At 66.5% G+C, this 45,381-nt stretch carries 47 protein-coding genes (1 of these 47 running past the window's edge); 20 read left to right on the top strand and 27 right to left on the bottom strand.

Going from position 1 to position 45,381, the window contains the following annotated elements:
* The 4 genes from AC4ELS_RS12850 to AC4ELS_RS12835 form a co-directional block, all read right to left on the bottom strand.
* Window positions 1-193, bottom strand: a 193-nt coding sequence (locus AC4ELS_RS12850) for a DUF5078 domain-containing protein (protein ID WP_499047650.1), incomplete at its 3' end; no start/stop codon positions are given.
* A 17-nt stretch (window positions 194-210) separates the two neighbouring features.
* Window positions 211-540, bottom strand: coding sequence for a DUF732 domain-containing protein (locus AC4ELS_RS12845; protein ID WP_064957065.1), 330 nt, complete (start codon window positions 538-540; stop codon window positions 211-213).
* Complete coding sequence (locus AC4ELS_RS12840; protein WP_448443747.1) at window positions 540-3,458, bottom strand: MMPL family RND transporter; 2,919 nt, start codon at window positions 3,456-3,458, stop codon at window positions 540-542. The genes AC4ELS_RS12845 and AC4ELS_RS12840 overlap by 1 nt, the downstream gene beginning before the upstream one ends.
* Window positions 3,455-3,880 carry an MmpS family transport accessory protein gene (locus tag AC4ELS_RS12835; protein ID WP_064886758.1) on the bottom strand — a complete coding sequence of 142 codons (426 nt, stop codon included), beginning with the start codon at window positions 3,878-3,880 and terminating at the stop codon, window positions 3,455-3,457. Before AC4ELS_RS12835 ends, AC4ELS_RS12840 begins: the two co-directional genes overlap by 4 nt.
* A 192-nt stretch (window positions 3,881-4,072) precedes the next feature.
* Here AC4ELS_RS12835 and AC4ELS_RS12830 point away from each other — a divergent pair, with 192 nt between their 5' ends.
* Window positions 4,073-4,735 (top strand): TetR family transcriptional regulator, encoded by a 663-nt coding sequence (locus AC4ELS_RS12830; RefSeq protein WP_448443743.1) that lies wholly within the window; start codon window positions 4,073-4,075, stop codon window positions 4,733-4,735.
* Between the two features lie 52 nt (window positions 4,736-4,787).
* Window positions 4,788-5,648, top strand: a complete 861-nt coding sequence (locus AC4ELS_RS12825; RefSeq protein WP_064886760.1) for a GNAT family N-acetyltransferase — start codon at window positions 4,788-4,790, stop codon at window positions 5,646-5,648.
* Here AC4ELS_RS12825 and AC4ELS_RS12820 read toward each other — a convergent pair.
* The 3 genes from AC4ELS_RS12820 to AC4ELS_RS12810 form a co-directional block, all read right to left on the bottom strand.
* Window positions 5,642-6,256, bottom strand: coding sequence for a pyridoxamine 5'-phosphate oxidase family protein (locus AC4ELS_RS12820; RefSeq protein ID WP_064886761.1), 615 nt, complete (start codon window positions 6,254-6,256; stop codon window positions 5,642-5,644). The genes AC4ELS_RS12825 and AC4ELS_RS12820 overlap by 7 nt on opposite strands.
* Window positions 6,257-6,386: 130 nt before the next feature.
* Window positions 6,387-7,478 carry an o-succinylbenzoate--CoA ligase gene (gene menE / locus AC4ELS_RS12815; RefSeq protein WP_499047648.1) on the bottom strand — a complete coding sequence of 364 codons (1,092 nt, stop codon included), beginning with the start codon at window positions 7,476-7,478 and terminating at the stop codon, window positions 6,387-6,389.
* A gap of 41 nt (window positions 7,479-7,519) precedes the next feature.
* Window positions 7,520-7,882 carry a DUF3349 domain-containing protein gene (locus tag AC4ELS_RS12810; protein ID WP_499047646.1) on the bottom strand — a complete coding sequence of 121 codons (363 nt, stop codon included), beginning with the start codon at window positions 7,880-7,882 and terminating at the stop codon, window positions 7,520-7,522.
* Between the two features lie 265 nt (window positions 7,883-8,147).
* On the opposite strand from AC4ELS_RS12810, the gene AC4ELS_RS12805 reads away from it, so the two are divergent.
* Genes AC4ELS_RS12805 through AC4ELS_RS12795 form a run of 3 tightly spaced genes read left to right on the top strand, consistent with a single transcriptional unit; the run spans window position 8,148 to window position 10,028 of the window.
* The gene (locus AC4ELS_RS12805; protein ID WP_064886763.1) at window positions 8,148-9,401 is read left to right on the top strand and encodes an inorganic phosphate transporter; all 1,254 of its coding nucleotides are present in this window, start codon (window positions 8,148-8,150) and stop codon (window positions 9,399-9,401) included.
* 25 nt (window positions 9,402-9,426) lie between these two features.
* The gene (locus tag AC4ELS_RS12800) at window positions 9,427-9,711 is read left to right on the top strand and encodes a hypothetical protein (RefSeq protein ID WP_064886764.1); all 285 of its coding nucleotides are present in this window, start codon (window positions 9,427-9,429) and stop codon (window positions 9,709-9,711) included.
* An 8-nt stretch (window positions 9,712-9,719) separates the two neighbouring features.
* Complete coding sequence (locus tag AC4ELS_RS12795; RefSeq protein WP_064886765.1) at window positions 9,720-10,028, top strand: DUF3349 domain-containing protein; 309 nt, start codon at window positions 9,720-9,722, stop codon at window positions 10,026-10,028.
* 96 nt (window positions 10,029-10,124) lie between these two features.
* Here the strand turns inward: AC4ELS_RS12795 and AC4ELS_RS12790 are convergent, their stop codons facing one another.
* Together AC4ELS_RS12790 and AC4ELS_RS12785 are read right to left on the bottom strand one after the other, a co-directional pair.
* Window positions 10,125-10,508 carry a VOC family protein gene (locus tag AC4ELS_RS12790; RefSeq protein ID WP_448443735.1) on the bottom strand — a complete coding sequence of 128 codons (384 nt, stop codon included), beginning with the start codon at window positions 10,506-10,508 and terminating at the stop codon, window positions 10,125-10,127.
* A gap of 44 nt (window positions 10,509-10,552) precedes the next feature.
* Window positions 10,553-11,422, bottom strand: a complete 870-nt coding sequence (locus AC4ELS_RS12785) for an SDR family oxidoreductase (protein ID WP_499047643.1) — start codon at window positions 11,420-11,422, stop codon at window positions 10,553-10,555.
* Between the two features lie 65 nt (window positions 11,423-11,487).
* Between AC4ELS_RS12785 and AC4ELS_RS12780 the strand changes: the two genes are divergently transcribed.
* The gene (locus AC4ELS_RS12780) at window positions 11,488-11,982 is read left to right on the top strand and encodes a pyridoxamine 5'-phosphate oxidase family protein (protein ID WP_499047641.1); all 495 of its coding nucleotides are present in this window, start codon (window positions 11,488-11,490) and stop codon (window positions 11,980-11,982) included.
* Here the strand turns inward: AC4ELS_RS12780 and AC4ELS_RS12775 are convergent.
* Window positions 11,979-12,896 (bottom strand): 1,4-dihydroxy-2-naphthoyl-CoA synthase, encoded by a 918-nt coding sequence (locus tag AC4ELS_RS12775; protein WP_448443730.1) that lies wholly within the window; start codon window positions 12,894-12,896, stop codon window positions 11,979-11,981. The genes AC4ELS_RS12780 and AC4ELS_RS12775 overlap by 4 nt on opposite strands.
* A gap of 120 nt (window positions 12,897-13,016) precedes the next feature.
* Here AC4ELS_RS12775 and AC4ELS_RS12770 point away from each other — a divergent pair, with 120 nt between their 5' ends.
* Entirely contained in the window at window positions 13,017-13,295 is a 279-nt protein-coding gene (locus tag AC4ELS_RS12770) for a hypothetical protein (protein WP_055110400.1), read from the top strand.
* A gap of 10 nt (window positions 13,296-13,305) precedes the next feature.
* On the opposite strand, the gene AC4ELS_RS12765 is transcribed toward AC4ELS_RS12770, so the two are convergent.
* The 5 genes from AC4ELS_RS12765 to AC4ELS_RS12745 form a co-directional block, all read right to left on the bottom strand.
* Complete coding sequence (locus AC4ELS_RS12765) at window positions 13,306-13,755, bottom strand: nitroreductase family deazaflavin-dependent oxidoreductase (protein WP_448443728.1); 450 nt, start codon at window positions 13,753-13,755, stop codon at window positions 13,306-13,308.
* A gap of 9 nt (window positions 13,756-13,764) precedes the next feature.
* Entirely contained in the window at window positions 13,765-14,454 is a 690-nt protein-coding gene (locus tag AC4ELS_RS12760) for an HAD family hydrolase (protein WP_448443726.1), read from the bottom strand.
* 22 nt (window positions 14,455-14,476) lie between these two features.
* Entirely contained in the window at window positions 14,477-15,703 is a 1,227-nt protein-coding gene (locus AC4ELS_RS12755) for an RNA polymerase sigma factor (protein ID WP_236734903.1), read from the bottom strand.
* A gap of 321 nt (window positions 15,704-16,024) precedes the next feature.
* The gene (fadD8, locus tag AC4ELS_RS12750; protein WP_499047639.1) at window positions 16,025-17,635 is read right to left on the bottom strand and encodes a fatty-acid--CoA ligase FadD8; all 1,611 of its coding nucleotides are present in this window, start codon (window positions 17,633-17,635) and stop codon (window positions 16,025-16,027) included.
* A gap of 207 nt (window positions 17,636-17,842) precedes the next feature.
* Window positions 17,843-18,301 carry a YciI family protein gene (locus tag AC4ELS_RS12745; protein WP_055110391.1) on the bottom strand — a complete coding sequence of 153 codons (459 nt, stop codon included), beginning with the start codon at window positions 18,299-18,301 and terminating at the stop codon, window positions 17,843-17,845.
* A 216-nt stretch (window positions 18,302-18,517) separates the two neighbouring features.
* Here AC4ELS_RS12745 and AC4ELS_RS12740 point away from each other — a divergent pair, with 216 nt between their 5' ends.
* From AC4ELS_RS12740 to AC4ELS_RS12690, 11 genes are all read left to right on the top strand, one after another.
* The gene (locus tag AC4ELS_RS12740) at window positions 18,518-20,137 is read left to right on the top strand and encodes an amidohydrolase (RefSeq protein WP_499047637.1); all 1,620 of its coding nucleotides are present in this window, start codon (window positions 18,518-18,520) and stop codon (window positions 20,135-20,137) included.
* Window positions 20,138-20,166: 29 nt separating this feature from the next.
* The gene (locus AC4ELS_RS12735; RefSeq protein WP_499047635.1) at window positions 20,167-21,732 is read left to right on the top strand and encodes a long-chain-fatty-acid--CoA ligase; all 1,566 of its coding nucleotides are present in this window, start codon (window positions 20,167-20,169) and stop codon (window positions 21,730-21,732) included.
* 76 nt (window positions 21,733-21,808) lie between these two features.
* Window positions 21,809-22,771, top strand: coding sequence for an esterase family protein (locus AC4ELS_RS12730; protein WP_064886829.1), 963 nt, complete (start codon window positions 21,809-21,811; stop codon window positions 22,769-22,771).
* 26 nt (window positions 22,772-22,797) lie between these two features.
* Complete coding sequence (locus tag AC4ELS_RS12725; RefSeq protein WP_448444173.1) at window positions 22,798-23,766, top strand: o-succinylbenzoate synthase; 969 nt, start codon at window positions 22,798-22,800, stop codon at window positions 23,764-23,766.
* A 45-nt stretch (window positions 23,767-23,811) separates the two neighbouring features.
* Complete coding sequence (locus tag AC4ELS_RS12720) at window positions 23,812-24,957, top strand: LLM class flavin-dependent oxidoreductase (protein ID WP_064886782.1); 1,146 nt, start codon at window positions 23,812-23,814, stop codon at window positions 24,955-24,957.
* A 5-nt stretch (window positions 24,958-24,962) separates the two neighbouring features.
* On the top strand, window positions 24,963-26,108 hold the full coding sequence (locus AC4ELS_RS12715; RefSeq protein WP_498885848.1) for an LLM class flavin-dependent oxidoreductase: 1,146 nt from the start codon (window positions 24,963-24,965) through the stop codon (window positions 26,106-26,108).
* Window positions 26,109-26,187: 79 nt separating this feature from the next.
* The gene (locus AC4ELS_RS12710; protein ID WP_499047633.1) at window positions 26,188-27,156 is read left to right on the top strand and encodes a GlxA family transcriptional regulator; all 969 of its coding nucleotides are present in this window, start codon (window positions 26,188-26,190) and stop codon (window positions 27,154-27,156) included.
* 11 nt (window positions 27,157-27,167) lie between these two features.
* A complete protein-coding gene (locus AC4ELS_RS12705; protein ID WP_499047631.1) occupies window positions 27,168-27,893 on the top strand; it encodes a DJ-1/PfpI family protein in 726 nt (241 codons plus the stop codon).
* A gap of 37 nt (window positions 27,894-27,930) precedes the next feature.
* Window positions 27,931-28,731 (top strand): alpha/beta fold hydrolase, encoded by an 801-nt coding sequence (locus AC4ELS_RS12700; RefSeq protein WP_055110380.1) that lies wholly within the window; start codon window positions 27,931-27,933, stop codon window positions 28,729-28,731.
* A 16-nt stretch (window positions 28,732-28,747) separates the two neighbouring features.
* The gene (menD, locus tag AC4ELS_RS12695; RefSeq protein ID WP_498885846.1) at window positions 28,748-30,406 is read left to right on the top strand and encodes a 2-succinyl-5-enolpyruvyl-6-hydroxy-3-cyclohexene-1-carboxylic-acid synthase; all 1,659 of its coding nucleotides are present in this window, start codon (window positions 28,748-28,750) and stop codon (window positions 30,404-30,406) included.
* 32 nt (window positions 30,407-30,438) lie between these two features.
* Complete coding sequence (locus tag AC4ELS_RS12690) at window positions 30,439-30,933, top strand: DUF3592 domain-containing protein (RefSeq protein ID WP_064886832.1); 495 nt, start codon at window positions 30,439-30,441, stop codon at window positions 30,931-30,933.
* Here AC4ELS_RS12690 and AC4ELS_RS12685 read toward each other — a convergent pair.
* A complete protein-coding gene (locus AC4ELS_RS12685) occupies window positions 30,917-31,609 on the bottom strand; it encodes a DsbA family protein (RefSeq protein ID WP_064957041.1) in 693 nt (230 codons plus the stop codon). The two genes, AC4ELS_RS12690 and AC4ELS_RS12685, sit on opposite strands and share 17 nt — an antisense overlap.
* 89 nt (window positions 31,610-31,698) lie before the next feature.
* Here AC4ELS_RS12685 and AC4ELS_RS12680 point away from each other — a divergent pair, with 89 nt between their 5' ends.
* Window positions 31,699-32,826, top strand: coding sequence for a glycosyltransferase family 4 protein (locus AC4ELS_RS12680; protein ID WP_499047629.1), 1,128 nt, complete (start codon window positions 31,699-31,701; stop codon window positions 32,824-32,826).
* Window positions 32,827-32,849: 23 nt separating this feature from the next.
* On the opposite strand, the gene AC4ELS_RS12675 is transcribed toward AC4ELS_RS12680, so the two are convergent.
* The 3 genes from AC4ELS_RS12675 to AC4ELS_RS12665 form a co-directional block, all read right to left on the bottom strand.
* Window positions 32,850-33,686, bottom strand: a complete 837-nt coding sequence (locus tag AC4ELS_RS12675) for an alpha/beta fold hydrolase (protein ID WP_499047627.1) — start codon at window positions 33,684-33,686, stop codon at window positions 32,850-32,852.
* A gap of 47 nt (window positions 33,687-33,733) precedes the next feature.
* On the bottom strand, window positions 33,734-35,689 hold the full coding sequence (locus AC4ELS_RS12670; protein WP_499047625.1) for an aconitate hydratase: 1,956 nt from the start codon (window positions 35,687-35,689) through the stop codon (window positions 33,734-33,736).
* A 138-nt stretch (window positions 35,690-35,827) separates the two neighbouring features.
* Window positions 35,828-36,652, bottom strand: coding sequence for an SDR family oxidoreductase (locus AC4ELS_RS12665; protein ID WP_499047623.1), 825 nt, complete (start codon window positions 36,650-36,652; stop codon window positions 35,828-35,830).
* Window positions 36,653-36,813: 161 nt separating this feature from the next.
* Between AC4ELS_RS12665 and AC4ELS_RS12660 the strand changes: the two genes are divergently transcribed.
* Complete coding sequence (locus AC4ELS_RS12660) at window positions 36,814-37,506, top strand: demethylmenaquinone methyltransferase (RefSeq protein WP_055110371.1); 693 nt, start codon at window positions 36,814-36,816, stop codon at window positions 37,504-37,506.
* An 86-nt stretch (window positions 37,507-37,592) separates the two neighbouring features.
* Here AC4ELS_RS12660 and AC4ELS_RS12655 read toward each other — a convergent pair whose 3' ends face one another.
* The 8 genes in view from AC4ELS_RS12655 to AC4ELS_RS12620 are tightly spaced (at most 40 nt apart) and all read right to left on the bottom strand, a layout consistent with a single transcriptional unit that may run on beyond the window.
* A complete protein-coding gene (locus tag AC4ELS_RS12655; protein ID WP_499047621.1) occupies window positions 37,593-38,291 on the bottom strand; it encodes an oxygenase MpaB family protein in 699 nt (232 codons plus the stop codon).
* A gap of 5 nt (window positions 38,292-38,296) precedes the next feature.
* Complete coding sequence (locus AC4ELS_RS12650; RefSeq protein WP_055110359.1) at window positions 38,297-39,202, bottom strand: oxygenase MpaB family protein; 906 nt, start codon at window positions 39,200-39,202, stop codon at window positions 38,297-38,299.
* Between the two features lie 40 nt (window positions 39,203-39,242).
* Entirely contained in the window at window positions 39,243-39,896 is a 654-nt protein-coding gene (locus AC4ELS_RS12645) for an Rv1363c family protein (protein ID WP_499047619.1), read from the bottom strand.
* The gene (locus AC4ELS_RS12640) at window positions 39,893-41,116 is read right to left on the bottom strand and encodes an MlaD family protein (RefSeq protein WP_448443695.1); all 1,224 of its coding nucleotides are present in this window, start codon (window positions 41,114-41,116) and stop codon (window positions 39,893-39,895) included. Before AC4ELS_RS12640 ends, AC4ELS_RS12645 begins: the two co-directional genes overlap by 4 nt.
* Window positions 41,113-42,183, bottom strand: a complete 1,071-nt coding sequence (locus AC4ELS_RS12635) for an MlaD family protein (RefSeq protein WP_131811704.1) — start codon at window positions 42,181-42,183, stop codon at window positions 41,113-41,115. The genes AC4ELS_RS12640 and AC4ELS_RS12635 overlap by 4 nt, the downstream gene beginning before the upstream one ends.
* Window positions 42,184-42,189: 6 nt before the next feature.
* The gene (locus AC4ELS_RS12630) at window positions 42,190-43,293 is read right to left on the bottom strand and encodes an MCE family protein (protein WP_064957180.1); all 1,104 of its coding nucleotides are present in this window, start codon (window positions 43,291-43,293) and stop codon (window positions 42,190-42,192) included.
* Window positions 43,290-44,345 (bottom strand): MCE family protein, encoded by a 1,056-nt coding sequence (locus AC4ELS_RS12625; RefSeq protein WP_448443691.1) that lies wholly within the window; start codon window positions 44,343-44,345, stop codon window positions 43,290-43,292. Before AC4ELS_RS12625 ends, AC4ELS_RS12630 begins: the two co-directional genes overlap by 4 nt.
* On the bottom strand, window positions 44,346-45,381 hold the 3' portion of the coding sequence (locus AC4ELS_RS12620; RefSeq protein WP_499047616.1) for an MCE family protein. The gene runs 17 nt beyond the window's last position; 1,036 of the gene's 1,053 nt are visible here — the last part of the coding sequence; the start codon falls outside the window, past its right edge — the gene reads right to left on this strand; it ends in the stop codon at window positions 44,346-44,348.

The following is a 45,381-nucleotide window of genomic DNA, read 5'->3' as shown; positions in this document are numbered from 1 at the left end:
AGACCGGTTCGACGTCGCGGGCGGCGGCCATGATCTGTTCGGCGGTGCAGGGGGTGCGCAGGATCCGGTTGGGGATCGGGTAGTCGTCGGTGGCGTCGGCGCTTGCGATGCCGGCGCCGGCCAGGCTGCCTGCGACGGCGCAGGTGGCCACGCCGGTGCGGATCAGGTTCTTGACGCTCGTGCGGTTGGACATGGTGCTCCCACGGTTGGTTAGTGCGCGGCCTGTTCGTAGACGAATCGCTGATCGGGGCAGTAGTAGTTGATGGCGGTGCCGAGGAACTGCCACGCCTGCGCGTCGGTGCTGTCCTTGGCCAGTTGCTTCTTCACGAAGCCGACCGAGTCCTGGGCGGTGTGGTCGACGCCGTTGTGCAGCCGCTTGCACATGATCTTGGCGATCCAGGCGTTGTAGTCCCGCTGCCCGTAGATACCGAAGGTGTGCAGCTCATTGGCGAAATCGGTGTCCGGATCGGCCGAGGCCGGTGCCGCGACGGCGAGACCGGTTGCGGCGCAGATCGACAGGGCAATGATCAGGCGTTTCATCAGGCCAGGGCCTCCTCGGGGTCTCGTTGGACGGGCTTCGGCCACGGTTGTGGCAGCGGACGCTGACGGACCCGCTGAGGCCACCAGAACCAGCGCCCGAGCAACGTGGCGATGGACGGTGTCATCAGCGACCGAACCACAAGCGTGTCGAATAGCAAGCCTAAGCCGATCGTCGTTCCGACCTGACCGATAACGATCAAACTGCTTACCGCCATCGATCCCATGGTGAAGGCGAAGACCAGGCCCGCGGAGGTCACCACGGCGCCGGTACCGACCATGGCCCGGATGATTCCGGTCTTCAGCCCGGCGTGGATTTCCTCCTTTATTCGTGAGACGAGCAGGAGGTTGTAGTCCGCGCCGACGGCCAGCAGGACGATGACCGACATCGGCATCACCATCCAGTGCAGGGGGATACCCACGATGTGTTGCCAGAGCAGTACCGACAGGCCGAAGGCCGAGGCAAGGCTCAACACCACCGTGCCCACGATCACCGCAGAAGCCACCACGGCGCGGGTGAGCACCAACATGATGATGAAGATCAGGATCAGTGCCGCTGCGGCAACGATGATCAGGTCGTAGTCGGCACCCTTCTGCATGTCGTAGTACGTCGCCGAGCTGCCGCCGAGGTAGATCTTGGCCCCCTCGAACGGTGTGCCCTTGATGGCGTCGGTTGCCGCGACCTTCATCGGTTCGATGCGTGCGGTGCCTTCCGGAGTCAGCGGATCACCCTGGTGAATGATGGTGAACCGCACCGCATGTCCGTCGGGCGACATGAACAGCTTGAGGCCCCGCTGGAAGTCGGCGGTATCGAACGCCTCCGGCGGCAGGTAGAACGAATCGTCGTTCTTGGCCGTGTCGAACGCTTCGCTCATGGCGGTGGCGGTGTTCTGCATCGCCATCGTCTGATCCTGTTGGGCCTTCTGCACCTGATACTGGTTCAGCAGCATCTGCTTCTGATGCTTCATCGACTGGATCTGCCGTGGCATCGTGGCGACCATCTTGGGCATCAGGTCGGCCATGCGCTGCATCTCGGGAACCAGGTCCTGGAAGTCGTCGGACATCGTGTTGATGCCGTCGAGGGCGTCGAAGATGGACCGGATGGACCAGCACATCGGGATGTCGAAGCAGTGCGGTTCCCAGTACAGGTAGTTGCGCAGCGGCCGGAACTGGTCGTCGAAGTCAGCCAGGTGATCCCGGACGTCGTTCATGTCGCCCGACGTCGTCTTCATCTTGTCGGCCATGCGCTGTGACACCGCAGCGAGATCCGTCTGGATGCTCATCATCTCGGTCATTGCGTCGATGCTGGTCTGCAGATCCTCAGCTTGATCGAGGATGTTCTGCAGGTTGGTCTGCGCGTAGTCGTTGTTCATCAGCTGGGTCGTACCGCTCTGGCCCAGCGTGTACGGGATCGTCGAGTGCTTGATCGGATCGCCGTCGGGACGGGTGATGGTCTGTACCTGGGCGATGCCGTGCACGTTCTTGAGGGCCTTGGCGATCTTGTCGATGACCAGGAAATCGGCCGGGTTCCGCAGATCCCGGTCGGACTCGATCATCATCAGGTCCGGGTTCATCTTCGCCTGCGAGAAGTGCCGGAACGCGGCGTCGTATCCGACGTTCGTCCCCACGTCCTTGGGCAGGAAGATGCGGTCGTTGTAGGTGGTGTGGTAGCCGGGCAGGGCGAGCAGACCGACCAATGCCGCGACGATGGCGCACACCAGGATTGCACCCGGCCAACGGACGGTGGCGGTGCCGACCCGGTGCCACCCGCGGGACTTCGAATGCCGCTTGGGCTCGAGGATCTTGCCGAATCGGCTGGCCACCGAGATGACGGCCGGTCCCAGGGTCAGTGCCATGGCGACTACCATCGTCATTCCGATCGCCAGTGGAATGCCCATGGTCTGGAAGTACGGCAGGCGGGTGAAGTGCAGGCAGAACGTGGCACCGGCGATGGTCAGACCCGACGCGAGCACGACATGGGCCGTGCCGTGGAACATGTCGTAGTAGGCCGCTTCCTTGTCCTCGCCGGATCTTCGTGCTTCCTGATATCGGCCGATCAGGAAGATCGCGTAGTCGGTGGCCGCGGCGATGGCCAAGGTCACCAGCATGTTGGTCGCGAACGTCGTGAGGCCGAAGAAGTTGTGATAGCCCAGAAGTGCGACAAGTCCACGGGCGCCGGACAATTCGAGCACAACCATCAACAGCACGATCAGTGTGGTGATGATCGATCGGTACACGCCGAGCAGCATGACGGCGATGACGCCGAAGGTGACGAGCTCGATCAGCTCCATGCTCTCGTCGCCGACGATGTTCTGGTCGGTGCTGGAGGCTGCCGATCCGGTGACGTACGCCTTCACGCCATCCGGCGCGGGGCTTTCGGTGGCGATGCGCCGCACCGCCTCAACCGACTCGTTGGCGAGCGTCTCGCCCTGGTCGCCGGCGATGTAGACCTGCACGTAGGCGGCCTTGCCGTCGCGGCTCTGGGCGCCTTTGGCCGTCAGGGTGTCGCCCCAGAAGTCCTGCACATGCTGCACGTGGGTGGTGTCTGCGCGCAGGTCCCGAACCATCTGGTCGTAGAACATGTGCGCTTCGAGGCCCAGTGGCTTGTCACCTTCGAGGACGACCATCACCGAGCTGCTGGTGTCGTACTCCTGGAACTTCTTGCCGACTTCTTTGATGGCGATCATCGACGGTGCGTCGTTGGGGCTCATCGACACCGCGCGCATCTTGCCGACGACCTCGAGTTGCGGCACGACGGTGTTGAGCAGTGCGACGATCACGATCCAGATCAGGATGATCGGCAGGGCGAAGGCCCGGATGAATCGCGGGAGCATCGGATGCGGAGGTGCCGCATGGCGTCCCGTTGGGATGGCGTCGGTCGGGGTGTCGTCGGTCTGGGTTTCTTCCGTGTGGCTGCTCATGCTGCCTTCACAAAGCAGAAGGTTTGTGCGTTCAATCCAGTAGCCGTTCTCTCTTCTTTGACCTCGTCATCGACGGTGACTCGGCAACTGATGCTGCTTCCGTCGCCTTGCGCCATGATGTTGGGTTGCACCGACGGCAATGTGGTTTGCAGGGTCAAAGACCATGGCAGCGGCACGGTTCCGGTGCGCTGGGGTTTGCCTTCGAGGTCCATGTAGTTGATGACGGCGGTGCCGCCCGTTCCGAAGATCTCGTACTTCACGAACTTGGGGTTGAAGTCTTCGGCGTTGTCCGAGGTGGTGTCGGTGATAATCACCGGATGTGCGCCGAAGACCTTGCGGACGTTCATCACGATCAGCACGCCGGCCCCCATCGCGATGACGATCAGTACGGGGAGCCAGATTCGGCGGATGGCCTTCAGCATCGCGGCGGCCCCGAGAGGAGGCCCGCGGCGGGCGTTTCGATGACAGGTGTCACTGGTGGGCCTCCCGACGTTTTCGATGCGATCGCGACAACCCTGCTGTTAGGCGTCCTACGCACTTCGAGGCGTAAAGTTATCCGAATAAGTGGATAGGATCAATCCACTTATGACGCCGCTCACTTTGGACAGAGAGATATGACCGAGGAAACAAGACCCGTGCTGCGCAAGGACGCAGAGCGCAATCGTCAGCGGGTGCTCGACGCTGCGAGGGAGCTGTTTGCCGAGAAAGGTCTTGAGGCGACGCTCAACGATGTGGCGCGCTACGCCAATGTCGGGGTGGGCACGGTGTACCGACGGTTCGCGACGAAGGAAGAGCTCATCGCGGCCATCTTCGTCGACGGTATGGAGCAGCTCACTGCGCTGGCAGAATCTGCGCTGCAACAAGAAGATTCGTGGCAGGGATTCGCCTGGTACGTCGAGAAGATGTGCGAGATCACGGCGACTGACCGGGGATTGCGGGAAATCGCGTTCAGCAAGTCCTATGGGTGCGACCGGGTCAAGGCCTGCCAGGAGCAGCTCGTCCCGGTGTTGACCAAACTGGTGGAGCGGGCCCAGCGTGACGGTTATCTACGTCCGGAGCTGTCGTCCACGGACATGCCGATCTTCGGGCTTCTGGCCGGCACGGTCAGCGAATTCGCCGGCAATGTCGATGCCGAACTGTGGCGTCGCTATGTGGCCATCCTGCTGGCCGGCATGCGCTACCACGCCGGCCAATCGTGCATTCCGGTGAAGGCGCTCGACAGCGATGAGCTCGACACCGCGATGCAGTATTGGGAGCCGGCCGGGCCGCCGCGCTGACCGACACGATGTCGGGACGTTTCGGAAATGCCTGTGCGGGCACAATATCGACGTGGCTATCTACGATGATTCGGACGCTGGTACAGGACAACTGTTTTGCGGGGTCGAGCTGGCCCGCCGGATCGAGAAAGCCGAGTCGGACCTGATCGTCGCGGCGACCCGGTCCGCGGGCGACCGTGGTGCCGACGGGTTGGTGCTGCCGGTCGCCGGCGGATTCGCCTGTTTCGCCGAGGCTGAGTCGCCGATGAACAAGCTGGTCGGCCTCGGCTTCGACGGCGTGCCCGACGAGGCCGTGCTGGGCGAGATCGAACGGGCCTTCGCGGCCAGGGGCAGCGAAACCCGGGTCGAACTGTCCAATCTCGCCGATCCCGAGATCACCGCGCTGTTGTCCGGCCGCGGCTATCGCCTCGCCGAGTTCGAGAACGTCCTCGGCCGCCCGATCGCCGTCGAGGCCCCGTTGGCGACGGAGGTGGATGTGCGCCGGGCCGACGATCTCACCGCGTGGGTGAACGTCGTGGTGGAGGGCTTCGCTCATCCGGACGGGGAAGGCCCGGTCAGCCATGAGCAGTTCCCTGCCGACATCATCGAGAGGGCCGAACGGGACATGGAAAAGGCCGGGGCCACAGCGTATATCGCGCTGTATGGCGGAGCGGTCGCCGGCGGCGGGATGATGCGGCTGAGCGGCGGGATCGCTCAGCTGGCCGGAGCCGCGACCGCGCCGGCCTACCGGCGCCGCGGGGTGCAGGCCGCGCTGCTGGCGGCGCGGCTGGCCGAGGCCGCCGACGCCGGATGCGAGATCGCCGTGGTGACGACGGCTCCCGGCTCGAAGTCACAGCAGAACGTGCAGCGTCGAGGATTCCAGCTGCTGTACACGCGGGCGATCCTGGTGAAACCGGTTGCGGCGGTTCAGTAGAGCATCTTGCGCAGGTTGTCCTCGCGGTAATACGCGTCGAGTTCCTGTTGGGTCTGGTCGGGTTTGAAGGCCTTGGCCATCTGCGCCACCGAGGGCACCGCCGTCGGATTCCAGCTCTCGGGTTTCCAGGCGTCGGAGCGCAGGAACGCCTTCGGGCAGTGGAAGAACACCTCTTCGATGTCGATTTCCAGAGCCAGGATCGGCCGCTTGCCGTCCACCACCATGGCATCGAAATAATCGGCGTCCGAAAGGATCCGGGCGGAGCCGTTGATTCGCAGGGTGTCGCCGCGGCCGGGGATGACGAACACCGTGCCCACGTGCGGCCGCTGCAGGACATTGAGGAAGCCGTCGACGCGCCGGTTGCCTGGCCGTTCCGGGATCGCGATCGTGGTGTCGTCGATGATCTGGACGAAACCCGGCGGGTCGCCCTTCGGGGACACGTCGACGCGACCGTGCGCATCGGTGGTCGCCACGAAACCCAGGGGTGACTGCTTGAGCCAGCCCTGCTGCGCTTCGGACAGGCGGTCGGTCACCTTCTTTGCGACGGCTGGGGTGGGTTGCCCGACGATGGCGCGCAGCTCGTCCGCGGAGGTCACTTCTCGGCGCATGTCTCCATCATGCCCAAGCCGACAAGTGAAATTCCGGCTCCGTGGTTGCGGCGATGCTCCCGCGACAACAACGCAGTGGTCGTTCTCCGTGCCGGGGAACAGCCATGGCGTTGTTTTGGGCGTCCTGCGCTCAGCTGTAGCGGGCCGCCAGCGCCCGGCGGTCCAGCTTGCCGATGCCGCGGCGGGGCAACTCGTCGACGATGTGCACCTCGCGCGGTGCCGCGGTGGCATCCAGCGTCTGGGACACCTGGGCCCGTAACTCGGCCACGTCGGGGGCTGTCGCACCAGGAGCCAGCACCAGCGCGGCCACCACCCGCTGACCGAGCCGCTCGTCGGGCACCCCGAACACCGCGCAGTCGGCGATCGCCGGGTGGCCGGCCAGTGCCGATTCGACCAGTTGCGGCAGTACCGTCAGCCCTCCGGTGCTGACCGCGTCGTCGACCCGGCCCAAGACCCTGATCACACCCGAATCATCCACGGAACCAAGATCATCGGTGCGGAACCAGCCGGGCTCGGCGAACGGATCGGGTGTGACCGGGTTGCGATACCCCTTGGCTACGGTGGCGCCGCCGAGCAGGATGCGGGAGTTGTCAATCCGCACCTTCACACCGTCGAGCGCCACACCGTCGTACACACAGCCGCCTGCGGTCTCGCTCATCCCGTAGGTGCGGACCACGTTCACCCCCGCCGCTCGGGCCCGTTCGGCCACACCGGCCGGCATCGGTCCGCCGCCGATCAGCACGGCATCGAGTCCGGCCAGCGCTTCCGCGGCGGCCGGGTCCTGAAGGGACTTGTCCAGCTGTACCGCCACCAGCGAGGCGTAGCGGCGCCCACTGCCCAAAGCGGCTACCGCCGAAGGCAACTCGGCCGGCTCGAAGGAGGCCTGGATGGCGACGGGCGTGGTACCGGCCAGCACGCTGCGCACCAGCACCTGCAGGCCGGCGATGTGATAGGCGGGCAGGGCCAGCAGCCAGCGGCCCGCACCACCCAACCGGGCGTGGGTGGACTCGGCGCTGGATCGCAACGCCGCCGCGGTCAGCAATGCGCCTTTGGGTTTCCCGGTGGTGCCCGAGGTCGAGATCACCAAGGCGACGTCATCGTCGATCTCCTCGCCGGCGCGCAAAGTGGTTGTCAGCAGGGAACTCTGACGCTCGTCGTCTGCGGGCACGGGCAGGATCGCCGACTCGCGGTCGGTCAGAACGTCATCGAGGACTGCCAGCAACGGGCCCGTCGCAGATCCGACGGAGACGGGGCGGAGAACGGCTATGCCGGGCCCCCTGGCTCTTTCGGGTCATCACTGTCGGTGCGGCCGGTCTCATCGGTGTCGACGGAATCCTCGGCATCGCGCGGATCGTCCAACGGCCAGCCCTTGGCGGCGAGCCGTTGCCGTACCCGTTCGACGTCCTCCACGCGGGGTAGCTCGTCGGTGATCTGGGTGATCAGCACGCCGATGTCGATGTGATCGAAATCACCGCGATCGATGAGATCCCGTGCGACTGCTTTGACTTCGTCGTTCGTCAGGCGCCGGGTCAGCAGCGCCAACAGCGGCACCCGGTCTGGTCCGGGCACCCCCTCGGGGTACCCGGCGTTCAGCCAGGCCGCGATCTTCGCGAGAAAAGCGTTCACTGTGCCTACTCCTGATGCACCCGAGCGACGTTCCACCGGACAGACGAGTTTGAGTCGGAGGACCGCATTGATGTTAGTGGTGCCGGCCGACTCTGGCTCGCAGTGAACTTATAGCCCGCTCGGGGATCGGCAAACCGCCCCGGCGAACAAACCGGGGTGGACAGATGAACACTCGGTGAACTCATTCGTAGCGTATTCGAATTCCCAGCTCAGCGAGGTGTTTCCAGCTGGTCAAAAACGCCAATGGTCCGACAGAATTACCGCCATGAGCGCTGAGCTGATCGTCCTGGTGCTGTTGATAGCAACAGCACTGGCCTTTGACTTCACAAACGGCTTTCACGACACCGGCAATGCCATGGCCACTTCGATCGCCACGGGGGCGCTGAAGCCCAAGACCGCTGTGATCCTGGCGGGTGTCCTCAACCTGGTCGGCGCGTTCCTCTCGGTCGAGGTGGCCGTCACGGTCACCACATCGGTGCTCAAGATCCAGGACAGCAAGACGGGGTCGCTGGTATCTGGCATCGACGCCTCGACGGGTCTCACGATCATCTTCGCCGGCCTGATCGGCGGCATCCTGTGGAACCTGCTGACTTGGCTCTTCGGCATTCCGTCCAGCTCGTCGCACGCGCTCTTCGGCGGGCTGATCGGCGCGGGGCTGGCAGCTATCGGACTGTCCGGGGTCAACTGGTCCGGCGTCCTCCAGAAGGTGCTCATCCCCGCGATCGCGGCTCCGTTCATCGCCTGCCTCGTCGCTGCCGCCGGAACCTGGCTGGTCTACCGCATCACCCGCAACGTGCTGAAGAAGCGTCGCGAGCAGGGTTTCCGCTGGGGCCAGATCGCCACCGCCTCGCTGGTCGCCCTGTCACACGGAACGAATGACGCCCAGAAGACCATGGGTGTCATCGCGCTCGCCCTCATCACCACCGGGCACCTCACCGGGGATGTGAAGGAGAACGGTCTGCCGTTCTGGATCATCGCCTCCTGCGCACTGGCCATCGGCCTCGGCACCTACATCGGCGGCTGGCGCGTCATCCGCACGCTGGGCAAGGGCCTGGTCGAGATCGAATCCCCGCAGGGGCTGGCCGCCGAAGCATCCTCGGCCGCAATCATTTTGAGCTCCAGCGCCGCGGGTATGGCGCTGTCCACAACTCACGTCGCCACCGGCTCGATCCTCGGTAGCGGCGTCGGCAAGCCCGGCGCCGAGGTGCGCTGGGCCGTGGCCGGACGGATGGCGATGGCCTGGCTGATCACGCTGCCCGCCGCCGGAATCGTCGGCGCGCTGGCGTTCTGGCTGTCGCACGGTGTCGAGTCGCTCACCGGGGCGGCGCTCGCCGGCGACGGCCTGATCTTCCTGATCCTGGTCGCCCTGTCCGGATACATGTGGTGGCGCGCCCAGCAGCAGAAGGTCGACCACAAGAACGTCAATGCCGATTGGGATGACTCCACCAACTCGGTGGTGCCGGCCGAGGTGCGTGAGGCCGGCAAGCCTGCCGCCACAGTCGACAAAGCCGCAGTCTGACCGGATCTAGCTAAGGAATCAGCTGATGATTTATGTGGACTCCATCTTCAAGGTGCTGGTTGTGGGGTTGATCCTCGGAGCCGGTCTGCCTGCGGTGTTCGCCACGGGTCTGGTGGCCTACTCGAACGGCGCCGGCGGCACTCACGAGGACGGCACCGTCGTGGCGCCCAACCCCGTGCTGAAGTTCCTCGGTCTGGCGCTCTTCGCCGTCGTCGCCGCGGTGATCGTGATCGCGATCCTGTGGATCACCAAGACCACGATCATTCATCACTTCGGATTCAACCCCGTCCCGTTCATTCCGGGTAAGTGAGCGGCAGCATGACCGAAACGACGAGCTTCCTCGACAACGTGCTGAGCTGGTTGCGGGCCGGATACCCGGAGGGCGTGCCGCACAAGGACCAGTTCGCCCTGCTGGCGTTGCTGACCCGGTCACTGTCCGAGGACGAGGTGGTCCGGGCCACCCACGACATCCTGCGCTCCTCCGACGGGGACAGTCCTGTCACCGACGACGAGATCCGGGACGCGGTGCAGAACGTCATCGACAAGGAACCGCTTCCAGAAGAGGTCAACCAGGTCGCCGCTCGGCTGGCCTCGGTGGGCTGGCCGCTGTCGACCCCGACGCGCTGACACTATTGCCGCATACGGCTGCGCATCGCCGATTTCTGCAGCAGGGCTGCTGATCGTGCCGATCGACAACCCAGGGGTGGAAAACGGCGCGCTGACTCAGTCGCGGGTGTCCCGGCGCAGGGGATGAGTGTCGGGCACCTGGACGAAAATCAGGGTGATGCCGTCGGGATCGGTCACGTGCATCTCGTGTAGTCCCCACGGTTCCTGGGTCGCGGCGCGGGCGATGGCCACGCCGCGGCTTTCCAGTTCAGCCTGCGTGGCGTAGACGTCGCGCACCTGCAGCCAGAGTGCCCCGGGGAACACCCCGGGTTCGGTGGGACTATGGTGCCCGGCCAGCTCGATCAGTGACTGGCCCGCGTAAAACACTGTGCCTGCACCGTATTCGCGGGCGATGGCCAGGCCGATCCCATCGCGGTAGAACTCCACTGACTTCGGGTAATCGACCGGTCGGATCAACATCCTGCTGGCCAGGATCTCCATAGCCCTTGTCTACCACCGCCGGGTGCCGGCCGCGGTGCGACACGTCAGACCGGTTGGACCCGTTGCCGTTTCATCAGGGCGTCGACCAGACCGGGTGCCACGGTGTTCAGTGCCTTGGCGGTCACTGCCATCCGTGGCGCGATCTGTACCGGCCGGGTGCGCGCCGCGGTCAGCATCCAGTCGGCGGCCTCGGCGGCCGACAGTCCGGGCAGTCCGTCGTAGGCCCGGGTGGGGGCGATCATCGGGGTCTTCACCAACGGGTAGTACAGCGTGGTGGAATGCACGCCGACGGAGGCCCATTCGGTCTCGATGACCCGGCTGACCGCGGCCAGCGCTGCCTTGGATGCGTTGTACACCGCGAACAGCGGTGAGGATTCGTTCATCACGCCCCAGGTGGCGACGTTGATGATGTGCCCGTCCCGACGTTCCCGCATGCCCGCGGCCAGGCCGCGAATGAGCCGCAGCGGCGAGTAGTAGTTGAGCGTCATGGTGCGCTCGACGTCGTGCCAGCGATCCAGAGATTCGGCCAGCGGCCGCCGGATCGACCGGCCGGCGTTGTTGATCAGGATGTCGACACCGCCGAGGTCACGTTCCACGGTGGCGACCAGCTCGTCGATGGCGTCCATGTCGGACAGGTCCACCGCGTGGGCGTGGGCGTCGCCGCCCTTGGCGGAGATCCGCCCGACCAGGTCGTCGAGCAGTTCCTGGCGGCGGGCCACCGCGATGACGGTGGCTCCCTTCGCGGCGAACTTCTCCGCTGCGGCCTCGCCGATGCCCGACGAGGCGCCGGTCAGCAGGATGCGCTTGCCTGCGACATCGATATCGTCACGGGCCTGCAGCCGTTCGGTCAGCGGCGGGCGCATGCTCGTCAACAGCACCTGCTCAGAGAGCCGGCGCAGCGGGTTCTTGCTCATCCGCCGAGTTTAGGTCGCCTACCTTTCCGCGATGACTTGTGGGCGCCTCCCGAGTCGATATCGCTATGACCATCACCGGCAAGCTCGACCAGCGCTTCAGCGAGGCGACCGAACCGACCACGTGGCCGGCCGCCGCGGCCGCACTCGAAGCCGCCGGGCTGTACTGGCTCACCACCGTGCGCGGCGACGGGCGGCCGCACGTCACACCACTGGTCGGGGTGTGGACCGACGATGCGTTCGTGTTCTGCACCGGGCCCTCCGAGCAGAAGGCCCGCAACCTGCAGGCGGGCGCGGCCGTCGTCGTCACAACCGGAACCAACACGTGGAATGCGGGCCTGGACATCGTGGTCGAGGGGACCGCCGCGCGGGTGACCGGTCGGCAACGGCTGACCGCCCTGGCCGATGCCTACCGGAGCAAGTACGGCGACGACTGGGATTTCGATTGCGACGACGAGGTTTTCGATCCGGACGGTGAGGCGGCGATCGTCTACCGGGTCACCCCGGCCAAAGTGCTGGCGTTCGCGAAGTCACCCCATGGCCAGACGGGTTTCCGTTTCTAGAAGTAGCGCGGGAAACCGCTCCAGTCGGGATCGCGCTTCTGCAGGAACGCGTCGCGGCCCTCGACGGCCTCGTCGGTCATGTACGCCAACCGGGTGGCCTCTCCGGCGAACACTTGCTGGCCGACCAGGCCGTCGTCGATCAGGTTGAACGAGAACTTCAGCATCCGGATGGCCTGGGGCGACTTGCCGTTGATCTCGGCCGCCCACTGCAGGCCGACCGCCTCCAGCTCGGCGTGGTCGACGACGTCGTTCACCGCGCCCATCTGGTACATGGTCTCGGCGTCGTAGGCGCGGCCCAGGAAGAAGATTTCGCGGGCGAACTTCTGCCCGGTCTGGCGGGCCAGATACGCGCTGCCGAAGCCGCCGTCGAAGCTGCCGACGTCGGCATCGGTCTGCTTGAACCGGGCGTGCTGGCGGCTGGCCAGGGTCAGGTCGCAGGTGACGTGCAGGCTGTGGCCGCCACCGGCTGCCCAGCCGTTGACCAGGCAGATCACCACTTTCGGCATGAACCGGATGAGCCGCTGCACCTCGAGGATGTGCAGTCGTCCGGCCCGGGCCGGGTCGACGGTCTCGGCGGTCTCCCCGTCGGCGTACTGGTACCCGGAGCGCCCGCGGATGCGCTGGTCCCCGCCCGAGCAGAAGGCCCAGCCGCCGTCCTTGGCCGACGGGCCGTTGCCGGTCAGCAGCACCACCCCGACGTCGGGGGACATCCGGGCGTGGTCGAGGACGCGGTACAGCTCGTCGACGGTGTGCGGCCGGAAAGCGTTGCGCACCTCGGGCCGGTCGAACGCGACCCGCACCGTGGGCTGCCGGGCGTCGTTGGCGACGTGGCGGTGGTAGGTGATGTCGGTCAGATCGTCGAAGCCGGGCACCGGCTCCCAGGCTGTGGGGTCGAACGGGTTGTCTGCACTCACGTGCTCGACTGTAGAGCGAGGGCAACTCGACGTTTCACAGGTACCGTCGCGGGGTACAAAACCTGGCGCGATGATGCGTACAGCGCATCACCAGATCAGAAAGAGACGACGTTGACCACAATGAAGAAGTCGGCAGGTGTGTTGTTCTCGGGGTTGGCTGTCGGCCTTGCACTCGTCGGATGTTCACCTGCGATCACCGGTGGTGACACCAAGTGCAAGGACTTCATCGGGCAGGACGAGAAGACCCAGGACGAAGCCGTGTCCAAGATGCTCAAGGATGAGAAGGGCAACGATCCAGCCCAGCTCGAGATCACCGGAACCAGGATGGCGGTGCAGGCCTTCTGCCAGACAGTGGGCAAGCAGGACTCCAAGATCAAGGAAGCCCCACACCTGAGCTGACGGGCGGCCTCTAGATCGGGTCCAGCCGGAACACCGGGCAGCGCCCGGCGAGTGCCTCGAACTCGTCCGGATTGGGCCCGGTCACCAGCCCGGCATTGCGCATGAACCCGACACCGGTCGGCACTAGGACGGGGAATTGGCGTAGCAGCGGCCGCGCCTGCTCGACGGGGATCTCCACCACTCGGACCCGCTGGTCTTTGCGGCCCTGGTGCACGGTGGCCTCGCCGGCAGCGCGGGCGTTGGCGGCCCAGTCGCCCTTCGGCAGTCCGCCGACGATGTAGCGGTGCCCGTCGACGGTCATCGGGGTGACGGGCGTCGACCGGGGTTTACCGCTCTTGCGGCCCGTCACCGTGAGCACCACGGGACCCTTGTCGCCGCCGACGCCGAGCTTGTTGAGCCCGATCATCACCTTGTTGACGTATTTCAGCCACCACGGTGGCCGGATCTGGTCGTCAGCCATGACTCCACACTAGGCGCGGATGCCGACAGCTTGCAGGGCCGTGATCAGCCCGTCGGGCCGCTGCTCGGTGGGCAGCGGATCGACCAGTGCGAACTGGCAGCCGACTTCACGGGCACCGCCGTCGGCCTCCTCGCTGTCGCCGACCATCAGCGCTTCCTGTGCCGGCACACCGAGGCGCTGCAGTGCCGTGGTGAATATCGCCGGGTCTGGTTTGACCGCACCCACTTCGAAGGACAGCACGAACTCGTCGACGTGCTCGGCGGCGCCGATCGCGGTGAAGGCCGGACGTACATCGAATGCGATGTTGGACACGACGGCCGTCCGGAGTCCCTGTGCTTTCAGGCTTTTGAAGACCCGCGCGGTGTCGGGGTAGGCCGTCCAACTGGCCGGATCGATCACCCGGTTGTACAGCGATTCGGCGTGATGGTGGGCCAGCCCGGATTCCCGCAGCACATGCAGATAGGCCTCACGGTGCAGGTGCGGGGCCAGGTCCCGGTTGGCCCAGGCTTGGTACTGCTCATCGGTCATGGTCACGGACCGTCCGGTCGGGGCGGTCAGCCGACGCATCAACTCGGTCTGCACGTGGCCGTCGACCTCATGTTCGTCGACGGCCATCCCGGCGAACCAGCTGTCCTGTTCCTCGAGGCGGAACAGGGTCCCGGAGAAGTCGAACAACACTGCCGACACCATGTCCGCCATCGTGCCACGACCCCGCCCGGGATCAGCCGCGTTCGCGGATTGCCTTGTTCGCCAGTACGTCTCGCTCGCGTTCGTTGTCGGTCAGGGCGGCGGCCCGGTCGAACTGCTCGGCGGCCTCGGTGTGCCTGCCCAGCCGGGACAGCAGTTCGCCGCGCACGCTGGGCAGTAGGTACGAGCTGTCCAGCCCCTCGATCCCGTCGACGATCTCCCATGCCTCCTGCGGGCCGGAGTGCATGGCGACGGCCACCGCCCGGTTGAGCTGGACCACCGGGGACGGGGTGATCTGCAGCAGCGCGTCGTACAGGGCGACGATGCGGGCCCAGTCGGTGTCGGCCGCCGTCGGGGCGACTGCGTGGCATTCGGCGAGCGCGGCCTGCAACGCATATGGGCCCCAACCACGTTGCTGCCGTGCTGTAGCGGAGCGCTCAAGGGCCTTGATGCCGCGCTGAATCTGGGCCCGGTCCCAGCTGGCCCGATTCTGGTCCTCCAGGAGGATGGGCCGGCCGTCGGCATCGGTGCGCGCCGCAAAGCGTGAGGACTGGAACTCCATCAGGGCGAGCAGGCCGTGGACCTCGGGTTCGTCGGGCACCAGGGCGGCCAGCACCCGCCCCAATCTCAGGGCCTCGGTGCACAATTCGTCGCGGATCCAGCGCTGTCCGGCGGATGCCGAGTAGCCCTCGTTGTAGATCAGATAGATGACCGAGAGCACCGCCGACAGTCGGTGCGGGTATTCGTCGCGCGGCGGTACCTCGAAGGGCGGGTTGGCTTGTGCCAGAGTCTTCTTGGCCCGGGTGATGCGCGCGGCCGCGGTGGCGGTCGAGATGAGGAAGGCCCGGGCGATCTCCTCGGTGCTAAGCCCGCCGACCATGCGCAATGTCAGCGCGACCTGGGCTTCGCGGGACAACACCGGGTGCGCGGCGATGAAGATGAGGCGCAGGACGTCATCGTCGATCCGGTCGGGGTCCCAGGCCTCGTCGACATGTTCGGCCAGGTCGTGGGCCAGCACGGCGTACTTGGCGTCGAGGTTTTCCGCGCGCCGCCAGTGGTCGATGGCCTTTCGTTTGGCCACGGTGGTCAGCCAGGCCCCGGGGTTTCGCGGCACACCGGTCTGCGGCCACTGCGTGAGGGCGTCGAGCAGTGCGTCAGAGGCGAGATCCTCGGCCAGACCGACATCGCCGACGGTGCGGGTCAGCGTGGCCAGGATCTTGGCCGCCTCCATCCGCCACACCGCATCGAGGGTGGCGCGCATGTCGGCAGAGGTGGCGGGCACGTCGGGCACCTCACCCATTCTGCCGAGCAGACGCGTCGCCCATTGTCGGGCGTCCATTGCCCCGGGCGCCCATTGTCACGGGCGCCCATTGTCACGCTGGAGTGGCACTGGTGGCCGACAGTCACTCCAACGTGACAAAGCTGGATGGTCGACGGCGACGTGTCACCCCACTGTCACGCTGGAGTGGCACTGGTGGCCGAGCGCCACTCCAGCGTGACAAAGCGGGCAAGTGACAAAGCGGGCAAGTGACAAAGCGGGCAAGTGACAAAGCGGGGAAGCGGGCAAGCAGGCCCGAGAAAATCAGCCGATCGCGCGGGCGGCACCTTCCCAGAACTGGGCGCGCACGGCCTTCTTGTCGGGCTTGCCGAGTGCGGTCACCGGCACGGAGTCGACGACGATCACCTGCTTGGGCGATTGCACCGAGCCCTTGCGGTCCTTGACCGCGGCCTGGATCTCGGCGGTCACCGTGGCCACCGCCTCGTCGCTGGAGTCGGCGTCGGGACGTAGCACGATCACCGCGGTGACGGCTTCGCCCCACTTCTCGTCGGGAGTGCCGATCACGCACACCTGGGCCACCGAAGGATGCTCGGCGACAACGTCTTCCACTTCACGCGGGAACACGTTGAACCCACCGGTGACGATCATGTCCTTGACCCGGTCGACGATGAACCAGTAGCCGTCCTCGTCTTCGCGGGCCATGTCGCCGGTGTGCAGCCAGCCGTCGCGGAACGTCTCCGAGGTGGCGGCATCCAGCTTCCAGTAACCGCCGGCCAGCAGCGGCCCGGACACGCAGATCTCACCGACCTCGCCCTGCTGCACCGGATTGCCCTCGGCATCCAACAGCGCGGTCCGCGCGAACAGGGTGGGCCGGCCACACGACGTCAGACGCTTCTCGTCGTGGTCCTTCTTGCCGAGGTAGGAGATCACCATCGGTGCCTCGGACTGGCCGTAGTACTGCGCGAAGATCGGCCCGAAGCGCTTGAGCGCCTCGGCCAGCCGCACCGGGTTAATCGCCGAGGCGCCGTAGTACACGGTCTCGAGCGAGGACAGGTCGCGGGTGTGCGAGTCGGGGTGGTCCATCAGGGCGTAGATCATCGACGGCACCAGCATGGTCGCGGTGATGCGTTGTTCCTCGATGACGCGCAGCACCTCGGCCGGGTCGAACTTGGTCAGCACCACCAGTTCGCCGCCCTTGACGATGGTCGGCGTGAAGAACGCCGCGCCGGCGTGTGACAGCGGGGTGCACATCAAAAAGCGCGGGTTCTCGGGCCACTCCCACTCGGCGAGCTGAATGGTCGTCATGGTGGAGATCGAACGCACCGTGCCCATCACGCCCTTGGGCTTGCCGGTGGTGCCACCGGTGTAGGTGAGGCCGCCGACGTGGTCGGGAGCGAGTTCGGCGGCAGTCAGCGGCACCGGGGAGTACTTGGCGGCCTCGGCCGTCAGATCGGAGACCGACGCGCTGGACGCGGCCAGGGCTTCGGGCACCGGGCCGATCGTCAGCACCTGGCGAAGCGAGGGCACCTTCTCCAGCAACCCCAGGGCCCGCTCCACGAACGCGGGGGTGGGGTCGATGATGAGCGTCGTCACCTCGGCGTCGGACAGCACGTAGGCGTGGTCGTCCAGCGAACCGAGAGGGTGTAGTGCCGTCCGGCGGTACCCCTGGGTCTGGCCGGCGCCGATGATCATCAGGACTTCAGGCCGGTTCAGGGACAGCAGGCCGACGCCCTCGCCGGTGCCGGCGCCGAGCGCCTCGAAGGCCTGAATGTACTGGCTGATGCGTTCCGCGAGCTCGCCACCGGTCAGGGTGGTGTCGCCGAGGAACAGCACAGGCTTGTCCTTGTTGCGCTTGAGCGCACTGACGGTGAGGTGGCCGGAATGGATGGGATGGTGCAGCAGCGCATCACTCATGAACTACAGACTAGAACGTGTTCCAGAAACTGCGGAGCCGATCCCCCGATGTGGGATGTAACACAAGGTCATCGCGGACCGAAATACAGACCGAAATACAGGTAGTGCGGTACTCGTGTCCACGAAGTCCGCGCTGCTTAATCTCTGAGATGTGGGGGGCGGAGCCGGGCCCCGGCGGGTTAGGGACCGCCGGGGCTTGTGCTCGGATCAGCGGTTGGCGGCGGCGCGGGCGGCCTTCGCCGCCTTTTCCGCGAGGTCGGCCTTCCACTGGATTTCCTTCTGGACCCACTCGTTGTCCTGTGGAAATTCTTCGGTCTCGCTGACCCGGCGGACCTCCAGCTTCACGCCGCATCCCAGCGGACACTTCCGGGCCCACTGCTTGGCCTCCTCCTTGGAAGACACCTCCAGGATCCAGAACCCGTTGAACAGTTCCTTGGCCTCGGTGTACGGCCCGTCGGTGACCACCGGGGGATCGGCGTTGAAATCGACGACGAAGCCCTCGTCGGGATCGGTCAAGCCCTCGCCGGCCAGCATCACACCGGCCTTGATCAGCTCTTCGTTGTAGCGGCCCATCTGGGCGATGATCTCGTCGAAGTCGATGTTCTCCTCGGCCATCGCGGCCTCGGCCTCGGGGGTGGACCGCATGATCAGCATGTAGCGCGACATTCTGTGTCTCCTTCGTGCGTCGGGAAGGGCTCGGCCTATCGTGCCCTCGTTACTACGTCGAATGGCACCCCGCGAAAATCGACACAGGCCGGAAAACTTTCTGAAAATTTCCCAATCCGCAGGCCACGACTGTTTGCGCTGAAGATTGCGGCCACCTGATGACCGCTATCTTCAGCATTGGCTCCTTGAAGACGGGCGACGCTCTAACATCCGGGCATGACCAGCCCGAGCGAGTCCGCTGATCTCGTCCTCTACGGAACCATCCTCACGGTCGACGACACGCAACCCACTGTCGAGGCGCTCGCAGTCTCTGGCGGGCGCATCGTCGCCGTCGGCTCCCGGGCCGAGGTGGCCGGCTGGGTCGGGGAGGGCACCGATGTCCGTGAAGTCGACGGCTGCGTCATGCCGGGTTTCGTTGAGGCACATGGTCATCCGCTGATGGAGGCGGTCGCACTTTCCGGCCGTATCGTCGACATCCGCCCGGTCACCTTGCCGAGTGCCGGCGAGGTGCTCGACGCGATAGATGCCGAGGTCGCCCAGCGCGGAGCCGACGGCGCGTTCCTGAACGGCTGGGATCCGTTGCTGCAGGACGGATTGCCCGACCCGAACCTGGCCTGGCTGGACGGCATCGCGCCCGACACGCCGCTGGTGATCGTGCACAACTCGGGCCACAAGGCCTTCTTCAACAGCGCGGCCGCCCGCCGTGCCGGGCTGACCCGAGACACTCCTGACCCCAAGGGCGCCAAGTACGGACGCACGGCAGACGGGGAGCTCGACGGCACCGCCGAGGAAACCGGGGCGGTGTTCCCGCTGCTCGGCGATGCCATCTCGGCTCGCGATTATCCGGAGATGCTGGCCGCCGAATGCGCGCGGCTGAACCGGGCCGGCTTGACCACGTGCTCGGAGATGGCGTTCGACCCGATGTTCCGGCCGTTGCTGGCGCAGTTGCACGACCAGCTGACGGTGCGGTTGCGCACGTATGAGATGTCGACCGCCGCGCTGCACACCGACGCCAGCCCGGCCGAGGGCGACGACATCGTGCGCCAGGTCGGCATCAAGATCTGGGTCGACGGGTCGCCATGGGTGGGCAACATCGATCTGACGTTCCCGTACCTGGACACCGATGCCACCCGGACCATCGGTGTGGTGCCCGGCTCGTGCGGCCACGCCAACTACACGAAGGAACAGCTCACCGAGATCGTGGGCACGTTTTTCCCGCAGGGTTGGCAGCTGGCCTGTCACGTGCACGGTGACGCCGGCGTGGACACCATTTTGGACGTCTACGAGGAAGCACTGGGGCGCTGGCCACGAAAAGATCACCGGCTGCGGCTGGAACACGTCGGCGCGATCACGCCCGAGCAGTTGCAGCGTGCGCACGGCCTCGGGGTCACCTGCAGCATGTTCGTCGACCATCTGCACTACTGGGGCGACATCCTCGTCGACGGGCTGTTCGGGCCCGAGCACGGCGGGCGCTGGATGCCCGCGGGCTCGGCAGTGGCGACCGGCATGAGGATCTCGCTGCACAACGATCCGCCGGTCACCCCGGAGGAACCTCTGCGCAACATCAGCGTGGCCGTCACCCGGACCGCGCCGAGCGGCCGGGTGCTCGCCCCCGAGGAGCGGCTCACCGTCGAACAGGGGATCCGGGCGCAGACCATCGACGCCGCGTGGCAGTTGTTCGCCGACAACGTGATCGGCTCACTCGAGGTCGGTAAGTACGCCGACCTGGTGATTGTCTCGGCCGACCCGCGCGCGACAGCCCCGGAGAGCATCGCCGACCTGGAAGTACAGGCCACATTCCTGGCTGGGCAGCAGGTTTATCCGAAAGCCGGTTGACGGCTCGCGTGCCATGGCACGCTCTGGACATGTCAGATTTGCCGGCTCCGCAGTTTCTCGACGAACGCGCCGCCCACTGGGCGGCCACAAAGCCTGACGAGGAAGCGGTCACCTATCTGAGTCGCAGTTGGACCTGGTCGCAGTGGTACGACAGGGTCCAGCGGTTGGCCGGTGCGTTGAGTGCGTGGGGCGTCGGGCGTGGTGACGTGGTGGCATTCCTCGACAAGAACCACGTGGCGTGTGTCGAGATGACGCTCGCGGCCGCGTCGCTCGGCGCGGCCAACGCGATCATCAACTTCCGGCTCGCCGCCGACGAGTTGGACTACGTGCTCAACGACTGCGGGGCCAAGGTTCTCGTGGTCGGTGAGGAGCTCCGGCCGGGTATCGACGCCATCGCCGATCGGCTCACGTCCGTCGAGCACATCGTGACGGTGACGCCCGAGGGCGGTGACGGCGACGAGTACGAGGCGCTGCTGGCCGGTGCGTCGCCGGTCGGTCGTTCGGCCGATGTTCAGCCCGACGACACGTGCATCATCATGTACTCGTCGGGCACCACCGGCAGGCCCAAAGGCATTGCGCTCACCCACTCCAACGTCATCGCCCACACGATCAACGCATTCGAGGGCTGGACGCTCAGCGCCGGCGACAAGAGTCTGGTGGCCATGCCGCTGTTCCACGTCGGAGGGTCGTCCTACATGCAGTGGGGGCTGTATCACGGGGCGCCGACGTACATGACGCGTGATGTCGACGGGATGGCCTTGGCCGGCGGGATTCTCGCCGGGGCGAACCGGACGTTCCTCGTGCCCGCCGTGCTGGCCAAGGTGTTCGACACCGGCGAGGACGCGGTGAAACTCTTCGGTGCGTTGAAGACCTTCGCCTACGGCGCATCGCCGATGCCATTGCCGCTGTTGCGTTCTGCGCTGCAGGCCTGGCCGGAGACAGAGTTCATCCAGGTGTACGGGCTGACCGAGGTCTCCGGGGCGATCAGCCGGCTGGGGCCCGAAGATCACCGTGAGGCCAGTGAAGAGCGGCTCATGAGTGCGGGCACCGTGGTTCCCGGCGCCGAGGTCAGGGTGGTCGATCCCGACACCGGTGCCGAGGTGCCCGCTGGTGAGCAGGGCGAATTGTGGTTCCGCTCACCGCAATTGATGAAGGGTTATCTGAACCGCCCGGAGTCGACGGCAGAGGCCATCACGCCTGAGGGCTGGTTCCGCACCGGCGACATCGGCCGCGTCGACGACGGCGGCTACATCTTCGTCGAAGACCGGCTCAAGGACATGATCATCTCCGGCGGGGAGAACATCTACTCGATCGAGGTCGAGCGCGTGCTGGCCGAACACCCCGCTGTCGTCGACGTCGCGGTGATCGGGGTGCCCGACGAAAAATGGGGTGAGTCGGTGAAAGCCGTTGTGACACTGGAAGGCGAGGTCTCCGAGCCAGACCTGATCGCGTTCGCCCGCGAACATCTGGCCGCCTACAAATGCCCCAAGTCGGTCGACATCGTCGACGAGTTGCCGCGTAATCCCACCGGCAAGATCCTCAAGAAGGATCTGCGAAAGCCCTACTGGGAGGGTCGCGACCGCGCCACCGTGTGAGAATTGGCTCTGTATTTCCTGTTCCAGCCGGAGTAGCTTCGAATCCATACGTGTGCGCGAGAACTGGGGTGCGGACATGGTGGATACGTATATTCGGCAGGGATTTTCCCGCGGGCTGGTGGTCTTGTCCGCACTGATGTTGGCCGTGACGGCCGGTCTTCTCGGTTCACCGCCGACAGCGAATGCCTGGTCACGAGCCGGTTTGCCGGTCGAGACACTCTCGGTTCCGTCGGGCGCCATGGGGCGCGATATCAAGGTGCAGTTCCAAGGCGGCGGTTCGCACGCGGTCTATCTGCTGGACGGCCTGCGTGCCCGCGACGACGCCAACGGCTGGGACATCGAGACCCCGGCGTTCGAGTGGTTCTACCAATCGGGGTTGTCGGTGGTCATGCCCGTCGGTGGCATGTCGAGCTTCTACACCGACTGGTATCAGCCGGCGGCGGGCAACGGCGGTGTGCAGACCTACAAGTGGGAGACGTTTCTGACCAGCGAGTTGCCGCAGTGGCTGGCCGCCAACCGGAATGTGTCCTCATCGGGCAACGCGGTGGTCGGACTGTCGATGTCGGGTAGCTCGGCGCTGATCCTGGCCGCCTATTACCCGGGACAGTTCCGCTACGCGGGGTCGTTGTCGGCGTTCCTGAATCCCTCGGCCGGCCCGTGGCCCGGTCTGATCGGCTTGGCGATGAACGACTCCGGTGGTTTCTCCTCGGCGGCCATGTGGGGTCCGCCGGGTGATCCGGCGTGGGCGCGCAACGATCCGACACTGCAGGTGGGGCGCCTGGTGGCGAACCACACCCGCATCTGGGTGTACTGCGGTTCGGGAACCCCGGGCGAGCTGGGCGGCGGCGACCTGCCGTCCACCTTCCTGGAGGGCACTGCGCTGCAGAGCAATTTCAACTTCCGCGACCAGTACGTCGCAGCGGGCGGAAACAACGCGGTGTTCAACTTCCCGCCCACCGGCACCCACACCTGGAGCTACTGGGGTGCGCAGCTGAACCAGATGAAACCCGACATCCAACGGACCCTGGGCGCCGCCTGACCGCGTTGGGCATCATTGACGGCGTGATGGACGCGGCGCCGACGTTGGATGACCTATTGGACCGTCTGCATGTCGTGGCCCTGCCGATGCGGGTTCGCTTCCGCGGCATCACCGTTCGTGAGGTGGCGCTGATCGACGGCCCGGCCGGTTGGGGGGAGTTCGGCGCGTTCGTCGAATACGGGGCGCCGGAGGCGGCGGCCTGGTTGGCCGCCGGCATCGAGGCGGCGTACCGGCCGGCGCCTGTGGTCCACCGCGATCGCATCCCGATCAACGCCACCGTGCCCGCGGTCCCGGCCGCCCAGGTGCCCGAGGTGCTGGCGCGGTTCCCGGGTGCACGCACGGCCAAGGTCAAGGTCGCCGAGCCGGGGCAGACCCTGGCTGACGACGTCGCGCGGGTCAACGCCGTGCGCGCGCAGGTTCCGGTGGTACGGGTGGATGCCAACGGAGGCTGGACGCTGCCGCAGGCAGTCGAGGCTGCCGCTGCGCTCACCGCGGATGGGCCACTGGAGTATCTGGAGCAGCCGTGTTCGACGGTCGATGAGTTGGCCGCGCTGCGGCGGCAGGTGTCGGTGCCGATCGCGGCCGACGAGTCGATCCGCAAGGCCTCTGATCCGTTGCGGGTGGTGCGGGCCCGTGCCGCCGATGTCGCGGTGCTCAAGGTGGCACCGCTGGGCGGGGTGGCACGCATGCTCGACATCGCCACGCAGATCGATATCCCGATTGTGGTGTCCAGTGCGCTGGATTCAGCGGTCGGCATCGCGCGCGGATTGCTGGCCGCCGCCGTTCTGCCCGAGTTGGAGCACGCGTGCGGACTGGGCACGGGCGGATTCTTCGTGGCGGACGTCGCCGAGGTTCCGGCGCCGGTCGACGGGTACCTGCCGGTGGAGACGGTGGTGCCGGATCCCGACCGACTGTCCGCGTTGGCAGCGACGCCGGAGCGTCGGCAATGGTGGATCAACCGGGTACGCGAGTGCTACCCACTGACATTGGAGTAGGGCACTACTCTAAGCAAACCGGCTCGGTCGTCCGACACTCGCTGGATGACTCGATTTCGCGTCGGCATCATGGACCCGACGATCGCCTCCCGGCCCACCGTGGACCTGTTCACCCGGGCAAACTACCTGAGTGCGGTCGCCGGAGGCGTCGACTCGTTCTGGGTGCCCGACCACCTCAACGCGCTGTTCCCCCGATCGTTGTGGCAGCCGAAGTTCTGCGGTGGCGCCAAGATGCTGCCCTCGGCCGATGCCTACCTGGAGCCGTGGACGATGCTGGGTAATCTCGCCGCCCGCAACCGGGTTGCGCGGCTCAGGTTGGGAGTGGGGGTGACCGACACCGGCCGGCGCAACCCGGCCGTCACCGCGCAGGCCGCTGCGACGATGAACCTGCTCACGAAGGGCCGGTTCATCCTCGGCATCGGCGCCGGAGAACGCGAGGGCAACGAACCCTACGGGGTGGATTGGGCAAAACCGGTGGCCCGGTTCGAAGAGGCGATGGCCACCATCCGGACCCTGTGGGATTCGAATGGTGAACTGGTCAACCGTGATTCGCCGTTCTTTCCGCTGCGCAACGCGATCTTCGACCTGCCCGCGTACCGCGGACGCTGGCCCGAGATCTGGATTGCCGCGCACGGTCCGAGGATGCTGCGGGCCGCGGGCCGCTACGCCGACGGGTTCTTTCCCGCGTTCCCCCATGCGCCGCAGGAATATGCCCAGCGTCTCGAGGTCGTGCGGTCGACTGCCTCCGACGCCGGGCGCGATCCGATGGCCATCACCCCTGCCCTGTGGATGATGGTCGTGCCGGCGCGCACGCCCGACGACCTCGACGAGGCACTGGAATCGGCGGTCCTCAAGGCCGGTGCCCTGAACGCACCCGATGATTTCTACGCCCGACACGGTGCTCAGCACCCGCTGGGCGTCGGTTTCTCGGGCGCGCAGGACATCCTGCCCCAGGACTGGGATGAGGAGACGGCGCTGTCCTATGTCAAGGCGGTTCCGACGTCGCTGCTGCGGGAGATGTACCTGTGCGGGACAGTGGATGAGATCGTCGAGCAGGCGGCGGAGTGGCGCCACCACGGTGTTCGGTACCTGGTGCTGGCGAATGTCGGTCCGCTGCAGGGCACGCTCCGCAGGGGCCTGACGTCGCAACTGCTGTACAGCCAGGTCATCCGCAAGCTGAAGAAGCTCTGATCCCCATGGGCGGTCTGCAGGTCGGCCTGTTGGACTTGATCACCGCGAGCAAGCCGGCGGCAGACACCTTCACCAGCGCCAATTATCTGTCGGCCGTCGGTGCCCGGGTCGATTCCTTCTGGGTACCCGACCATCTCAACGCGATATTCCCCCGGGCGTTGTGGCAGGAGAAGTACTGCGCTGCAGCCAAGTTGGTCCCCTCTGTCGATGCCTGCATGGAACCGTGGACGATGCTGGGGAAGCTCGCGGCGCGCAACCGCTTCGCGCGGTTGCCGCTCGGCATCTGTGTCACCGATGCCGGGCGCCGGAACCCGGCCGTCAGCGCTCAGGCGGCGGCAACCATGCAGCTGCTGACCAAGGGGCGCTTCATCTTCGGTATCGGCCCCGGCGAGCGCGAGGGCAATGAGCCCTATGGTGTGGATTGGTCGAAACCGGTGGCCCGGTTCGAGGAGGCGATGGCCACGATCCGTGCCTTTTGGGACTCGAATGGTGAACTGGTCAACCGTGATTCGCCGTTCTTCCCGCTGCGCAACGCGATCTTCGACCTGCCGCCCTACCGGGGCAAGTGGCCGCCGATCTGGGTTGCCGCGCACGGCCCCAGGATGTTGCGTATCGCCGGACGCTACGGTGACGGGTTCTTCCCGGCGTTCCCACACTCGCCCCAGGATTATGCCCAGCGGCTGGAGGTGGTGCGCGGGGCCGCATCCGACGCGGGCCGAGACCCGATGGCCATCACCCCGGCGCTGTTGGTGATGGTCGTGACGGCGCGCAGCCGCGCCGAGGTCGACGATGCCCTGGAATCCGAGGTGATGCGGGCAGGTTGCCTCAGTGCGTCCGATGAGTACTTCGCGCGGCGCGGCGCAGAGCATCCACTGGGAGTGGGTTTCTCCGGCGGACAGGACATCCTGCCCCAGGACTGGGACGAGCAGACCGCGCTCTCCCACATCAAGGGCATCACGCCGCACCTGATGCGGGACATGGGGCTGATCGGGACGCCCGACGAGGTGCTGGACCGGGTGGCCGAGTGGCGGGATTGCGGCGTGCGCCACCTCGTGCTGACCAACGGCGGCCTGATGCAGCGCAGTCTGCGGCACGGTGTGGCGACGGTGCCGTCGTTCTACCGGGTGGTGCGCGGGATCAAGAAACTCTAGAGCCCGGGTGCCGGCCCATGTCCTGATTTGTGGGGTACGTGACGTAGACGCCATCGCCGACGTCGCGAACACTGAAGAGGTGACGCGATCGGTGGTGATCCTGGGCTACGCCGGGGTGCAGGCGCTGGACCTCGTCGGGCCCTTCGACGTGTTCTCCACCGCCACCCTGGCCCTGGCCGGCCTGGGCCGACCTGGCGACGGCTATGCCGTCACGGTGACCTCGGCGGACGGGCAGCCCGTCAGCACCCTCACCGGGCTGGAGTTCGTCGCCGCGCCGCTGCCTGACCCGCACGGTCCGATCGACACCATCGTCATACCGGGTGGGATCGGCACCGATGCCGCGCGGGCCAACCCGGCGGTCATCGACTGGATCAGCACGGCCGCGCGCAACGCCCGCCGCGTCGTCAGCGTGTGCACCGGTGCGTTCCTGGCCGCCCAGGCCGGACTGCTCGACGGTTGCCCCGCCACCACGCACTGGTCCTCCGCGCGCCGGATGGCAGATGAATTCCCTTCGGTGGCAGTCGATCCCGAGCCGATCTTCGTCAGAAGTTCCGAGCAGGTGTGGACAGCGGCGGGAGTGACCGCAGGCATCGACCTGGCGTTGTCGCTCGTCGAAGACGACTACGGCACCGACATCGCCCAGACGGTCGCGCGCTATCTCGTGTTGTACCTGCGCCGGCCCGGCGGTCAGACCCAGTTCGCCGCACCGGTGTGGATGCCGCGGGCCAAGCGTGCCCCGATCCGCGTGGTGCAGGAATCCATCGAGGTCGAACCCGGTGGGGTGCACAGCATTTCCGAGCTGGCCCGACGGGCGGCGATGAGCCCAAGGCATTTCACCCGGGTGTTCACCGACGAGGTCGGTGAGGCGCCGGGTGCCTACGTGGAACGTATCCGCACCGATGCCGCGCGGCGCCAGCTGGAGGAGTCCGACGACACCGTCACCGTCATCGCCGCCCGCTGCGGATTCGGTACCGCCGAAACCATGCGGCGCAACTTCGTTCGGCGCCTGGGCATTTCGCCCGACCAATACCGCAAGACCTTCGCCTGAAAGGAAACACCATGCAGATCGCCATCGTGCTGTACCCGAGCTTCACCGCGCTCGACTTCATCGGGCCCTACGAAGTGTTGCGCAACTTGCCCGACGCGGACGTGCGGTTCGTCTGGCACGAGCCGGGTCCCATCACCGCCGACTCCGGCGTGCTGACGGTGGGGGCCACCCACAGTTTCGACGAAACCCCGTCACCCGACGTGGTGCTGGTGCCCGGCGGCCCCGGCACCACCATGGCCGCCCGCGACGACAAGGTGCTCGGCTGGCTGCGTCAGGTCTATCCGGGAACGACCTGGATGGCGTCGGTGTGCTCGGGTTCGGTGGTGCTGGCCGCGGCGGGCCTGCTCGACGGGAAACGTGCGACGTCGCACTGGTCGGTGCTGAGCGCATTGAAGATGATGGGTGTGACACCGGTCGGGGATCAGCGCATCGTGCGGGCCGACCCGGACGGGAAGGTGATCACCGCGGCGGGCGTCTCGGCCGGGATCGACCTGGCCGTCTGGCTGGCGGGCCAGATCGGCGGCGAGGCGAAGGCGAAGGCCATTCAGCTGATGATCGAGTACGACCCGCAGCCGCCGTTCGATTCCGGGCATATGTCGAAGGCGAGCGCGGCCACCAAGGCCGGTGCCACCGCGCTGCTGAGCAAGGACATGATCAAGCCCGAACCGCTCAAGGCGGGGGTGTTGCTGGCGTGGGATCAGGCGATCAGGAAGGTCCGGGGCCGTCGCACTGCGTGATCTGGTGCACTGGTCGTGATCGAGTAGCGTCGGCCGGGTGAATCTGGCATATGACGAGCGAGGCAAGGGCGACCCGGTGCTGTTCATCGCCGGCCGCGGTGGTGCGGGCCGCACCTGGCACCTGCACCAGGTCCCGGCGCTGCAGCGGGCCGGCTACCGCGTCATCACCTTCGACAACCGCGGGGTCGGCGCGACGGAGAACGCCCAGGGGTTCGGCACCGAGCAGATGGTGGCCGACACCGCCGAGCTGATCGAAAAGCTCGGGGCGGCCCCGGCGCACATCGTAGGTGTGTCGATGGGGTCGTTCATCGCACAGGAGCTGATGTTGGCGCGTCCGGATCTGGTGCGGTCGGCCGTGTTGATGGCCACCCGTGGCCGTCACGACCGGGCCCGCGAGTTCTTCCGCACCGCCGAGCGTGACCTGGCGGCCTCAGGCGTGCAGCTGCCGCCGACGTTCGACGCCAAGCTCCGGATGATGGAGAGTTTTTCGCCCAAGACGCTCAACGACGACGCGTTGGTGCGCGACTGGAGTGAGATGTTCACCATGTGGCCGACCAAGCAGACTCCCGGTCTCGCCGCCCAGTCCGACGCCGGTCCGGTGGGCAACCGGCTGCCGGCGTACCAGGCGATCACCACTCCGGTGCTGGTCATCGGGTTCGCCGACGATGTGGTGCTGCCGCCGCATCTGGGCCGTGAGGTGGCCGATGCGATTCCCACCGCCCGTTACCTGGAGATCCCCGACACCGGTCACCTCGGCTTCATCGAGAAGCCCGACGCCGTGAACGCCGTGCTGCTCGAGTTCCTGGCCGGGCAGACCGGGCAGACCGGCCAGTACTGACGAATAAGGTGAAGTGGTGAACCCCTCGACGGCACAGGCGCGCGTAGTCGTCGACGAACTCATCCGCGGCGGCGTCCGCGATGTCGTGCTGTGCCCGGGCTCGCGTAATGCCCCGCTGGCGTTCGCGCTGTCCGACGCCGACCGGGCCGGCCGGATCCGTCTGCACGTTCGCATCGATGAACGCACGGCCGGCTACCTGGCGATCGGTCTTGCGGTGGCAGAACGGGCGCCGGTCTGCATCGCGATGACCTCGGGTACCGCGGTGGCCAATCTCGGCCCCGCGGTCGTGGAGGCCAACTACGCCCGGGTTCCGCTGATCGTGCTGAGCGCCAACCGGCCCTATGAAATGTTGGGCACCGGCGCCAATCAGACCTTCGAGCAGTTGGGCTACTTCGGTACCCAGGTCCGGGCCAACATCAGCCTCGGCCTGGCTGAAGACCGCCCAGAACAGCTGGACTCACTCAACGCCCAATGGCGTTCGGCGACCTGCCGGGTGCTCGCGGCGGCCACCGGATCACGCACCGCCAACGCGGGCCCGGTGCAGTTCGACATCCCGCTGCGCGAACCGCTGGTTCCCGACAGCGTGCACGCGGACGAGTCATTACCGGGGTTTGTCGGCTCCTCGCGCGAGCGCTCGTCGGAAGGCCGTCCGGACGGCAAGCCGTGGACGTACACCCCGGCGGTGAGCTTCGATCAGCCGCTGGAGATCGACCTCACCCCGGACACGGTGGTGATCGCCGGGCACGGCGCCGGTGTGCACCCCAACCTGGCCGGTCTGCCGACGGTGGCCGAGCCCACCGCGCCGCTGCCCGCCAACCCGCTGCACCCGCTGGCACTTCGCCTGGTGCATCCCAAGCAGGTCATCATGCTGGGCCGGCCCACGCTGCACCGGCCGGTGTCGGCGCTGCTGGCCGATCCGGCGGTGCCGGTCTACGCGCTGACGACCGGTCCGCGCTGGCCCGATGTCTCCGGCAACTCGATGGCCACCGGTACCCGGGCGGTGGCGACCGGAACCCCGGACCCGGCCTGGCTGAACCGCTGCGCCGAGGTGAACCGGCACGCGGTGGCTGCGGTGCGTCAACAACTCGAGGCCCACCCGCTGACCACCGGCCTGCACGTGGCCGCGGTGGTCGCCGATGCGTTGCGCCCGGGGGATCAGCTGGTGCTCGGGGCGTCCAACCCGGTGCGCGATGCCGCCCTGGTCGGGCTGACCACCGAGGGCGTCAAGGTGCGGTCCAACCGTGGTGTGGCCGGTATCGACGGCACGGTGTCGACGGCGATCGGCGCGGCGCTGGCGCACGACGGCCGGACCCTCGCGCTGATCGGCGATCTGACCTTCGTCCACGACAGCTCGGGGTTGTTGATCGGGCCCACCGAGCCGACGCCACGGAACCTGACGATCGTGGTGTCCAACGACAACGGCGGCGGCATCTTCGAGCTGCTGGAACAGGGTGATCCGCGGTTTTCCGACGTGTCTTCCCGGATCTTCGGCACGCCGCACGATGTGGACATCGCGGCGCTGTGCCGGGCCTATCACGTCGAGTGCGGGCAGGTTGAGGCCGACGCGCTCGGCGCGGCCCTGGCCGAACCCTTCGACGGCATGCGGGTGCTGGAGGTGAAGGCCGACCGGTCGTCGCTGCGTGCCCTGCACGCGTCGATCAAGGCAGCCTTGTGAGGCCCGCACAGATCGCGGCGCGGTTGCGGGCAATGGTGCAGCCATTGATCCCGCACCTGTACGGCGAGCCGGGGGAGACCCGCTCGCAGCGGATCATCCGGCGGGTGCGGATCGGCGTGGTGATCGCCGCCTGCCTGGTCACGTTGCAGTCTGTGCTGTTGGTGATGGGCGCCTGGCGTAACGACCAGCAGATCGAGCGGAACATGGGGGTGGCCGCGGCCGAGGTGCTCAGCGCCGGACCGCGGCGCTCGACCATCGAGTTCGTCACGCCGGACCGGGTGACCTACCGCCCCGAGCTGGGGGTGCTGTACCCCTCGGAGCTCGATACCGGGATGCGGATCTACGTCGAGTACGACAAGAACAATCCCGATCTGGTGCGGGTGCGAGACCGCGACGCGTCACTGGCGATCATCCCGGCCGGATCGATCGCGGTGGTGGGCTGGCTGGTGGCGGCTGCGGCGTTGGCGCTGCTGGCTTTTCTGCAGCGCCGGCCCAGCTCAACCGGAACCGTCAACTCCTCGGCGTAGCAAGCAGTTTGGCCAGCCAGTCCGGGTCGCTGATATCGACGACCTCTTCGCCGACGAGGTCGTAGATCGCCGGGGTGGACACCTCGTATTGGGTTTCGCTGAGCAGTTCGGCGTTGGCCTCGTTGAGTTGTTCGGAGTCGATGGCCTGCGCGCCGGCCGCGATCTTGTCGGTCTGCTCGCTGCCGACCCCGCTCCCGGATGCCATCGCGGCGATCTCGTCGTCGGTCGGGCCGGGCGAGCCCTCGGGCTCCTGGTGGCCCCAGAGGTCCTGAACAAATGCCTGGAACGCCATGCCCGTGGTGCCCGGGCCGGCGGCCAGGAACAGCGCGTTGGCCACGTGGGCCGAGTACTCGGTGCCCATCCGGTCCAGGAAGGTCAGCGGCCGGTAGGTCACGGCCAGCTGGCCCTGGCCGATGGCCGCGGCGATGGCATCGCCGGACTCATGTTGCAGGTGGGCGCAGGCCGGGCACTGCGGTTCGGTGAAAAACTCGATCTGGGCAGGCGCATCCGGGAAGCCGATCTGGATACCCCAGCCGTCCTCGGTGATCTCGCTGCCGGGCTTGTTGCTGTTGGCCTGCGCGGTGCCGTCGACCAGTCGGGTGCAACCGGAGGTGGCACCGGCGACGGACAGGGCCACCACGGCCAGCATCGCTGCAGCAACGCGCGGTAATCGCATTCGCCAACCCTAGACCCGGGCATCAGGTTTTAGCGTGTCGTATCCCCGGACGCTACCTCGGGGACAGGTGCCGCTGGGACTATCTTGGTGTGCGCGTTGCGATCGTTGCAGAGTCCTTCCTCCCGAATGTCAACGGCGTCACCAACTCGGTGCTTCGGGTGATCGAGCATCTCCGCCGCACCGGCCACGAGGTACTCGTCATCGCCCCGGACACCCCGCGGGGTCAGCCGCCTGCCGAACGGGTCCATGACGGTGTGCGGGTGCACCGGGTGCCTTCGCGAATGTTTCCCAAGGTGACCTCGCTGCCGCTGGGCGTGCCGCGGCCGCGGATGGTCAATGTGCTGCGCGGCTTCGACCCCGACGTTGTGCACCTGGCCTCGCCCGCGCTGCTCGGCTGGGGCGGCGTACACGCCGCCCGCCACCTCGGCGTGCCGTCGGTGGCCGTGTTCCAGACCGATGTCGCCGGTTTCGCCGAGAGCTACGGCGTTGGCGTGCTGTCGCGGGCATCATGGGCATGGACCCGGCGTCTGCACAGCAAGGCCGACCGCACCTTGGCGCCGTCCACCTCGGCGATGGAAAACCTTGAGGCCCATCGGATTCCCCGAGTGTTCAAGTGGGGACGCGGCGTGGACATCACCGGGTTCGCCCCGTCGGCTCGCGATGAGCAGCTGCGGGCGTCGTGGTCGGCCGAGGGCAAGCCGGTCGTCGGGTTCGTCGGACGGTTGGCGCCGGAGAAGCACGTGGAGCGGCTGGCCGCGCTGGCCGGGCGCGACGACCTGCAGCTGGTGGTGGTAGGTGACGGGGTGGACCGGACCAAGCTCGAATCTGTGCTGCCTTCGGCGGTTTTCACCGGTGAACTGCACGGCACGGAACTGGCGGCGGCCTACGCCAGCATGGACGTGTTCGTCCACCCCGGCGAGCACGAGACGTTCTGTCAGGCCGTTCAGGAGGCGATGGCCTCGGGACTGCCGGTGATCGCTCCCGATGCCGGTGGGCCTCGGGATCTGGTGGCGCCCTACCGCACTGGACTGTTGCTGCCCGTGAACGAATTCGAGTCCGCGCTACCCGCTTCTGTGGAGCACCTGATCGCCGAGCGGTCGCGCTACTCTGTGGCCGCTCGGCGCAGCGTGCTGAGCCGCACCTGGCCGGCCATCTGTGACGAGCTGATCGGGCACTACGAAGCCGTGCAGGGCCTACGCCGGCTGCGCGCCGCCTGACTTGGCTACTGCTCCAACCGGTTTCAGGACCGCAGCCACTCCAGCAGATCTGCCATGATGGTCTCGGCGTGGGTGGTCGGCATGCCGTGCGGGAAACCGGGGTAGCTCTTGAGGGTCCCGTTGGGCAGCAGCTTCGCCGACAGCGGACCAGAATCCGCGTACGGCACGATCTGGTCGTCTTCGCCGTGCATCACCAGTGACGGCAAGGTGATCTTCTTGAGGTCCTCGGTGAAATCCGTCTGGGAGAAGGCGACGATGCCGTCGTAGTGGGCCTTGGGGTCGCCCATCATGCCCTGGCGCCACCAATTGGCGATGATCGCCTCGCGAGCAGGCTCGGGAGTTTTCTCCTGTTCGCGATTGAAGCCGTAGAACGGACCTGACGGCAGGGCGCGGTAGAACACCGAGCGGTTCGCCGCCAGCTGCGCCTGCAGATCGTCGAACACCGACTTGGGCAGGCCGCCCGGGTTGGCGTCGGTCTTGACCATCAGCGGCGGCACCGAGCTGATCAGGACCGCATGCGCCGCCCGATCCAGCCCGTGACGGGCCAGGTAGCGCACCAGCTCACCCCCGCCGGTGGAGTGGCCGACGTGGATGGCGTCGTGCAGATCGAGGTGCTTGACCACCGCGGCGAGGTCATCGGCGTAGTGGTCCATGTCGTGGCCGTCGGTCACATGGGAGGAGCGTCCGTGGCCGCGCCGGTCATGGGCGACGACACGGTAGCCGTGCTGCAGGAAGAACAGCATGAACGTGTCCCAGTCGTCGGCGGACAACGGCCAGCCGTGACTGAACACGATGGGCTGGCCCGAGCCCCAGTCCCGATAGAAAATCTCGACATTGTCAGAAGTCGTGATCTTAGGCATGTGCTCGACGCTACGCCCATCCGCGCTTTGCCGGCGGGGTTCTCGGCCTAGTTTTTCTGCTGGGTGGCCAGCCACGGGATGAGGCCGCCGGCCAGGACGTGCTGGATCTGGCGCGATGAAAGTCTGTGCTGCACCGGGAAACTCGTGCCCTTCGTGGTGTTGGTAACGGTCATCGGAAGGCCGTCGGTCAACGCCTGGCGTACGTTGGTGAGGGAAAGCACGTCACCCTGAGCGACGCCGTCGTAGTCGGCCGGATCGACGAATTCCAGTGCCAGCACACCGAAATTGGCGAGATTTTGCCAATGGATACGGGCGAAGGACTTGGCGATCACGACCTGCAGCCCGAGATAGCGTGGCGCGATCGCGGCATGTTCGCGCGATGAGCCCTGACCGTAGTTCTCCCCGCCGACGATGATGTGGCCGTTCTCGGCGGACTGCGCCCGTTCCGGATAGCTTTCGTCGATCTGGGTGAAGCTGAACATGGCCAGCTTGGGAATGTTGGACCGGAACGGCAGGGCACGCGCGCCTGCCGGTGAGATCTCGTCGGTGGAGATGTTGTCGCCGACCTTGAGCAGGACCGGGGCCGTCACTGCATCGGGCAGCGGCGTCAGCTCAGGAAGGCTGGAGATGTTGGGGCCCTTGATGACCTGGACGGCCCGGGCCTGCTCGAGCGCGGCCGGGGCGACCAGCATGGCGGTGTTGACGCTGAAATGGGTGGGCAGATCGAGCTCGGGATACTCGATGCCGTTGTCGGCGGCCCACTGCCGCGGGTCGGTGATGACCCCAGTGATCGCCGATGCCGCAGCGGTTTCCGGCGAGCACAGCCACACCGAGTCCTCCTTGGTGCCGGACCGGCCGGGGAAGTTGCGGGGCATGGTCCGCAGCGAGTTCCGGCCAGTGGCCGGAGCCTGGCCCATGCCGATGCAGCCCATGCAGCCGGCCTGATGGATGCGCGCGCCGTTGATGACGAGTTGGGTCGTGGCGCCCATTCTCGTCAGGTCGGTGAGGATCTCGCGGGAGGTGGGGTTGACATCGAAGCTGACGTCGGGCGAGGTCTGGCGGCCGTGCACCATGGCCGCTGCGATCGCGAAGTCGCGTAATCCGGGATTGGCGCTGGAGCCGATGACGACCTGCGCGACGGGCTCACCGGCCACCTCCGACACCGGCACGACGTTGCCCGGCGACGACGGTCTGGCGATCAGCGGTTCGAGCACCGACAGGTCGATGACCTCGTCGATGTCGTATTGCGCGCCGTCGTCGGCGACGAGTTCGGTCCAGTCGTCACCGCGATCCTCGCCGGTGAGAAAGTCACGCACCGCTTCGTCGCTGGGGAAGACGGTGGTGGTGGCCCCGAGCTCGGCGCCCATGTTCGCGATGACATGCCGGTCCATGGCCGACAGCCCGGCCAGACCGGGACCGTAGTACTCGATGATGCGGTTGACGCCGCCCTTGACGTCATGGCGCCGCAGCATTTCGAGGATGACGTCTTTCGCCGAACACCATTGCGGGAGCTCGCCTTCCAATCGGACGCCCCACACCTGAGGTGCCCGCAGGTGCAGCGGCTCGCCGGCGATGGCCAGCGCCACTTCGAGCCCGCCGACACCGATCGCCAGCATTCCCAGTGATCCGGCTGCCGGAGTGTGGGAGTCCGAACCCACCATCGTCTTGCCGGGTATGCCGAAGCGCTGCATATGCGTGGGGTGGGAGACGCCGTTGCCGGGCTTGGAGAACCACAGCCCGAAATGTTGCGCCGCGGTCCGCAGATATTCGTGATCCTCGGCGTTCTTCTCGTCGGTCTGCAGCAGGTTGTGGTCGACGTACTGAACGCTGACCTCGGTGCGGGCGCGATCGAGCCCGAGTGCTTCGAGCTCCTGCATCACCAGCGTTCCCGTCGCGTCCTGGGTCAACGTCTGGTCGATCCGGATCGCGATCTCGTCCCCGGGCGTCATCGACCCGGAGACGAGATGGGACCCGATCAACTTCTGTGTGACGCTCTCCGGCATTCACCTAGCGTTCCCGCGTGCTCACGCCCCGAAACCGAGCTCACCATCCCCGGGCGAGCAGACACGTAGGTACCCCGGGTAATGGCGTTACGGGGTACCGGAGCGTCTGCTCGCCGGAGGAAACTCGCGCCGGGAAGGTCAGCCCTGGGCGAGCACCGACACCGGCTGCCACTGCTCCCACGTCGCCAGCCGGCTCTCGTAGTCGGCCCTGGCCAACTGCAGGGGCAGCTCACCGAAGAACACCCGCAGCGGCGGGTTCTCGGCGTCGACGATCTTGAGCACCGCCTCGGCCGACGCCTTCGGATCGCCGGGCTTGGCGCTGCGCTGGGCGCGGGCGCGTTGCGCGGCCTCGCGGGCCTCGTCGTAATCGGCAAGCGGGGCAGCATGTCTGGCCGAGGATCCGGCCCAGTCGGTGGAGAAGCCGCCAGGCTCGATCAGCGTCACGTGCACACCGAACGGTGCGACCTCTTGGGCCAGTGACTGTGAGAACCCTTCCAGCGCCCACTTCGACGCGTGGTACATGCCGACCAGTGGAAATGCAGTGATGCCGCCGATCGAGGACACCTGGATGATGTGCCCGCTGCCCTGGGCGCGCAGATACGGCAGCGCAGCCTGGGTGACCCACAGCGCGCCGAAGACGTTCGTCTCGATCTGGTCCCGCGCGTCGGCCTCCGACAGCTCCTCGATGAACCCGAACTGGCCGTAACCGGCATTGTTGACCACGATGTCCAGCCGGCCGAAGTTGTCATGGGCCTGTTTGACGGCGGCGAAGTCCGCCTCTCGGTCGGTGACATCAAGGCGGATCGGCAGCAGCGCGTCGCCGTACTTGTCGGCCAGGTCGGCCAGCGTGGCGGTGTCGCGTGCGGTGGCGGCCACCTTGTCACCACGGTCCAGGGCTGCGATTGCCCATTCCCGGCCGAAACCCCTCGATGCACCGGTGGTGAACCACACTTTTTCGCTCATGATCAACCCTTCGACGTTTCGTTCCCTGCAGTTCAGCGGTCGGACGCAGCCACCCATTCCCCGGCCGTCCGACTTGCAGGAAGTCCACAGGGAGCCGCGACGGTGCGCCACGGTTTCGGTCACTGTCAATCTATTGAGCACCGCCCGGTAGCGTCAGCACCGTGAGTCGAGCGAGCCTGGAGAAGAACCCCCACGAAGTGGCATCGATGTTCGATGCCGTGGCGCGGCGCTACGACCTGACCAACACCGTGCTATCCCTCGGACAGGACCGGTTCTGGCGTCGGCAGACGCGTGCGGCGCTCGGCATCGGTCCCGGCGACAAGGTGCTGGACCTGGCGGCGGGCACCGCGGTGTCGACGGTCGAGCTGGCGAGCTCCGGCGCGTGGTGTGTGGCGGCGGACTTCTCGGTGGGCATGCTCGCCGCCGGGGCATCGCGGCCGGTGCCGAAGGTGGGTGCCGACGCCACCCGGCTGCCGTTCGCCGACGGGGTGTTCGACGCGGTCACCATCAGCTTCGGGCTGCGCAACGTCGTCGACCATGTGGCGGGGCTGCGGGAGATGGCCCGGGTGACGCGGCCGGGCGGCCGACTGGTGGTGTGCGAGTTCTCGACGCCGACCAACGGTGCGTTCGCCACGCTGTACAAGGAGTACCTGATGCAGGCGCTGCCGCGGATGGCCACCGCGGTGTCGAGCAACCCGGATGCCTATGTGTACCTGGCCGAGTCGATCCGCGCCTGGCCGGATCAGGCCGAGCTGGCCCGGCGTATCGGCGAAGCCGGCTGGTCACAGGTCAAGTGGCGCAACCTGACCGGCGGTATCGTGGCGCTGCACGCGGCGACCAAGCCGTCTCCCTGACCCCCATTTTCTCTCCCGAGCCGAAATGGCATTCCAGCAGGAGTTGTTCGAGTAACCACCTGCTGGAATGCGGTTTCGGCGGATTCTTACGACAGCACCCGACTGGTCAGCACGAACCGCCGCAGGGACCGGCGGTCGCGAGCGCTGATCACCGTGCCGGTCAGTTCGGCTGCCCGCGGATGCTGCAGCGCCCGGATCGCCCGGCGCGGCACCGCCCGTGGCCACCAGTCTGTCGGCGCGAACATCTGGCGCCGGAACGGTTCGAAGTGTTCGCCCGCCACCAGCTGGGTGTGGCAGGCGTCCTCGAAGTAGGTGCAGAACTCGGGCCAGCTCGCAGGCATCGGGCGCGTGGAGATGCCGTAACGCCGATACCACGCGCAGCACTCCTGGTAGAGCTGCTCGTGCTCGCCTTCGTCCAGCTTCCGGATGAACGTATTCACCATCGTCACAATGCTTTCCACATATGTGGCGTGCTGGAAGTGGAAGACGTCGGGGTTCAGCGCGTGGTACTTGTTCCCGGCCGGGTCCCGGCCTTTCACGTCCTCGTGCGCGAAGCGGATGTAGGGGCGCATGTCGATGTCGGTGAAGGCGATCCTGATCGCCTGGGTCACCGTGCGTTTGTGGTGCAACCACACCCGTCGGTGCAACAGCGCATGCTGTGTGATCCCGGTGGCGATCGTCGGATGCAGTGACTGCAGGCAGACTGCCCTCGGCAGGACGAACAGGAACCGCCGGTCCTGCAGATAACGCGACAGCATGGTGTCCGGGCCGAGCCCGGCCGCCACGGAGGTCAGATCAGCGCCTTCTTGCGGCGGATCCGGCGGCGCAGGTCCTTCATCAGCACCGCATAGTTGCCGTTGCGCAGTGACTTCGGCAGGAAGCGGTTGACGAACGCCACGAACAGGAAGAGATGCTCGAAGCGGCGCCGGTCGGTATCGGTCCACTCCAGTTCCATCGCGTCGCGGAACACCGGCGCCAGGAAGCCGATGGTCAGGAACCGCAGCAGCGGCGCCAGCATCTTTCGCATCGGCCAGTTGATCATCCGCAACTCCACCAGAACCATGAGGTAATCCCGGACGAACGGGGTCATCTCGACGCGTTCGCATGCGGTGTTCCAGTACGCATCGAAGTCCGCCCTGGTGGCCGGCCACATCTCCTCGAGGACCTGCAGCGTGGTGCCGATGGTCATCGCACTCTGGTAGAAGGTCTCGGCCTGTTCCTCGGTCATCGTGCCGTAGAGCAGCTGATGGGTGTCTTCATAGAAAATGAAAAGGCATGCCGCCACCCACAACTGCAGTTCGCGGTTGAACGCGTTGTACTTGACCGGGCTGTCCTCGGTGGACCGAACCTGCCGGTGCGCAACGTTGACGGCTTCGCGGTAGGCGTTCTTCTCCTCGTCGGTGCCGAGGATCGCCACGGTCAGGTATTGCGCCGTGGTGCGCAGCCGCTTCCACGGGTGGTGCACCAAACTTCCTGATTCCACCCGGCTTTCGGCGACGCCGTACCCCACTTCGGGCCAGCTCATCTGCATGATGACATTGGCCGCCGCTCCGGCGGCGGACCAGAAGTCCAGCGCGTCCGAGAGGTCGACGTGTTTCTTCCGGATCCACCGCGGCACCCGCTGCGTGACGGTGATGCGGGTCTCGGCGGTGGTCAGCCGCGGCTCGGCGGCCAGGTCCACGTACGTCGCTGGCATGGGGGACTCCTCTCGGGGGCGAAACAGGGCTAACAGCGGGTTACACGGTCTGCACGTCGTCGACGATCCAGCGGTCGTCGCTGCGCACCAGCTTGACCACCATCCGGTACTTCTGATTACTGCCTTGTGGTGCAGTCACATTGGTGACGTGTTGATCGACGAAGGCGACGACGGTGGCGGTGTCGCCGTCGAGACTGTCGACGACCACGTGATCGGCCGTTGCAGTCGCGACACCCTTGCTGGTCACCACGATGTCGCGCAGCGCCTTGACCATCTCGTCGTACTTGGCCGCGAATCCGGGGGTGGAATTGGCGACGATGTGCTCACGGTTGGCGTCCATCTTCTGGTAGTCGAATGCAGCCATCGCCACCAGATAGTCGCGGGACATCGCCACGGCGTCGGTGCGCAGTGCGTCGTCGCGGCGGTGGTGGTATTCGCCGAGCGACAACACCACCAGTGCTGCCACGGCGGCGACGGCGAGCAGTGCGACCAGAGCCGTTGCGATCCGGCGCTTGAGCCGGCCGGGCGCAGTGGGTTCGGAGTCCTCGGCCTCTGGCTCGTCGACGTCGGGTTCCTGGGCATCCTCGGCGGCGTCTTCGGGGACATCCTCGGGGACATCGTCGGAGGGCTTGTCCAATGTCAGCACCGATTCCTTGCGGTCGTCGTCGGCAGAGTCATCGTCGGAATTGCTCACTGCGGGCCACCTTTCAGGATGCTGCGCCATTTGTAGGCCAGCTGGGCCAGGGTCGGGATCTTGACCGGGTCACTGACCACCTCGGGTCCGATCGGATGTCCGGGGGTCTGTGAGTTCTGCAGGCCGAGATCGTTGGGTCGGGGTGCGTTGACCGCCCCCCGCATCAGCATGTCGGGTGCGGGCGGGCAGTACATCACCAGGTTGGGTTCGGTGGGACTGACATCGCCGATGGCCCGCCGGTCGACGTCGTAGTTGCACACCGGTCCCTGCGTGGCGATCAACGAGAAATCCGCCCGGGTCTGGCCGGTGGCGTCGACCTTGACGATCGAGGTCAGGTCCTGCAGACCCTTGGGGATGGTCGTGAGCCCCGTCTGCAGCGAATCAGTACGGTCACCGATGATCGGGGTGACGGTGGCCAGGTTGGCCAGGGTGGCGCCGAAGGTGCCCTGGTAGGTGTCCAGCACCCGCTGCAGGGATTTCAGCGCGGCGGGGGACCGGTCGGTCAGGTACAGGAACGCCGGGCCACTGCCATCGAGCTGATTGGCCAACCGTGAGCTGGCGGCCATGCCGCGCACGAACGGGTCACCCTGACCGGCCATGGTGGTGACCAGCTCCGCGGTGCCCTCGATCAGCGGCTGCAGTTGGCCGGTCTGGTTCCGGATCCGGGTGGACATGTCCGACGCGTTGTCGATCAACATGGCCAGATCCGGTCCCAACCCGTCGAAGGCGTTCGACAGTTCGGTGCCGACGTCTCTGACCGCCCGGGTGTCAATGCCTTTCACCAGTTGTGCGGTGTCGCCCATGATCCGGTCCATCTGGATCGGTTGACGGTCGGCAGGTGCGGCGATGGTGTCCCCGGACGCCAGGTACGGACCGGCATCGGATTGCGGCATGATGTCGACACTCTGGATGCCGGCGGCCGTGCCCATCCCGATGGTCAGGATCGCATCGCGCGGGATCCGGGTGTCGGGATCGATCGCCAGCCGCACCATCGCGGTGCCGTCGGGGGACAGCCACACGTCGTCGACGGTGCCGACCTGCACCCCCCGCACGGTGACGCTGGTGCCCGCGGTGAGTCCGAACGCGTCGCTCATCGTCGCGGTCAGGGTCATCGGTGTCCGGAACCCTTGCGGTCCGGCCACATAACGAATGCCGAACGGGATGACGATCACGGCGATCACTGCGAAGATCGCCAGCTGAACCACTACCAGGCGTCTCAATTCAGACCTCCCGACAAGAACCCTTCCAGGGCGACGTCCCCGGTGATCGGGGTGCCGTTGACGATCAACCCTCCGGTGAGGAGTTTGTCGATGGTGCCCGGGATGTCCAGGGCGCCATCGAACATCAGGTAGTCGCCGTGTACCGAGCTGCCGAACTTCTCCAGGAAGTTGTTCATCGCCGTGAGCATCCCGCCCAGCCGGTCGTTGAAGGCGCCCATGGTCTGCACGACGGTGCCGGCGTCGGACACCATGGCGTTCAGATCGGTCGAGGACAGCACACTGTTGGCGGTGGCGGCCAGCGCGGTGGTGGAGGAGAACAACGTCTGCAACTTGGCCCGCTGGACATCGAGCATCGCCACCACCTTCGGCACGGCGTCGAGGTAGCCGGCAACGGTTTTCTGCTCGTGGCCAAACTGTCCGGTGATGTTGGCGGCCAGGCTCATTGCCTGATCGAACTCGCCCTGATGTTCGGAGGTCTTGGCGGCCAGCAGCGACATCGAGTCGATCAGTCCGCGCACCTTGTCGGCCCGGCCGGCGAAGGCCTTGTCCAGTTCGGTGACGATGGTGGCGAGCTGATCGACGCCGCTGCGGGACAGCAGCGCCCCGAAGGTGGCCAGTGCGCTCTCGATCTGCGGCCCCAGCTCGGTGTGACTGGGCGGGATCACGTCGCCGTCGCGTAACGCCCGCTGCGGAGCCAGCTGTGCGCTGCTGAGCCGGACGAACGGATTGCCAAGGGCTGACGGCAGTTCCACGCTGGCCACTGTCCCGGAGTCCAGACCGTCGGCGTCGGCCAGGCTCAGCTGCACCGAGGCGCCCGAGGCGGCCAGGCTCATCCCGCTGACCCGGCCCACCACCTTCTGTCCGTTGCGGACGTCGGCCCCGATGGTGATGCCGTCGGCGGTGGGCAGCACCACGGTGACGGCCATCGTGTCACTCGGTGAGGTGCGGCCCAGGGGCAGGTCCTGAATTCCGATATCGCTCAACGCCCACACGCTCGCGGCGGCGACCACCAGCGCGCAACCGACGGCCGCACCCCGCAGGGTGGGTTTGGGCAGGGATCTAGGCATGACCGTTCACCTCGGGTACTTCGGGTTCGGAGCCGGGGCGTTGCCGGTGACAGCGGACACGATGCCCAGCGGGTCCGACCGGCTGACCGGGTAGGAGATCGGGTTGGTGATCCCGGCACCTACACACATCGGCAGCATGTTGCGGTCGCAGAAGTTCTGGGCCGCGGCGAACTGCGACAGCACCGTCGACACGTTCAGCCGGATCCGGCCGCGTCGGTCCTGGCCGATGGTGTTGGACAGGTTCTGCATCATCAGCGGTACCAGGTCCATGAACTCGGCCAGCTGCGGTTGCTTGGCCGTCAGCACATCGCCGACGGCGTTGAGGTTGGCCGCGATCGTGCCCAGATCGTCACCGTGCTGGGTGACGAAGGTGTCGACCTGATCGAGCACCACCTTCAGATCGGCCATGGGCTGGGCGATATCGACGTTGGCGTCGGCCCAGCTGCCGCCGACCTGACCGAGTTCGTCGACCATCTGGTTCAGCGACACCTGGCGCTGGTTGAAGGCCGCCATCAGGGTGCTGAGGTTGTCCACCACCGCACCGATGTCCTCGGCCCGCGCACCCAGTACGCCGCTGGCCGCACTGAGATTGCGCATCGCGGAGTTGAACAGCTTGCCCTGATCGCGCCACTGGTCGGCACCGCGGGTGAGCACCGCGCCGATGTCGCCCTGTTGCGGCCCGATCGCCGAGGTCAGTGTGCTCAGGCTGCCCAGCATGGTGTCGAAGGTGATCGGGGAGTGGCTGTGGTCGGCCCCGATGACGTGTCCGTCGGCCAGCGTGGGGCCCGTTCCGCTGTAGGCGGGGCCGAGTTCGACGCTGCGATCACTGATCAGGGCCGGGCTCACCACGTAGGCATCGGGTTCGGCGGGCAGCGCGACGTCGTCGGGCAGCGTCATGGTGACCCGCACCGTGGTGCCCTGTGGCGTCACCGCGGTGACCCGTCCCACCGGCACCCCGAGCACGGTCACCTTGCTGCCCGGGTAGATGCCGTTGATGTAGCCGAAGTCGGCATGCACCGTGCGGGCCCGATCGGTGCGGCCGAACACATACCAGCCACCGGCGGCCAGACACAGGACGACGATCAGCGCCGTCGAAATCCGTCGAGTCATCGGCACTCCCGCTGAACATTCAGGAAGCACAACAGGTTGTCGGGCATCACCACGGACGGCGAGTTGACGTCGGCCCAGTTTCCGTTGCCGGTGGCATTGGTGACCGCACGGATCGCCGGGGGCATCTTCTGCAGGGTCTGGTCGATCTTGTCCACATTGGCTTTCAGGGTTCCGGTGACCGCGGTGAGGCCGGTGATCAAACTGCCGAAATCGGCCTGTTTGTCGGTGTAGATCTCGGCCAGGTGCCGCATGATCGCGGTCAGGTTGGTGACGATGTCGGCCAGCGCCTGACGGCGGGCGGCCAGTGAGGACACGATGTACTGCGCGTTGGCCGCGGTATCGGCCAGCGAATCGGTTTGACGCGACAGCATTTCGGCCATCGACCGGCTGATCCGCAGGATCTCGTCGATCTTGTCGCCGTTGTCGGCGAAGGCCGAGCTGGCGGCGCTGATCCCGGCCAGCGCCTGGCCGAGCTCGGTGCTGTTGCCGGGCATGGTCTCGACCAAGGTGTTCATCATCGCCGTCAGCGGCTGCTGGTCGACGTGCTCGGCAGTGTCGGCGGCCTTGCGCCCGACTTCGTCGAGGCTGTACGGAACCGTGGTGCGCGACAACGGAATGACGTTGGAGTCCAAACCATTGACGGTCCCAGCGGGCATGACGTCGAGGAACCGCTTACCAAGCACGGTTCGCAGCCGCACTGTGACCGTGGTGCGGTTGCCGAGGGCCTGAGCCTTGTCCAGCCGGAAGCCGACCCGTACCCGGTCGACGGCCAGCGCCACGTCCTCCACCCGCCCGGCCGGCACCCCGGCGACGTACACCGGATCGCCGCCGGTCAGCCCGCTGGCATTGGCCAGCTCCGCGACATAGGAGTTGGTCCGCACGTGGTAGACCGCGCGGGGAATCCCGATGGAGACGACCATGATGGCCACCAGGGTGATGGTGCCGATCATGCCCAGCGCCAACGGGATTGATGGATTGTGTTTGCGCTGATCCTTCACGAAGAGGAAGATCACCGCGCCGACGAAGAGGTCGATCAGTTTGACGAGGAACATCTACTGACACACCTCTGAATGCGTGTAGCCGAAGATGTTCGCTTCGTGGCTGCGGATCTTGAGGGTGAAGTTGCACAGGTACAGGCTGACGAACCCGCCGTAGCTGGAGGTCCGGTTGATGGCATCGCCGAACTCCGGCAGCCGGGTCAGCAGCTTGGTGAATTCCTCGGTGTTGGGCTGCCAGGTCTGCAGCATGGAATTGAGATTGGTGATGGTGTCTCCGTAGGCGGCGCTGGAGTTGTTGACCGTGTTGGCCAGGGTGGCCAGCACGGCGTTGCCCTGGTCGATGAGCATCTCGAACTGCCGGTCACCGGAGGTCACCGCCGCGCTGAGCCGGTTGAGTCCGGTGAGCATCTGCTCCAGCTGCGGTTGTCGGGTGTTCATCGTGCGCATCAACGTCGACATGTTGTCGATGAGCTGGGTGAATATCCCCGCGTTGTTGGTCAAACTCGATGTCATGGCGGCGATCTGGGTGAGCAGCGTCGTCAGGGTCTGGGCCTGGCCACTGAACGTCTCGACGAATCCCCGGGTCAACGTGTTGACCTGATCGGGGGCCAGCGCGTCGAACAGCGGCTTGAATCCGTTGAGCAGTGCGGTCAGATCGACCGCCGGCGAGGTCTGGGCCAGGGGGATCACGCCCCCGGCGGCCAGTCGGGCCGGCGGTTCGTCGGTGGAGACGTCCATGATGGCTCCACCCGGATCGGACAGTGCCACATAACGGGCACCGAGCATGTCGCCATAACGCACCGCGGCGGTGACGTTGCTGGTCAGGGTGAAGTCAGAGTTGACCTCGATGTCGACGTCGGCCCGGCTGGTGCCGTCGGTGTTGGGGGCGAACCGGATCGAGTCCACCCGTCCGATCCGAATGCCGTTCATGGTCACCGGGTTTCCGACGTTGAGTCCCTCGACGCTGCTGAACTGTGCCTGGTAGGTGACGGTGCTACCGCGCACCGGCACCGACAGGGTGTTGATCACCAGCACCGCGCTGAGCACCCCGGCCGTGCTGAAGCCGCCGAGCTTGACCCACGACTGCCAC

The sequence above is a fragment of the Mycobacterium shunyiense genome, from assembly GCF_058270035.1.
This window is presented reverse-complemented; position numbering and strand designations above follow the sequence as displayed.

Coding starts and splice junctions, on each gene's coding strand:
- AC4ELS_RS12845 (WP_064957065.1), bottom strand. CDS start 540: ATGAAACGCCTGATCATTGCCCTGTCGATCTGCGCCGCAACCGGTCTC.
- AC4ELS_RS12840 (WP_448443747.1), bottom strand. CDS start 3,458: ATGAGCAGCCACACGGAAGAAACCCAGACCGACGACACCCCGACCGAC.
- AC4ELS_RS12835 (WP_064886758.1), bottom strand. CDS start 3,880: ATGCTGAAGGCCATCCGCCGAATCTGGCTCCCCGTACTGATCGTCATC.
- AC4ELS_RS12830 (WP_448443743.1), top strand. CDS start 4,073: ATGACCGAGGAAACAAGACCCGTGCTGCGCAAGGACGCAGAGCGCAAT.
- AC4ELS_RS12820 (WP_064886761.1), bottom strand. CDS start 6,256: ATGCGCCGAGAAGTGACCTCCGCGGACGAGCTGCGCGCCATCGTCGGG.
- AC4ELS_RS12805 (WP_064886763.1), top strand. CDS start 8,148: ATGAGCGCTGAGCTGATCGTCCTGGTGCTGTTGATAGCAACAGCACTG.
- AC4ELS_RS12800 (WP_064886764.1), top strand. CDS start 9,427: ATGATTTATGTGGACTCCATCTTCAAGGTGCTGGTTGTGGGGTTGATC.
- AC4ELS_RS12795 (WP_064886765.1), top strand. CDS start 9,720: ATGACCGAAACGACGAGCTTCCTCGACAACGTGCTGAGCTGGTTGCGG.
- AC4ELS_RS12790 (WP_448443735.1), bottom strand. CDS start 10,508: ATGGAGATCCTGGCCAGCAGGATGTTGATCCGACCGGTCGATTACCCG.
- AC4ELS_RS12785 (WP_499047643.1), bottom strand. CDS start 11,422: ATGAGCAAGAACCCGCTGCGCCGGCTCTCTGAGCAGGTGCTGTTGACG.
- AC4ELS_RS12780 (WP_499047641.1), top strand. CDS start 11,488: ATGACCATCACCGGCAAGCTCGACCAGCGCTTCAGCGAGGCGACCGAA.
- AC4ELS_RS12770 (WP_055110400.1), top strand. CDS start 13,017: ATGAAGAAGTCGGCAGGTGTGTTGTTCTCGGGGTTGGCTGTCGGCCTT.
- AC4ELS_RS12765 (WP_448443728.1), bottom strand. CDS start 13,755: ATGGCTGACGACCAGATCCGGCCACCGTGGTGGCTGAAATACGTCAAC.
- AC4ELS_RS12760 (WP_448443726.1), bottom strand. CDS start 14,454: ATGGCGGACATGGTGTCGGCAGTGTTGTTCGACTTCTCCGGGACCCTG.
- AC4ELS_RS12755 (WP_236734903.1), bottom strand. CDS start 15,703: ATGCGCGCCACCCTCGATGCGGTGTGGCGGATGGAGGCGGCCAAGATC.
- fadD8 (WP_499047639.1), bottom strand. CDS start 17,635: ATGAGTGATGCGCTGCTGCACCATCCCATCCATTCCGGCCACCTCACC.
- AC4ELS_RS12745 (WP_055110391.1), bottom strand. CDS start 18,301: ATGTCGCGCTACATGCTGATCATGCGGTCCACCCCCGAGGCCGAGGCC.
- AC4ELS_RS12740 (WP_499047637.1), top strand. CDS start 18,518: ATGACCAGCCCGAGCGAGTCCGCTGATCTCGTCCTCTACGGAACCATC.
- AC4ELS_RS12735 (WP_499047635.1), top strand. CDS start 20,167: ATGTCAGATTTGCCGGCTCCGCAGTTTCTCGACGAACGCGCCGCCCAC.
- AC4ELS_RS12730 (WP_064886829.1), top strand. CDS start 21,809: ATGGTGGATACGTATATTCGGCAGGGATTTTCCCGCGGGCTGGTGGTC.
- AC4ELS_RS12725 (WP_448444173.1), top strand. CDS start 22,798: ATGGACGCGGCGCCGACGTTGGATGACCTATTGGACCGTCTGCATGTC.
- AC4ELS_RS12720 (WP_064886782.1), top strand. CDS start 23,812: ATGACTCGATTTCGCGTCGGCATCATGGACCCGACGATCGCCTCCCGG.
- AC4ELS_RS12715 (WP_498885848.1), top strand. CDS start 24,963: ATGGGCGGTCTGCAGGTCGGCCTGTTGGACTTGATCACCGCGAGCAAG.
- AC4ELS_RS12705 (WP_499047631.1), top strand. CDS start 27,168: ATGCAGATCGCCATCGTGCTGTACCCGAGCTTCACCGCGCTCGACTTC.
- AC4ELS_RS12690 (WP_064886832.1), top strand. CDS start 30,439: ATGGTGCAGCCATTGATCCCGCACCTGTACGGCGAGCCGGGGGAGACC.
- AC4ELS_RS12685 (WP_064957041.1), bottom strand. CDS start 31,609: ATGCGATTACCGCGCGTTGCTGCAGCGATGCTGGCCGTGGTGGCCCTG.
- AC4ELS_RS12675 (WP_499047627.1), bottom strand. CDS start 33,686: ATGCCTAAGATCACGACTTCTGACAATGTCGAGATTTTCTATCGGGAC.
- AC4ELS_RS12670 (WP_499047625.1), bottom strand. CDS start 35,689: ATGCCGGAGAGCGTCACACAGAAGTTGATCGGGTCCCATCTCGTCTCC.
- AC4ELS_RS12665 (WP_499047623.1), bottom strand. CDS start 36,652: ATGAGCGAAAAAGTGTGGTTCACCACCGGTGCATCGAGGGGTTTCGGC.
- AC4ELS_RS12650 (WP_055110359.1), bottom strand. CDS start 39,202: ATGCCAGCGACGTACGTGGACCTGGCCGCCGAGCCGCGGCTGACCACC.
- AC4ELS_RS12635 (WP_131811704.1), bottom strand. CDS start 42,183: ATGCCTAGATCCCTGCCCAAACCCACCCTGCGGGGTGCGGCCGTCGGT.
- AC4ELS_RS12630 (WP_064957180.1), bottom strand. CDS start 43,293: ATGACTCGACGGATTTCGACGGCGCTGATCGTCGTCCTGTGTCTGGCC.
- AC4ELS_RS12625 (WP_448443691.1), bottom strand. CDS start 44,345: ATGTTCCTCGTCAAACTGATCGACCTCTTCGTCGGCGCGGTGATCTTC.